At 46.9% G+C, this 57671-nt stretch carries 39 protein-coding genes and 1 tRNA gene (2 of these 40 cut by a window edge); 22 read left to right on the forward strand and 18 right to left on the reverse strand.

Annotated features, from left to right (window positions below):
* From P150_RS0108090 to P150_RS17585, 4 genes are all read right to left on the reverse strand, one after another.
* A protein-coding gene (locus P150_RS0108090; RefSeq protein ID WP_028897249.1) for a TonB-dependent receptor crosses the window boundary here: on the reverse strand, nucleotides 1–2034 show its 5' portion. 123 nt of this gene lie to the left of the window's left edge; the window shows 2034 of its 2157 coding nt (coding positions 1–2034); it begins with the start codon at nucleotides 2032–2034; its stop codon lies beyond the left edge, outside the window.
* 212 nt (nucleotides 2035–2246) lie between these two features.
* Nucleotides 2247–2597 (reverse strand): hypothetical protein, encoded by a 351-nt coding sequence (locus tag P150_RS16215; protein ID WP_051617595.1) that lies wholly within the window; start codon nucleotides 2595–2597, stop codon nucleotides 2247–2249.
* A gap of 256 nt (nucleotides 2598–2853) precedes the next feature.
* Nucleotides 2854–5097, reverse strand: coding sequence for a polyribonucleotide nucleotidyltransferase (locus P150_RS0108100; protein WP_028897250.1), 2244 nt, complete (start codon nucleotides 5095–5097; stop codon nucleotides 2854–2856).
* A 282-nt stretch (nucleotides 5098–5379) separates the two neighbouring features.
* Nucleotides 5380–5532, reverse strand: coding sequence for a hypothetical protein (locus tag P150_RS17585; RefSeq protein ID WP_155952974.1), 153 nt, complete (start codon nucleotides 5530–5532; stop codon nucleotides 5380–5382).
* 398 nt (nucleotides 5533–5930) lie between these two features.
* Between P150_RS17585 and P150_RS0108110 the strand changes: the two genes are divergently transcribed.
* Entirely contained in the window at nucleotides 5931–7082 is a 1152-nt protein-coding gene (locus tag P150_RS0108110) for a DUF4369 domain-containing protein (protein WP_028897251.1), read from the forward strand.
* Nucleotides 7083–7265: 183 nt separating this feature from the next.
* Here the strand turns inward: P150_RS0108110 and P150_RS0108115 are convergent, their stop codons facing one another.
* Nucleotides 7266–7859 (reverse strand): hypothetical protein, encoded by a 594-nt coding sequence (locus P150_RS0108115; protein WP_051617596.1) that lies wholly within the window; start codon nucleotides 7857–7859, stop codon nucleotides 7266–7268.
* A 231-nt stretch (nucleotides 7860–8090) separates the two neighbouring features.
* A complete protein-coding gene (locus P150_RS0108120; RefSeq protein ID WP_028897253.1) occupies nucleotides 8091–8915 on the reverse strand; it encodes an alpha/beta hydrolase in 825 nt (274 codons plus the stop codon).
* Between the two features lie 323 nt (nucleotides 8916–9238).
* Here P150_RS0108120 and P150_RS0108125 point away from each other — a divergent pair, with 323 nt between their 5' ends.
* The 6 genes from P150_RS0108125 to P150_RS0108150 all read left to right on the forward strand — a co-directional run bounded on the left by P150_RS0108125 (nucleotide 9239) and on the right by P150_RS0108150 (nucleotide 16317).
* Nucleotides 9239–9772: an NUDIX domain-containing protein gene (locus P150_RS0108125; protein ID WP_028897254.1), complete on the forward strand. Its 534-nt coding sequence runs from the start codon at nucleotides 9239–9241 to the stop codon at nucleotides 9770–9772.
* Nucleotides 9773–10092: 320 nt separating this feature from the next.
* Complete coding sequence (gene topA / locus P150_RS0108130) at nucleotides 10093–12447, forward strand: type I DNA topoisomerase (RefSeq protein WP_028897255.1); 2355 nt, start codon at nucleotides 10093–10095, stop codon at nucleotides 12445–12447.
* A 51-nt stretch (nucleotides 12448–12498) separates the two neighbouring features.
* Entirely contained in the window at nucleotides 12499–13050 is a 552-nt protein-coding gene (locus P150_RS0108135; protein WP_028897256.1) for a shikimate kinase, read from the forward strand.
* Nucleotides 13051–13265: 215 nt separating this feature from the next.
* Nucleotides 13266–15158 carry a biosynthetic arginine decarboxylase gene (gene speA / locus P150_RS0108140; protein WP_028897257.1) on the forward strand — a complete coding sequence of 631 codons (1893 nt, stop codon included), beginning with the start codon at nucleotides 13266–13268 and terminating at the stop codon, nucleotides 15156–15158.
* 177 nt (nucleotides 15159–15335) lie between these two features.
* On the forward strand, nucleotides 15336–15848 hold the full coding sequence (locus P150_RS0108145; protein WP_028897258.1) for an RNA polymerase sigma factor: 513 nt from the start codon (nucleotides 15336–15338) through the stop codon (nucleotides 15846–15848).
* Nucleotides 15838–16317, forward strand: a complete 480-nt coding sequence (locus P150_RS0108150; protein ID WP_028897259.1) for a hypothetical protein — start codon at nucleotides 15838–15840, stop codon at nucleotides 16315–16317. The genes P150_RS0108145 and P150_RS0108150 overlap by 11 nt, the downstream gene beginning before the upstream one ends.
* A gap of 853 nt (nucleotides 16318–17170) precedes the next feature.
* Here P150_RS0108150 and P150_RS0108155 read toward each other — a convergent pair.
* The 7 genes from P150_RS0108155 to P150_RS0108185 form a co-directional block, all read right to left on the reverse strand.
* Nucleotides 17171–18052 carry a carbohydrate kinase gene (locus P150_RS0108155; RefSeq protein WP_028897260.1) on the reverse strand — a complete coding sequence of 294 codons (882 nt, stop codon included), beginning with the start codon at nucleotides 18050–18052 and terminating at the stop codon, nucleotides 17171–17173.
* A gap of 76 nt (nucleotides 18053–18128) precedes the next feature.
* Nucleotides 18129–19283, reverse strand: a complete 1155-nt coding sequence (locus P150_RS0108160; protein WP_028897261.1) for an MFS transporter — start codon at nucleotides 19281–19283, stop codon at nucleotides 18129–18131.
* Between the two features lie 152 nt (nucleotides 19284–19435).
* Nucleotides 19436–21133 (reverse strand): DUF4980 domain-containing protein, encoded by a 1698-nt coding sequence (locus P150_RS0108165; RefSeq protein WP_081819302.1) that lies wholly within the window; start codon nucleotides 21131–21133, stop codon nucleotides 19436–19438.
* A gap of 353 nt (nucleotides 21134–21486) precedes the next feature.
* A complete protein-coding gene (locus tag P150_RS0108170) occupies nucleotides 21487–23034 on the reverse strand; it encodes a DUF4960 domain-containing protein (RefSeq protein ID WP_051617597.1) in 1548 nt (515 codons plus the stop codon).
* A 77-nt stretch (nucleotides 23035–23111) separates the two neighbouring features.
* Nucleotides 23112–24842: a RagB/SusD family nutrient uptake outer membrane protein gene (locus P150_RS0108175; protein ID WP_028897264.1), complete on the reverse strand. Its 1731-nt coding sequence runs from the start codon at nucleotides 24840–24842 to the stop codon at nucleotides 23112–23114.
* A 32-nt stretch (nucleotides 24843–24874) separates the two neighbouring features.
* The gene (locus P150_RS0108180; RefSeq protein WP_028897265.1) at nucleotides 24875–27991 is read right to left on the reverse strand and encodes a TonB-dependent receptor; all 3117 of its coding nucleotides are present in this window, start codon (nucleotides 27989–27991) and stop codon (nucleotides 24875–24877) included.
* A 521-nt stretch (nucleotides 27992–28512) separates the two neighbouring features.
* Nucleotides 28513–31176, reverse strand: coding sequence for a substrate-binding domain-containing protein (locus P150_RS0108185; protein ID WP_028897266.1), 2664 nt, complete (start codon nucleotides 31174–31176; stop codon nucleotides 28513–28515).
* Between the two features lie 644 nt (nucleotides 31177–31820).
* Here P150_RS0108185 and P150_RS0108190 point away from each other — a divergent pair.
* The 5 genes from P150_RS0108190 to P150_RS0108210 all read left to right on the forward strand — a co-directional run bounded on the left by P150_RS0108190 (nucleotide 31821) and on the right by P150_RS0108210 (nucleotide 39020).
* On the forward strand, nucleotides 31821–32147 hold the full coding sequence (locus P150_RS0108190; RefSeq protein WP_028897267.1) for a hypothetical protein: 327 nt from the start codon (nucleotides 31821–31823) through the stop codon (nucleotides 32145–32147).
* A 239-nt stretch (nucleotides 32148–32386) separates the two neighbouring features.
* On the forward strand, nucleotides 32387–34477 hold the full coding sequence (locus tag P150_RS0108195) for a TonB-dependent receptor (RefSeq protein WP_028897268.1): 2091 nt from the start codon (nucleotides 32387–32389) through the stop codon (nucleotides 34475–34477).
* A gap of 52 nt (nucleotides 34478–34529) precedes the next feature.
* The gene (locus tag P150_RS16220) at nucleotides 34530–35279 is read left to right on the forward strand and encodes a hypothetical protein (protein WP_036932329.1); all 750 of its coding nucleotides are present in this window, start codon (nucleotides 34530–34532) and stop codon (nucleotides 35277–35279) included.
* 249 nt (nucleotides 35280–35528) lie between these two features.
* Nucleotides 35529–36581, forward strand: coding sequence for a hypothetical protein (locus P150_RS0108205; protein ID WP_028897269.1), 1053 nt, complete (start codon nucleotides 35529–35531; stop codon nucleotides 36579–36581).
* Between the two features lie 522 nt (nucleotides 36582–37103).
* Nucleotides 37104–39020 carry a BspA family leucine-rich repeat surface protein gene (locus P150_RS0108210; RefSeq protein WP_051617599.1) on the forward strand — a complete coding sequence of 639 codons (1917 nt, stop codon included), beginning with the start codon at nucleotides 37104–37106 and terminating at the stop codon, nucleotides 39018–39020.
* A 706-nt stretch (nucleotides 39021–39726) separates the two neighbouring features.
* Here P150_RS0108210 and P150_RS0108220 read toward each other — a convergent pair.
* The 3 genes from P150_RS0108220 to P150_RS0108230 all read right to left on the reverse strand — a co-directional run bounded on the left by P150_RS0108220 (nucleotide 39727) and on the right by P150_RS0108230 (nucleotide 42417).
* Entirely contained in the window at nucleotides 39727–40587 is an 861-nt protein-coding gene (locus tag P150_RS0108220) for a CPBP family intramembrane glutamic endopeptidase (RefSeq protein ID WP_028897271.1), read from the reverse strand.
* Entirely contained in the window at nucleotides 40580–41527 is a 948-nt protein-coding gene (locus tag P150_RS0108225; RefSeq protein WP_028897272.1) for a bifunctional riboflavin kinase/FAD synthetase, read from the reverse strand. Before P150_RS0108225 ends, P150_RS0108220 begins: the two co-directional genes overlap by 8 nt.
* A gap of 239 nt (nucleotides 41528–41766) precedes the next feature.
* Complete coding sequence (locus P150_RS0108230; protein WP_231477588.1) at nucleotides 41767–42417, reverse strand: HAD family phosphatase; 651 nt, start codon at nucleotides 42415–42417, stop codon at nucleotides 41767–41769.
* Nucleotides 42418–42680: 263 nt separating this feature from the next.
* On the opposite strand from P150_RS0108230, the gene P150_RS0108235 reads away from it, so the two are divergent.
* Together P150_RS0108235 and P150_RS0108240 are read left to right on the forward strand one after the other, a co-directional pair.
* Nucleotides 42681–42754 (forward strand) — tRNA-Ile (locus tag P150_RS0108235).
* Nucleotides 42755–42943: 189 nt separating this feature from the next.
* Nucleotides 42944–43873 carry an ADP-ribosylglycohydrolase family protein gene (locus tag P150_RS0108240; RefSeq protein ID WP_028897274.1) on the forward strand — a complete coding sequence of 310 codons (930 nt, stop codon included), beginning with the start codon at nucleotides 42944–42946 and terminating at the stop codon, nucleotides 43871–43873.
* An 88-nt stretch (nucleotides 43874–43961) separates the two neighbouring features.
* Here P150_RS0108240 and P150_RS0108245 read toward each other — a convergent pair whose 3' ends face one another.
* Together P150_RS0108245 and P150_RS0108250 are read right to left on the reverse strand one after the other, a co-directional pair.
* Nucleotides 43962–44951, reverse strand: a complete 990-nt coding sequence (locus P150_RS0108245; protein ID WP_028897275.1) for a hypothetical protein — start codon at nucleotides 44949–44951, stop codon at nucleotides 43962–43964.
* A gap of 206 nt (nucleotides 44952–45157) precedes the next feature.
* Nucleotides 45158–45967 (reverse strand): formate/nitrite transporter family protein, encoded by an 810-nt coding sequence (locus P150_RS0108250; RefSeq protein ID WP_197018064.1) that lies wholly within the window; start codon nucleotides 45965–45967, stop codon nucleotides 45158–45160.
* 570 nt (nucleotides 45968–46537) lie between these two features.
* Here P150_RS0108250 and P150_RS0108255 point away from each other — a divergent pair.
* The 8 genes from P150_RS0108255 to P150_RS0108290 form a co-directional block, all read left to right on the forward strand.
* Nucleotides 46538–47113, forward strand: a complete 576-nt coding sequence (locus P150_RS0108255; RefSeq protein WP_051617600.1) for a DUF3575 domain-containing protein — start codon at nucleotides 46538–46540, stop codon at nucleotides 47111–47113.
* A gap of 11 nt (nucleotides 47114–47124) precedes the next feature.
* The gene (locus P150_RS0108260; RefSeq protein WP_028897278.1) at nucleotides 47125–48573 is read left to right on the forward strand and encodes an OmpA family protein; all 1449 of its coding nucleotides are present in this window, start codon (nucleotides 47125–47127) and stop codon (nucleotides 48571–48573) included.
* A gap of 45 nt (nucleotides 48574–48618) precedes the next feature.
* Nucleotides 48619–50364, forward strand: a complete 1746-nt coding sequence (locus tag P150_RS0108265) for an Mfa1 family fimbria major subunit (RefSeq protein WP_028897279.1) — start codon at nucleotides 48619–48621, stop codon at nucleotides 50362–50364.
* Nucleotides 50365–50474: 110 nt separating this feature from the next.
* Nucleotides 50475–51455: a FimB/Mfa2 family fimbrial subunit gene (locus tag P150_RS0108270; protein WP_028897280.1), complete on the forward strand. Its 981-nt coding sequence runs from the start codon at nucleotides 50475–50477 to the stop codon at nucleotides 51453–51455.
* 16 nt (nucleotides 51456–51471) lie between these two features.
* Nucleotides 51472–52974: an Mfa1 family fimbria major subunit gene (locus P150_RS0108275; protein WP_081819303.1), complete on the forward strand. Its 1503-nt coding sequence runs from the start codon at nucleotides 51472–51474 to the stop codon at nucleotides 52972–52974.
* Nucleotides 52975–52981: 7 nt separating this feature from the next.
* The gene (locus P150_RS0108280; RefSeq protein WP_155952975.1) at nucleotides 52982–54487 is read left to right on the forward strand and encodes a fimbrial protein; all 1506 of its coding nucleotides are present in this window, start codon (nucleotides 52982–52984) and stop codon (nucleotides 54485–54487) included.
* Nucleotides 54488–54490: 3 nt separating this feature from the next.
* Nucleotides 54491–56731, forward strand: a complete 2241-nt coding sequence (locus P150_RS0108285) for a fimbrial protein (RefSeq protein WP_028897283.1) — start codon at nucleotides 54491–54493, stop codon at nucleotides 56729–56731.
* A 5-nt stretch (nucleotides 56732–56736) separates the two neighbouring features.
* Nucleotides 56737–57671: the start of a hypothetical protein gene (locus tag P150_RS0108290; RefSeq protein WP_155952976.1), read on the forward strand. 1501 nt of this gene lie beyond the right edge of the window; 935 of the gene's 2436 nt are visible here — the first part of the coding sequence; its start codon is at nucleotides 56737–56739; its stop codon lies beyond the right edge, outside the window.

A 57671-nucleotide genomic window follows, 5' to 3' on the forward strand; every position in this document is an offset into this window, starting at 1 on the left:
CTTGAGCACCTTTTCTCGGAGCGTGAACTGTTTTCCCGCCGTCATATTCAGAGTGTAGTAGCCCGGAGTGGGTTCTTCGGGAGGAACAATGTCTTTCTGCGCACCCACGAAATGGGCGTTGAGCGACACATATCCCTCGTTGCCCGGCTTGTTCTGTGCGATGATATACTTGACGCTTGCATCCACGGACCACGGCGTTGAGAACGGAAGAGAGTAGCCCTTCTTCTGTCCTGAGAGCTGTTCGGCATAGAGATATTCGCCCTTCAGCTCTGCCTCGAGGTCGGTACGGATCTTCCACGTTGCGATTGCCTCGAATCCCCATCTGAACACGCGCGCCTGTGTGTAGTGATACAGTTGCAAGCCCTCGTAGTATTCGGGCGTCGGGTTCATATAGATGTAGTTCGGGAAATAGTTGAAGTAAGGCTCAAATTCGAACGAGAGCACGCTGTTCTGCCACGTGATGCCTGCGTCAAGCTGATAGGATTCCTCCGGTTTCAGGTTGGCATTGCCCTTTTCGTAGCGGAAGATGTTGTAGTTCACGCCGTCAGCGCCCAACTCTTTTGCCACAGGCACTCGGAAACTCTTGCCGATGTTGCTCTTGAATATCCAGTTGCCGGTGGAATAACTCAAGCCTGCCGACCAGGTAAGACTGTTGAACGACCGGTTGATGTCGCTCGAACGTTGCTTGTAGAGCGAGTCCGTGCCGTTGTATGGGGTCTTGTACCAGTCGTTGTAGCTGTGGATTCTGGAACGGATGTGGTCGTATCTCACTCCGGCATTCACTCGGAGGTTGTTGGATATGATGTATCGGTACATAGCATACGCACCGGATGAGAACATTTCAAAGTCGGGAACGATGAATCCCCACCCCGAACGGCGGTTGTGCTGATATTCAATGTTTGCCCCGAAGTTGAAGAACTGCGCCACGCCGAAGTTCCATTTCGTGTCGATGTTTGCCGAATAGGTGCTCTTGTTGAACTTGCGTTCCAGTGAATCCGAGGGTTTTGGCATATAGCCGTGCGAGACAGGCTCTGAAAGTTCCTTGCGGAGATTGTTCTGAAAGGCGAGGTTTACGGTAAAGTCGAGCTTTCCTAATGCGAAGTTCGTGATGTTCTGCACCTTGAAATGGTTTACGCTCTGGTAGGGAAGGTCGATGTCCCGTCGTCGGCTGTCGTAGTCTATATCCGAAAGTCTCACTTCTATGCCGTGTGCATTGGCGAAGAATCCACTCTTGGAATAGGAGTCTGAGAGCTTCAGAATATTCGTGAATCTGTCATTTCTGTAGCCCAGCGCAATGCTTCCGTCCCGTTCCTTGCCTGCCGTATTGCGGAGGCATTTGTCTTTTAAGTGGATATAGTAGGAATAATACTGAATGGAATCAGTTGGAACCTTGTAGTCGGCGTAGTCTATCAGCGTGAGGTTGGTTCCCCAGAAGAAGTTTCCGGTCTTGCCTTCCAGCCTTGCCGATGCGCCTAACGCCTCGTTGTTGGTACGGGAGAATAGCGAAACATAGCCCTGAAATGGCTTTTCAGGGTTGAAATAGCTGTGCAGATTGATGACTCCGGCAATGGCATCCGAACCGTAGAGAAGGGCTGAAGGACCTTTGAGTATTTCTATTCTGTCTACTGCAAACTGGTCTATTTCCAAGCCGTGGTCGTCGCCCCATTGCTGCCCCTCGTGCTTGATGCCGTCCTGTGCCACAGCCATTCGGTTGAATCCAAGCCCGCGGATGGCAGGTTTCGACTGTCCGGAGCCGATGCTCATTGCCTTTACGCCGGGGATTCCACGGAGTGTCTGCATCAGACTGCCCGAGAAATTGGTCTGCAGATAGCTGCGGTCAATATTGATTGTATTGACCGACGACCGCATTTTGGTAGCTTTTTTCTGGCTTCCGGTAACGGTAACGTTCTTCATTACCACGGTGGTGTCGAGGTCGTTTCCCGTTTTATAGGAGTTTGCAGCATTTATCGGCAGACCGATAAATGCACACAATGCAGTCATAGATAGAATAATTGCCGAGATAGCTTTATTCATTTCAATGATTTAAATATGTGAGTCTTTAATCTTGTTCGCTTACAGGCATTTGCGTCATAGCACGGTAAACGAATGGCTGTGCCTTCCCTGCTGGTTGTTTCATACCGTTATAGCCCACAACAGTCCGAAAGGAATACTCCTTTCAGCCAATGCGCTACGATAATCCTTGGTCAGCGAAAGCGTGTTTTGGCTAAATCCGTAAAACGTCGGACTTATGCCAAATCGTAAACTGGTGGTCCTCTGAGGGGCAGCGTATCTTTCCCGGTGCGGTAATAGCCTACGGCGTAGAACGTGAGAGCGATACTTATAAGTATGGGAACGATGGTTCCAATGTGGATAGTGTCGGCTTTGAGGAAACTGAAGAATGCAAAATGACAGATTTGGCAGTCATCAGCGTTGTGTCCGACGGCGTGCTGTGCCGAAACGCTCGTCTGTTGAGAACTTTCTGCATACTCTTCGAGATGACAAACGTGCAGCGTTTTAACTACCATCGGCAGTGTGAAAACCACCAATAGCAGCCAAGCCATAATGGCTTTCTTCGTGCTGTGTTTGTAAATATTCATCTGTTGGAGTTCAATATCTCAATATGCAAAGGTAAGAAGTTTGTGGAATTGACCAAAATATTAAATGATAAACTTGTTAATTTAACAAATATTTTACCTAATTTGTTCTATATCACATTATTATATATGCTAAGGCGATACAAGACCATCTTTGATTTGCATTGTATTTGTGTTTCAACTGAAATGCAGAAAACAAAAAAACTCCTGCAAACCACCCTTGGTTGCAGAAGTTTTTCAATTTATTCAGAGATTGTGATTAATCGTTGTTCTCTTCGTTGTTGTGGCGACGGTCCTCACGGCGTGGACGACGCTCGCCACGGTCGCTGCGTTCGCCACGCGGACGACGCTGCGGCTCTACATAGCCTTCGGGCTTGTCGAGCAGACAACGGCGTGAAAGCTTGTACTTTCCGGTCTTAGGATCGATGTCAAGGAGCTTAACCTGCACCTTGTCGCCTTCCTTAATGCCTGATTCTTCAACTGTCTCAAGACGCTTCCAGTCGATTTCCGAGATGTGGAGAAGACCGTCCTTGCCGGGCAGAATCTCTACGAAGCAGCCGTAAGGCATAACCGAACGCACCGTTCCCTCGTAGGTTTCGCCGATTTCCGGTACTGCAACGATAGCCTTGATCTTGCCCAAAGCCGCGTCAATGGAGGTCTTGTTAGGAGCAGAAACCTGAATCTTGCCTACGCCATCAACCTCGTCTATCGTGATGGTGGCACCGGTATCTTCCTGCATCTGCTGGATAATCTTGCCGCCGGGACCGATGATAGCACCGATAAATTCCTTTGGAATCTCCATTGCAACAATGCGTGGAACCTGTGGTTTCATTTCTTCGCGCGGCTCTGCGATGGTTTCGGTAATCTTTCCGAGGATATGTTCGCGTGCAGCCTTAGCCTGCATCAAAGCCTTTTCAAGGATTTCAAAGGAAAGACCGTCGCACTTGATGTCCATCTGTGTGGCTGTGATACCGTCCTTTGTACCCGTTGTCTTGAAGTCCATATCGCCCAAGTGGTCCTCGTCGCCGAGAATATCGCTGAGGATAGCATACTTCTCTTCGCCCGGATTCTTGATCAGTCCCATTGCAATACCTGATACTGGCTTCTTGATTGGAACGCCGGCATCCATCAATGCAAGTGTACCGGAGCAAACCGTTGCCATAGATGACGAACCGTTTGACTCGAGAACCTGACTTACCAAGCGAATCGTGTAAGGGAAATCTTCAGGAATCATACCCTTCAAACCACGCCAAGCCAAATGACCGTGCCCGATTTCGCGACGGCCTACGCCACGCTGTGCCTTAGCTTCGCCTGTACAGAATGGAGGGAAGTTATAGTGGAGGAGGAAACGCTGATAGCTCTTGTCGAGTACGTTGTCCACCATCTTCTCATCGAGCTTTGTACCGAGCGTACAAGTAGCCAGAGCCAATGTTTCGCCACGCTGGAAGTATGCGCTTCCGTGAGGCATTGGCAACGGACTTACCTCGCACCAGATAGGACGAATCTCATCTGTTGCACGGCCGTCCATACGCTTTCCTGTGTCGAGAACGCTGCGGCGCATAGAATCGCGCTCAACGTCTGCAAAGTAACGTTCGATCATTGCGTGTTTCTCGTCGAGGTCGTCAGCTGAAAGGTCTGCGTGCGCTGCATCGTAAGACTCGATGAAATCTGCCAGAATCTTAGCATAAACCTCACCGCGGTGCTTCTTGTCCGCGTCGCCGCTCTGTGCCTGTGCGTAGCAGGCGTCGTAGGTTTCCTTCTTCACTTGCTCGCGGAGCTCCTCGTCGTTGGTCTCGTCGTTGTACTCGCGCTTAACGTCTGTGCCGAGTTCCTTGGCGAGTTCTTCCTGAATTTCGCACATCGGCTTGATAGCCTCGTGTGCAACCTTCAGTGCGTCGATGAGATCCTGTTCCGTTACCTCGTCCATCTCGCCTTCCACCATCATAATGTTGTCCTTTGTTGCGCCGACCATAATGTCCATATCGGCAGACTTCATTTGTTCGAAGGTAGGATTGATAACGTATTCGCCGTTTACACGGGCAACGCGAACCTCTGAAATAGGATGTTCGATTGGAATATCTGAACACTGCATTGCTGCCGATGCCGCAAAACCTGCGAGTGCATCGGGCATATCAACGCCGTCAGCGGAAAGAAGCATTACGGTAACGAATACTTCTGTGTGATAGTCTGAGGGGAAAAGTGGACGAAGCACACGGTCTACAAGACGCGATGTCAGGATTTCGTCGTCGTTGGCTTTGCCTTCGCGCTTTGTGAATCCACCCGGGAAACGGCCTGCGGCAGCGTACTGCTCGCGATAATCTACTTGCAAAGGCATAAAGTCTGTTCCTGGAACTGCCTCTTTAGCTGCACAAACAGTAGCGAGAAGCACAGTATTGCCCATACGGAGCACTGCGGCGCCATCAGCCTGCTTTGCAACCTTTCCAGTTTCAATCGTGATGGTTCTACCATCTGCCAATTGAAGAGTTTTCGTAATTACGTTCATCTAAACTTAAAAAATACTTATTGTTTTGACCTACATCTTTTAGGAAATTGTAAAAAGGTAAAAGGTAAAAAAGTATAGGGCATTTTACCTTGTGAACCACGTTACGGATTCCTCATAAAATAAAATCGCACAAATTTAATTATTAATTGTCTAATTAACGAAGAAATATGTGTTTATTTTGCTTTGAGGTTGGTTTTTAATCACTTTTATGTGATATTTCGCCCATTGAGTGGCTTTGTTTGTCTGTGTGCTTTCACTTTTTTGTCTCCTTTCGCTTTCTCCTTATTTGGCTTCGGGGAAAGGTTGTGCGCACAGGTGCAAGATGAAAAGGATGCAGTTTTTCTCTCTTTTTCGCTTGTCGGTTTCCCGCAGTCGCAGCATCCATTTCGGGTATGCGAAGAAACGATTTCCAATCTTGCGAAGAATGCGTTTCATTCTTCGCAAGATTGCAGTGCGTTTTTGCGAAGAATGGCGTGCAATCTTCGCAAGATTGAAAATCGATTTTTAGCCCGCTGATTATCAAGTGTTTACGAAAAGGAAAATGTTTGGTAGATTATTGAGTATGATTCATACGTTGAAGCCCGTTCGTTCTGAGGCTAAAAAGATTTATTGATGTGGATAATGATTTAGAATAAACACAAATAAAACGCTTTCCGAAATGAGAAAAATGATGCAGCAAACGAACCGAAAGAGCTTCGTCGGCTGCATTTTTTTGTATTGCAATCATTCCTTTGCACAATGAAAAGCACATAAAAGCGAAACTTTGCAACGGTAAGGGACAGAGTTTCGGATATTTTATCTATTTTTGCAAAAGAAAATAATAACTATCAAATATGGAAAATATGATCAGAAAGACGGCACTTCCCTTACTATTGTGTGCGGTGTCATTCCTTACCAGTTGCACGGGCGAACAGTTCCACGTCGAAGGTTCGATAGCAAATGCCAAAGACTCGTTGCTGTATTTCGAGCACAATACGCTCTCCGGATTCCAGAAACTCGACTCCGTGAAGCTCGATGAAACGGGCAAGTTTGCCTTCGCAGGTGACAAGATAGACAATCCGGAGTTCTATCGTCTGCGTATCTCGGGACAGATTATCAATATCGCTATTGACTCCACCGAAACTGTGAACGTGAAGGCTGCCTATCCCGAGATGGCATACAAATACGAAGTGAAGGGTTCTTATGAAAACGAGAAGATAAGGGAGCTTGCCCTGAAGCAGATCGACCTGCAAAGCAGATGTCAGACTGTCTACAATGAAAGCCCGGCAGCAGCCGATTCACTGGTTAAGGCGATGATTGCCGATTTCAAGAAAGACGTTACCACGAATTACATCTTCAAAGAACCGATGAAGGCGTATAGCTACTTTGCCCTGTTCCAGTACATCATCGTGGGCCGACAGGCGATTCCCCTGTTTGCACCTGCTCTTGACCCTGCCGACAACAAGGTGTTCGGTGCCGTTGCCACAAGCTGGGATACATTCTATCCGAACTCCGAACGTGGTCAGAATCTCCACAATATTACCATCAAGGGTATGCAGGACCAGCGCATTGTAGAGGCAAAGAATCAGGAAATAGAGTTGGAGGCTACCGAGGCAGGGCTTATCGACTTGCCTTTGCGCGACAACAAGGGCAACGAACGCCATCTTACGGACTTGAAAGGCAGGGTGGTGTTGCTCAATTTCCACACGTTCGCTGCCAAGGGTTCGCCGCAGTACATTATGAAGATGCGCGAACTCTATGCGAAATATCAGGCACGTGGATTTGAAATTTATATGGTTTCGCTCGATGGAAACGAGCATTTCTGGAAGGAAAGCGTTGCGAGTCTGCCGTGGATAAATGTTTACGACAATAAGGATGCGAGCATCGTCTATCTAAGTCAGGCTGCTGTCTCTCCGGTAATCTATCTGATAGACAGAGAAAACAACGTGGTAAAGAATCCCTCGCAGCTCCAAAATCTTGAAGCTGAGATTCAGGCGTTGCTGTAAGGGTGTTTGGTGGGGGGGCGAGTGGACGAGTTTACAAGTGGACAAGTGGACGAGGAAACAAGTTTACAAGTGCATAGGGCTATGATTTCACGATTTAGCTTATCTTTCCGTTGTTCTATTGGAATGATAAAGTAATATCCTTGTAAACTTGTCCCCTCGTAAACTCGTCCTCTGAATTACACTTTAGAAAGCCTTTCCGAAGCTGATGTAGGGTGCAAGTCCGAAGCGATTAACTACATCTCTGTTAGGGGTAAGCTGATAGCAGGGAGTTATACCGACCCTGAACTGGAATCCACGGGTAGATGTATAGCGATAGCCGATGTTTACAAAGGCGACTGCCGAAACGCTATTCTCTGAAATATAAGGTGTCAGCCTAACGTTATAACCGTGATGCTCTTCGTCGGGAACTATTTCGAATCCTATAAAGTGGTCGTTATACAAGCCTACATTGACACCTGCGCCCACTTCAAACCTGCTTTTCTTTTTACCTGCGAGATAGTTGATTTCCAATGGCACGCTGTAAACACGTGTGGATGTCCCCACTCCGAATAGGAAAGAGGTTTTGGAATAGCCAAAGCCGAAACCAACACGGTAGCCCCATTGCGATCCTTCCTTGAAGCGTGCGTCGTAGTTTACGCCAATTCCGTTGGAAGCACCGCCGAGTTCGCCATAAATACTTTTGTTTAATTTGGAGTCTACTTGTCCGAATGCGGTGGTAGAACCCAAAGCAAGCAATGCGATTGCTGCAATTTTCCTTGTGGTTTTAAGTCTTTTCATATTTTGTTATTCTGATATTATAAATCGGTTGCAAAGATATATATTTTTCCGAAATAATGTTTTTTCTTGCTGATTATTTTTATTTGTCGGTATAAAATAGCATTTGGGCAGATAAGTCTGAAAGTATCTTTGTCTCAAATGCGGCATAAAAAACGCCGTCGGCAGAGAATTGCCGACGGCGAGTGTTATACGTTTGTAAATGTCTTATCCTATTCTTGTTTTCCGGAAGCGTTAGAAGCTGCGCATCCACGCCTTGAGGTCCATCATCATTTCCTGATTGTATCGGAAACCAATCTTGCTTCCCCATCCGTGTCCACCGCCGGGATAGACGTGGAGCGAGCCGGGAACGTCGTTCTTATAAAGCTCCATATAATAGTTTACGCCGTTTGCCGGTGGCACAACGTTGTCGTCGTCGCTCAGCGCAATAAATGCACGTGGCGTTACGCGGCTCACGTTCAGGTCGGCACTGTATTTCTTCTGTTCGTGCTTGCTGGGACGCTTGCCGAGGAAGTTGTGGTAGCTTTCGTCGTGTCCGAAACCTTCCATCATAGAGATTACAGGGTAGAAAAGAATCTGGAAGTCAGGTTTAGCCTCGCCTCTGCTCTGCGTTGCGATGGTTGCCGCAAGGTGTCCGCCTGCCGAAAAGCCCATAATGCCCACCTCGTTACGGCTGATTTTCCACGCGGCAGCGTTCATTCTCGCCAGTTTCATCGCCTGTTCGGCATCGGCAACCGGCACTTCGGGCTTGCCGTTCGGCATACGGTATTTCAGCACGAGGGCTGCAATGCCCTGATTCTGGAAGTATTCGCCCCAGTCGTAGCCTTCGTTTTCTATCTCAAGATGGTTGTAGCCGCCACCCGGGCAGATGATAACTGCACGCCCGGTAGCCTCTCGGTCGTTGGGAAGATAGACACGCACCTTTGCGGTGTCGTTTTTGTTGCCATTGTTGTAAGGCACACGGCCGTTGTAGAGATTCACATCAAAAGTCTTCTGTGCGAATGCCGTAGCTGCAAAAGCCACCAAGCCTGCCATTACAAAAAGTTTTCTGAAATTCATTATCTGTTTGATATTGTTTGTTTGCGTATGTCTGATACTTTAGGGAACTGCTGCTTGATTGTTCGGAAAGGGTTTAATGTCAGCGTGCAACTGGCTTGCTGATAAGCCGAAATCCACAACGCAGCTTTGCAAAGATAGTGAAAAAAAGGAAAAATGAGGGCTGATGTTTAGAGTTTTTAGTATATTTGCAGCCATATACATTTAAAGCGCACAGTGTCTAAACGTATTTTAAGGGTTATGACTGTTTCATTAACACCTCATAATGACAGAGCGAACAGGGCAGGGAAGAAATTCCTTGCTTGGTTCCATTGGAAAATAGGGTTATGCACGTATTAGATAAGTTTGGCTACTGTCCTGTCTGTGGCAGTCAGCATTTTGAAGAACAGAGTGAGAAGAGCAAGAAGTGCGAGGCTTGTGGCTTTGAGTATTTCCTGAATCCCAGTGCTTCCGTTGCGGCATTCATACTGAACGGGAAGGGCGAATTGCTTGTGGTAAGAAGGAAGATAAACCCCGGAAAGGGAACGCTGGACCTGCCGGGAGGATTTGCTGATATAGGCGAAACCATTGATGAGGCACTGCTTCGTGAGATAAAGGAGGAAACGAACCTTGACGTTGTGGCTGCCACCTATTTTGAAACGGTGCCGAACAAGTATCGTTACAGCGATTTTGATATTCCCACACTCGATGCTTTTTTCGTCTGCGATGTTGCCAATGAGGAGGAACTGCGAGCAAGCGACGACGCTTCTGAGGCTCTTTGGCTTCCCTTGAAAGATATTCATACGGAAGAGTTCGGGCTTCGCTCGATTCGCAGGGCATTGTTCGACTTTCTGAAAATGAAGTTGGGAGAATCTAAATAATGCTCCGGTTCGGAATAAGATACTAAAGAAGACGCTCACAGATTTTACTGACCCACGGATTATTTTCTCATTCTCTGTGGAGAAAACAACATCTGTGTTTGCGTGGATTCTGTGAGGGATTAAGCTGAAAGGATAGGGAAAAAACAAATTTACTGGCAGTCAGTTCACTTGTACACTTGTTTGCTTATCCCGAACTCGGACAGGAATTGACATTAAAAGCCCCTTAAAACTTAAAAAAACAGAAAAGTTGCACATTATATAAGGTGTAAGAGAAAAGATTGATTACTTTTGCGCCCTTGAAAAAATGTACAAATGCCGTTATGCAAGAAAATCTGGTAATAGTAGAGAGCCCGGCAAAGGCTAAGACAATTGAGAAATTTTTGGGAGACGACTTTAAGGTTATGTCTTCCTACGGACATATACGCGACCTGAAAAAGAAGGAACTGAGTATCGACTTGGATACTTTGGAGCCGGATTATGAAATTCCTGAAGAGAAGAAAAAGATAGTAGGCGAACTCAAGAAGAGTGCAAAGGCTGCCAAGAAGGTTTGGTTGGCATCCGATGAGGACCGTGAGGGGGAGGCCATCAGTTGGCACCTTTGCGAGGTTCTCGGTTTGGATGAGGCGAAGACGAGCCGTATCGTGTTCCACGAAATTACCAAGCCGGCGATTCTCGCAGCCATAGAAAGTCCACGCCGACTGGATATGAATCTCGTAAATGCACAGCAGGCGCGCAGAGTGCTCGACCGTCTGGTGGGTTTCCGTCTTTCTCCCGTGTTGTGGCGCAAGGTAAAACCCGCCTTGAGTGCCGGTCGTGTGCAGAGCGTGGCAGTACGGTTGATTGTGGAACGTGAGCGCGAGATTCAGGCTTTCGTGTCAGAACCCTACTATCGTGTGAATGCCATTTTTGCAGTAACGAGTGAAGATGGCTCAAAGAACGAAGTGAAGGCTGAACTCAGTAAGCGTTTCAAGACGCACGAAGAGGCTTTGGCATTCCTCGATTTGTGTAAGACGGCAAAATTCACGGTTTCATCGGTTGCAAAGAAGCCTTTGCAGCGCACTCCGGCAGCTCCTTTTACCACTTCTACATTGCAGCAGGAAGCTGCGCGCAAGCTCGGATTTACGGTCAGCCAGACGATGATGGTGGCGCAGCGGCTCTACGAAGCCGGCCGCATCACGTATATGCGTACCGACAGCGTGAATCTTTCGTCGCTGGCTATCAATACGGCGAAGGCCGAAATTGCTAAGCTCTACGGTGAGGAATACAGCAAGGTACGCAATTACCACACGAAGGCGAAGGGAGCACAGGAGGCTCACGAGGCTATTCGCCCCACTTATATGGACAATGCAACCATAGACGGAACCAGTCAGGAGAAGCGTCTCTATGATTTGATATGGAAACGCACGGTAGCGTCGCAGATGGCTGATGCACGAATCGATAAAACCACGGTAAACATCGGAATTATCGACGGAAACGGTAAGTCGGACGACAGCCTGCAATTCATTGCGACGGGCGAAGTGATTGTGTTCGACGGATTCCTGAAGGTATATCGTGAATCGACTGACGACGATGACAACAATGCTGAAGAGCTTTCACACGCATTGCCGGTTATAAATGAGGGCGATGAATTGGAACGCCGCGACATTGTTTCTACCGAACGATATTCAATGGGGCCGAGCAGATACACCGAAGCAAGTTTGGTTCACAAACTGGAAGAGCTGGGAATCGGCCGTCCTTCCACTTATGCGCCTACAATTTCCACCATTCAGCAGCGCGAGTATGTTCAGAAAGGCGACAAGAAAGGCGACGAACGTCATTATGTTGTCGATACATTGCAGGGGTTGAAAGTCTCTTCAAAGAACAAGAAAGAGATGGTGGGCGCCGATAAGGGCAAACTCATCCCGACGGATATCGGTATCGTGGTGAACGATTTCCTCTTGAACAACTTCCCTGATATTATGGATTACAACTTCACGGCAAAGGTGGAGCAGGAATTTGACAAGATTTCGGAAGGAAAGGCAGCTTGGAATAAGGAGATGAAGAACTTCTACAAGAGTTTTGAACCCGAAGTTGAGGCTGTGATGAATGCTCGTTCGGAGCATAAGGCAGGCGAACGCGAGTTGGGAACAGACCCTGCAAGCAACAAGCCTGTGTTTGTAAAGATTGGCCGTTTTGGTCCTGTCGTGCAGATTGGTTCAGCAGACGATGAGGAAAAACCCCGCTTTGCACAGCTTCCGTCCGACAAGAGTATGGAAACGCTGACATTGGAGGATGCTTTGGAACTTTTCAAACTCCCCCGTAAGGTCGGGCAGTTCGAAGGTTCCGACGTAGTTATCGGCGCAGGAAGGTTTGGACCGTACGTGATGCACAACAAAAAATACGTTTCCTTACCGAAGGATGAAAACCCATTGACTGTTACGCTCGACACGGCTATCCATCTGATTCAGGAAAAACGCTTGCAGGATGCACAGCGTCATCTGAAGACTTTTGCGGAAGATCCGAAGATGGAGGTAATGAACGGTCGATATGGCCCCTACATTGCATACGACGGAAAGAACTACCGTATGCCAAAGGTACTTCACGAAAAGGCTGCCGAGCTTACCTACGACGAGTGTATGGAAATCGTAAAGAACGCCCCCGAGCCGAAACCGGCACGCAGTAGGGCAAAAAAATAAATATGGATTTCGCCTCCTTCTCGCTTGAGAGGGAGGTTGAAATGTTTTAAGATGGCAGAGTATCAGCAGCGGACAGCAAGACGAATCATCATTATCGGCTATATGGGAGCCGGTAAGACCACCGTTGGCAAGGCTTTGGCAAAGGAACTTGGCATACCTTTCTATGATTTGGACTGGTACATAGAGAGCCGTATGCGCAAAACCGTAAAGCAGATATTCGATGAAAAGGGCGAAGAAGGCTTCCGCCGGATAGAAAGGAATATGCTGCACGAGGTTGCTGAATTTGAGAATGTGGTGGTTTCCTGTGGTGGAGGCACGCCTTGTTTCTTCGATAATATGGATTATATGAATGAAAAAGGCGATACGCTCTATCTGAAGGCAACGCCGGAAGTGCTCTATGGCCATCTGAAAATGGGAAAATCGGTGCGCCCTCTTCTGCTGAACAAGACACCGGAAGAAGTAAAGACCTTCATCGCCGAGCAGATGAAACACCGCGAACCCTACTATATGAAAGCTAAACACGTGCTGGACGTGAACCTGATGGACGATTACAAGAAAATCAAAATATCAGTAGAGGAAGCCAGAAAACTCCTCAATCTTTGACCCAAGTGCGTGAAACATTGCTGCATAGTGTGAAAACGTAGGAACAGCAGTGCAAAAACGCCGATGAAATGGCGAAAAATATCGATGAAATGGCGAAAAATCATTTCTGAACATTTGAAAAGATAGAATATAATTACAATACTTTTTTTACTTCAGAGGCATTTGTTCCCTGTGTGAGCGGAATGGATTCTCGTTAGGATTGGACCTGTTTGAATATGAAAAAATGGACAATTGAAGACTCGAAGGAACTCTACAACATCAACGGTTGGGGTACTTCTTACTTTGGCATCAATGAAACCGGCGATGTCTACGTAACTCCCTGTAAGGATAACGTACAGGTGGATTTGCGCGATGTAATGGACGAACTGATTCTCCGCGACGTTACTCCTCCGGTGCTCCTTCGCTTCCCCGATATTCTCGACAACCGTATCGAGAAGACTTCTTCCTGTTTCGACAAGGCAAAGAAGGAATACGATTATAAAGGCGACAACTTCATTATCTATCCAATCAAGGTCAATCAGATGCAGCCGGTGGTGGAAGAGATTATCTCGCACGGCAAAAAGTTCAACCTCGGACTGGAAGCCGGCTCCAAACCGGAGTTGCACGCAGTGCTTGCAGTGCAGTGTCAGAGCGATTCGCTGATTATCTGCAACGGATATAAGGATCAAAGCTACATTGAATTGGCGTTGCTTGCACAGAAGATGGGCAAGCGCATCTTCATCGTTGTGGAGAAACTGAACGAAATCGACATTATCGCCAAGGCTGCAAAGAAGCTCAATGTGAAGCCAAACCTCGGTATTCGCATCAAGTTGGCATCCACCGGTTCGGGCAAATGGTCGGAAAGTGGAGGCGATGCGTCGAAGTTTGGTCTTACGTCAGCCGAACTTTTGCGTGCCCTTTCCATCCTCGAAGACAAGGATCTGAAGGACAGCGTGCGACTGATTCACTTCCATATCGGATCGCAGATAACGAAAATCCGCCGCATTCAGACGGCACTTACCGAGGCTGCACAGTATTATGTGAACCTCAGAAAGATGGGCTACAACGTAGATTTCGTGGATTGTGGAGGCGGTCTCGGCGTAGATTACGACGGAACACGCTCTTCAAGCAGCGAGAGTTCCGTGAATTACAGTATTCAGGAATACGTGAACGACTGTGTTTACACATTCGTTGATGCGGCAAACAAGAACGACATTCCCCACCCGAACGTAATCACGGAGAGCGGCCGCAGCCTTGCCGCCCACCATTCCATCCTCGTAATCGACGTGCTGGAAACGGCATCGCTGCCCGAAATGCCCGAAGAATTCGAGGCAAAGGAGACCGATCATCAGCTTGTGCGCGAACTTTACAAGATATGGGACAATCTCGACTCGCGCAATATGCTGGAAGACTGGCACGATGCCGAGCAGATCCGCGAGGAATGTCTCGAACTTTTCTCTCACGGAATGGTAGACCTGAAGACCCGTGCAGAGATAGAAGCGATGTACTGGAGCGTCTGCAACGAAATAAACACGCTGGCAAAGAATATGAAGCACGCCCCCGAAGAACTGCGCAGTCTCGACAAACTGCTGGCAGATAAATACTTCTGCAACTTCTCTCTGTTCCAGTCGCTTCCCGACAGTTGGGCAATCGACCAGCTTTTCCCCGTGATGCCGATACAGCGGCTGAACGAGCGTCCTACGCGCAAGGCCACCTTGCAGGACATAACCTGCGACAGCGACGGCAAGATATCCAATTTCGTAGCGGGAGGCCGTGCCAGTCATGTACTTCCGGTGCATACGCTGAAGCGCAACGAACCTTATTATCTCGGTGTTTTCCTCGTAGGAGCCTATCAGGAAATCCTCGGCGACCTGCACAATCTCTTTGGAGATACCAATGCCGTTCATCTTTCCGTGAAAGACGGCAGCTATCACATCGACCAGATATTCGACGGAGAAACCGTGGAAGAAGTATTGGAGTACGTGCAGTACAATCCGAAGAAACTTGTCCGTCAGTTGGAAATCTGGGTTACGAAGAGCGTTAAGCAGGGAAAAATCTCGCTCGAGGAAGGCAAGGAGTTCCTGAGCACCTACCGGAATGGGCTTTACGGCTACACCTATCTGGAATAGAAGAATGAGAAAGTGAACGGATTGACAAGCCGAAAAGCAAACCGGCAAACTGCCTGCGCCTCTTTTCCGTTCACCTCTAACGAATCTTTATAGTGATAATGAATGTTAAATTTGAGAGAAAACAGCCTTTCTCCTGTAACTTTACCCCATAGAAAATCGTCATTTATTCAGTAGAGGATGAAAAAAGTCAGTTTCAGAAACGATGTGCTGCCTTTGAAGAACGAACTCTTCAGGCTTGCCCTTCGCATCACGCTCAATAGAGAAGAAGCCGAGGACGTCGTGCAAGATACGCTGATAAAGGTCTGGGACAAGCGATATGAGTGGGATACGATAGACTCGATAGAGGCTTTCAGCCTGAGAATCTGCCACAACCTCTCGCTCGACCGGATAAAAAAGAAGGACAACAATAACGGTTCTCTCGAAGACGAACACGTCAGCGAGCCGCGGGGTTCCTCCAATCCTCAGGAATTGATGATTCAGCAAGACCGCGTAAGACTGGTAAGGGAAATCATCGATTCGCTTCCCGAAAAGCAAAGAAGCTGTATGCAGCTCCGAGAGTTTGAAGGAAAGCAATACAAGGAAATTGCCGATATACTCGGAATTACTGAAGAACAGGTTAAGGTAAACATCTTCAGAGCCCGACAAACGGTAAAGCAAAGGTATCAGAAAATAGACAATTATGGATTATAAGTACATAGAACAGCTACTGGAACGCTATTGGCGTTGCGAGACTTCTCTTCAGGAAGAAGAGATTCTCCGTGCATTCTTCGCTCAGGAGGATGTGCCTGCCGGCTTGTTGCCTTACAAGGACCTGTTCACTTTCGGACAGACCGAAAAGGAAACAGCAGTGCTGGGCGATGACTTTGACCAGAAAATACTCGGAATGATTGCCGAGGATGAACCCGTAAAGGCCCGCACCATCACAATGCGTCAGCGTTTTATGCCCTTCTTCAAGGCTGCTGCCGTCGTGGCAATCGTTCTGACGCTCGGCAATGCCGTTCAGAGCGCACTCGACACACAGGACACAACCGTGCATCGCAGTGGAATGGCTGAGATGGGCAAGCCTACCGAAGGTCCATCTGTGGCAAAAGCCGATTCTGCACGTACCGATTCTGCCACCAAGGCAGCAGTCATTCAGGTGCAGAAGCAGACAAACTGAAAAGACAATTTCAATGCTTTCTCTATAAAATAAATCAAGTTTAGTAAAACAACAACGAAACTGTGAAGTTTCAATTCTCTCAAATTTTTATACCATATTAACGTGGAAAGGACCAATACTCAGCAATGGGCATTGGTCTTTTTGCGTTATAGGCATAAGATGCTAAAAATATTCCGAAATCAGCGAGCCGCCAGTCTCCTCTCAGATTCTTGTAAAGCTCCTCTCTCTATGCGAATATTCTTTACAAAACGCACTTCATAATTCCATTATTTTGAGCAAAATATTTTTATTTTTCAAATACGCTTGTAATGAGTGTGCAGATTCAATCCTCTGTCTATCAGTACTCTGCCTCTTTCTGTTGAGTTTCTGTGCAACATATTCTCTGAAAAAACTTCGCAAATAGACTAACAAAACCGTGTTATCTGCAATCTTTCTCGCGCCAATCCTCGTCTATTCCGTTTCCATTCTTGCGACAATCGCCCTGCATTCTTCGCAAAAACGCCTTTCCATCTTCGTGTTATTGCCTTCCCGTCTTCCTGAAAACGCTTTTCAAGCATCAGGAAATGCTTCAAAAATCTCTGGTTGGAAGAAAAATAAACGTGCTTTTTCAGTAATTATTTATGACAATTATATTGCGATTTCCTAAGTTTGGAATGGTTTTTCGGAAATATAAGTAAAGGACTTTACAGGCAAATTCATTCTAATCAATACTTTATAGTCTTGTTTTTCCGTTATATCCTTGGCTATACGAGATAAATCTCTCGCTAATTTTTCTGTTTTTCTACTTTTAGCTATGAATTTGGGATAAGACCAAATTCATAGCTAAAAGTTTTTTAGTCTCTGCCTTGTCGTTTTACTTCACTCTTTCGAGGATGTGTTGTGGCAGAATGGGCATAGCACCGTTCTTTGTGCATACGAAGGCACTGGCTTCAACGGCGATCTTGTGGGCTTCAGTAATAGGCATACCGGAGAGTATGGCAGCCGTGAATGTACCCGTGAATGAGTCGCCTGCACCTACTGTGTCGGCCACTTCCACCTTTGGCGTTTCCTGAAACGAGAGGGTGTTCGGTGCAAAGACATAGGAGCCGTTTGTACCACAAGTGAGCACCACGATGTCAAGGTTGTACTTTCCGAGCAGAAGCCAGCAGGTATCTTCGAAGCTCAACCCCTGCCAACCGAACATATCGGCTACGATTTTGATTTCATCGTCGTTTATTTTCAGTACATTGCATTGCTTCAAAGAATTTGTGATAATTTCTTTGCCGTAGAAATGCTGACGAAGATTGATGTCGAAAATCTTCAGACAGTCCATTGGGGTGGAGTCGAGGAACTTCTGAATGGTTTCTCTTGAAACCTTGTTGCGCTGCGCCAGCGAGCCAAAACAAACGGCACGTGTGGTCTTTGCAATCTCTTCTATTTCCGGAGTGAACGGAATATTGTCCCAGGCCACGCCTTCCTTGATTTCATAGGTTGGAATACCGGCGGCATCGAGCGTAACGTTTACGGTTCCTGTCGGGAAATCCACTCTCGGCATCACGTAGTGAACGTTCATAGAGTCGAATTTCGCCAATGTTTCTGTTCCCAGTCCATCAGTACCTACTGCGCTGATGGCTATTGTGTCGTGGCCGAACTGTCCTGCGTGGAATGCAAAGTTAGCAGGTGCGCCACCTATTTTCTTTCCTTCGGGTAGGCAATCCCAGAGTGCCTCGCCGAGTCCTACGATTACTTGTTTCATTGTATAGTTAATATCCACGTCCAGTTGCTCGGAAAAGGAGCGCAACTGATATGTGCCGTGTGGTGCGGTTTTTAAGTTATTTTACTTTCGGTATGTATGTAAACAGGTATGCAACGCCGATTGCCATTACGATGACTGCGCCGATCTGGCCTATTGCGTCGCTTGCAAATCCCATAAAGAGAGGGAAGATTGTTCCTCCGAAGAGTCCCATAATCATTAAGCCACTTACTTCATTCTGCTTGTCGGGCAGGCTTTGCAAGGCACGTGCCAATACCATTGAGAAGACGTTGCTGTTGCCATAACCTACGAGTGCTATTGCAATGTAGAGAATGGTCTTGCTTTCTCCGATGTAAAGTCCTGCCATACTCATTGCCATCATCGTGATAGAGATCGCGAAGAAGAGACGGTTGTTGATGGTACGGAGGAAGAAGGAGCCAGTCAGGCAGCCGATGGTGCGGAAGATGAAGTAGAGCGATGTTGCAAAGGCAGCTTCGTCCAGTTCCATTCCGAGGCGTTCCATCAGAATCTTGGGTGCTGTGGTGTTCGTACCGACATCAATGCCCACGTGGCACATAATGCCGATGAAACTAAGCAGAACGATGGGTTTGCCCAGTAGTTTGATGCAGTCGATGAATGAACTTGGCTTGCCTTCGATGGGTTCTTCTTCAATGGGTGTGCAGAAGAGAAGCAAGGTGGCGAGGATTCCGATGATAAGATAAATAGGGAACAGTATGCGCCAACCGAGACCGAAGAAGGAATCGGTCATATCTGTTCCCCACATTGCTATATAAGGGGCGAGGAATGAGGCGATAGCCTTTACGAACTGTCCGAATGTGAAAGTGGAAGCAAGGTTGCCTCCTTTCAATACGGTAATTACGAGTGGATTCAAGGAGGTCTGCATCAAAGCGTTTCCAATGCCAAGCAGGGAGAACGAAATGAGCATCAGTTCGTATGAATTGCCAAAAATAGGTGATAATAATGAGAATACGGTAACGATGAGACTGAGCAAAACAGTCTTCTTGCGTCCGATTTTATTCATCAGCATTCCCGTTGGAATGGAGAAAATCAAGAACCAGAAGAATACCAAGGATGGAAATACGTTGGCCGTGGCATCCGAGAGTCCGAGGTCCTTCTGTACAAAGTTGGATGCAATGCCTACAAGGTCTACAAAGCCCATTGCAAAGAAGCAGAACATCACAGGGATAATGGATAGTTTGTTGGTTTTCGACATAATATTCAAATGTTGTTAGGATTCAGTAAATGATTTTTGTTTCGACTGCAAATTTAGCTTGCAATCGATGCAATCGGTGTAAAATTCCGTTCATTTGATGTAAGATATTGTTATTTTGCTCAGTTCTTGCACCTAATGAACGGAAAATTACATTACTTCAACTGATAGATTTTGGTCTTGCAGCCTGTTGCTGTGAGCTTGTTGTAAGGTTCGTTGGGGAACACGAGGTTTGTCATTGCCATTTTTCCGTCTGCATCGAATGCCTCGATGCTGTTGTGGTCTATGAATATCAATACAGATTTCAGCGTTCCATAGGTAGGTGCCACGGTTACTGTCTTGAACTCATTGCTGAAGTCGGTCTGTCCGCTGTTGTTGCGGTCCATTGCGAATGTTTCTTTCTTTGCGTCGTATGTCATCACTACCTTTTCGCCCTTTGCGTTGGAAAGTGTGATGGTTGCGCCGTGCTTCAGGTTGTTGGCTTCGATGTAGCAGGTAGCTGTGAGCTTGTTGTCGGGCTTTGAGGCGAAGGCATTGAACACTTCAGGCGAGGGTTTCGTGGTAAGATAGCTCTCGCCTTTGTAGCTGAACAGTCCGAGGTCGCGTGGCAAGCCATTGGCAGAACGGAACTGCTTGGTCGGAACCTGATTGGCATACTGCCAGTTGCTCATCCAAGGAAGCACCACGTGGCGGCCGTCAGGGGCGTTGTTGAATGATACGGTGGCATAGTGGTCCTTGCCGTAATCCATCCATTTGGTTGTGGTCGGTGCGCTTTCACAGGTAAACTTGTGTCCGTCGAAGTCTCCGACGAAATATTGTGCTGCGCTGCCACCGAAAGGTCCGCCGGGATTGATGTTGCAGATGAGCACCCATTTGCCGCCGATGTTTATCAGGTCGGGACATTCCCACACGCCGGCGTGGCTTCCGTAGCCTTCTCCGAAGGTGCTTTCAAGTGTCCAGTCCTTCAGATTTGTCGAACTGCGAATCTCCATCTGCTGTCCGGCTGCAAGAATCATTATCCACTTTTGAGTCTCTTCGTGCCAGAATATGTTTGGATCGCGGAAGTCGGGAAGGTTTGAGGTAATGACAGGATTGGCTTCATACTTGGTAAAGGTCATTCCGTTGTCGGTGCTGTAAGCCATACTCTGGGTTTGTGCTGCGCCTGCTGAGGTGTAATACGACACGATTGCGCCCTTGCCGAAGCCTGCTGTGTTTTTGTTATCCACGACGCTGCTGCCGCTGAAAATGGTTCCGATGGCATCTGGCTGGATAGCTTCACCTTCAAATTTCCAGTTGATGAGGTCAGTCGATGTGCTGTGTCCCCACGTCATATTCTCCCACTGTGAGCCGTAGGGATTGTATTGAAAGTACAGATGCCATACGCCGTCTTTGTGGAACATTCCATTGGGATCGTTCATCCAGCCCCACAGAGGAGTATGATGATAGGCTGAGCGATACTTCTCACGGTTTGAAGTGTCGAAAGTGTCAGACGTTTTCATTTCATTCCAACAGGCATAATCCTTTATTTCGCTCGTCTTTCTCTTCTCTCCGTGGAATTGGATATCGAGCAGAACGTCGTCTCCAAACTCGTTCAGGTTCAGAGGAACGCTGTAATCGGTTCTGTTGATGGCCAGTTTGCAGTTGAATTCTTTTACAACTTTGTTGTTCTTGATTACACGAATGTGGCTGTAATCAACTGTTTCTTCAACTGGCAGCAGAAGATATTTTTGCTGTGTCTGCACTCTTTTCATTACGTGTGAATCACTTAAAAATGAGTTTTGTGCCACTGCCGGAGTGAGCAGTACGGAGAGCGACAGTCCCATTGTCGCCAATAAGGCTTTCTTGCTTATCATAATGGATTGTTGTTAATATTTAAGTTTTATGGTGCAAATCTACTGAAAAAGATGAAATGCGGCTATATCAAATCTTCCAATCGCTGCAACTTTTGTTGCAACGCCGAGATTTGCACGCCCGGAATGTGGTTCAGAATGTAGTATGCTATTCTTTCTGGCGCAATGTTCGTCCCTCAATGTGTGTAAGTTGAGGGATGGATATTAAGGAGTGAGGGAAAGAAAACAAGGAGAGGATGGAATAAGGAAGTGAGGAACAGGTAAAAAACAACAAGGGAACAAATAGACTCGTAAATTACTTTTATCTTAGTAAATACTTGTAAACTTGTTCCCTCGGCAACTTGTTATCGCTTTTCCTATCTGGTCTTCAGATATTCGAGAGCGTTGTGTGCCATCTTTTCGATGTTATCCTGATATTGGTTGTTTTTAGGGTGCGCACTTACGTCTGCTGTTCCGTCAGCATTTCTTAGTGAAAATTCGCATCCACCGTTTCCTATACAGATAATGGTTCCCTTGAAATCTGAATTGCCCTGCTGTGCTTCCCAAACGTTGAGTTGGGAAATGTAGGCTGTCTGACTGTCCCAAGTCCCCAATGGATAGATACCGTAGGTTTGTGTCAATGCGTTGTAGCAGTTCTCGTCCTGATTGCCAAAACCAGTAAGCGTGGCAGGGAGATTAAAATAGAGACAATTGTGGTCTTCTGTCCATCCCGGACCCTTTACTGCAAGCAGTTTGGTACCGTTGGCTCCGTTTTCAATGTTCAGTCCACGATAAATCGGATGAGTAGAGAAATCTGCCGAGAATTTTCCGCCGGGATTGGCAGAGACGGCCATCTTCCACGTGTCGCCGTTGCTGCTCCCCAGTCCGAAGCTGAATGTGTGGTCGTTTCCTTGCAGCATCGTCTTGTCTATACGGCCGAGGTCGCCTATGAACGGAGTTGCGTGGCTCCATAGGAGCATACTTCCTCCGGCCTTATACCATTCTCTGATGAATGGAGTGGCAGCCTGAACGCTTGCAGGCATATTCCATACGTCGTTTTCGGTAACACCTTCGAGGTCGCGCAACCAGAAGAGCACACGATATTCCTCGATGTCGGCAGCACTTGCAATGCTGCTGAACGGGACAAAGGAGCCGTTTGGATACTGTTCGTGGAACCAAAGCCACGCCGATGCTTCGTCGTCGTCGCCATTAGAAACCAATTCCGAAGGAGAATTGTAGATGGAGAGGAAGCCGATGGCAGTCTTTCCGATATGCAGGGAAGCAGTTGTTGGGAGCGATGCTCCTTCGGCGTTCTTAGCTACGATGGTTACAGTCCAGTCCTCGTTGTAGCGCACGTCTGTGATGGTGTATTCAGTCTGAGATACCGGTAGCGTTTCGGTTATGATTCTGCCGTTTCCGTTGGTTGCCGTGAAGAGGATGGAAGTGGCATTGGCAGGTGCGTTCCAAATTACTTTTGCATCATATCCTGAAGCTTTCTCAATCTGTGAGAGCGAAAGACCGGTAACGCTGGCTGCACCCGGACGTGTATAGCTCTTGATGACACCAGAAGAAAGGTTGGTTCCATCAGACACCTTGAACACAAATTCGTAAGCCACGCCCGTAGGTACTGATTTCTGTGTGTAGCTTGTTCCGTTTACGATTTCAGCAGCGTAGAAAGTGCCATTGCGGTAGACAGCAACCTGCATCGTTTGTCCTTCTTTCAGTGCTGGCCATGTGAGAACATAGTCGTCGCCTTGCAACTGTCCTGAAATATTCTCTGCTTCTACGGGAGCGAGAATCATATCAGCACGGTCTATATCATTGTCCTGACAAGAGGAGAGAAACATTGTCAGCATAAGAAGCAATGCCGTTGCCACTCCTTTTGAGAACTGCACGTTCTTGATTTCATTGATGATAGTATTCATATTATTATTGTTTTTCTGTTGGATTGTAAAAGCCCCGGATTGGATATATCCGCAACCGGGGTTCTTTACTTTTATTATTAATAACCCTTGTTCTGCTTGTAGAGTCCGGGAACGTAGTACAACTGATTGTAAGGAATCGGGTAGAACTCGTTCTTTTCAGGAGTGTAGTGAGCGTCCTTGTAATACTGACCGTATTTCTGGCCGTCGTAAACGTCGTTCTGCTCCTTTTCAAAGTAAGCGTTGAGTGTTTTTGAAGCCATACCCCAACGGCGCAGGTCAAAGTAACGGCTGCCCTCCATACCCAATTCAAGACGGCGTTCCCAACGGAGACACTGGCGTGCCTGTTCCTTTGTCTGGAAGTAAGAAGCCGGATAAAGCTCAATGCTGCACTGATTGTCGGCATAGCCGATGTGCTTCGCAATAGAGTTCTTTGCACGCTGACGGATGTCGTTGATAATCGTGCGGGCTTCTTCCAGTCTGTTTGACTCTATCAATGCCTCGGCGCGCATCAGCATTACATCCGTGTAGCGGAATACATAGTCGTTCATAGCAAATGCCTGCCAAGGAGTGTTGAATGTTTCGCCCTTTGAACGCTGTGGCACTTCCTTCATAGAGCAGTAGTAACCATAGGTGTTAGGGTTTCGGCTGTTCTCCTTTGTCAGTGTGTACTGGCTTTCATACTTGTAAGGGAATGTAGGCATACCCACGGTGTGGAAGAGTCTCGGATCCCACTTCTGGCTGTTTGCTGCGCCGTTTACAGGATAGTCAATACTGTCGTCATATCCGTTGAAATCAGGAAGGCCGTTTACGGTCTTGAAAGCATTTACGAAATCCTGTGAGGGCTTATGGAAATCCCATCCTCCCGACCAGATTCCCCATACACCGTTCAGCATATTGCTCCAGTTTGCGCGGCCGTAGACGGTGTTGTCGTCCTGATAGTCGGAATGCTGCACTGCAAAGATGCTTTCCTTTGAGTTCTTGTGCTCGGGGAGGAAAATGTCTCCGTAGTCTTCAAGATAGCCATATTTCGAGTTCTTTACCACATCCGTGTATTCAATAACCTTTGCTATGTATTGGCTGTTGATGTGATCGTAGCCTGTTGTAGATTCGTATCCATCGCCGTAAGCAAGGTTCAGATAGCATTTTGCAAGATAAGATGCTGCGGCAATCTTATTGGCACGGCCGCCGTCTTTCTGTTCGACAGGCAGGTTGTTGTATGCCTCCTCAAAGTCCTTTATCACCTTTCCGAAGAGTTCCTCGTAGGTAAATTCTGTATTGGTGGTCTTTTCTGAAGTCTTATTTTTGTAAACCTCTTCGTCAATCCAAGGCACCTGACGGAACATCTGAAGCAGCTTGTAATAGAAATGTGCACGGAGGAACTTCACTTCTGCCACTCTTTGTGTGGTTCTTTCAGCACCAAGCTCCTTCTCGCCGCTCGTTTCCAAAGCCACCAATGCCCTGTTGCAGCGGCTTACAGCCTCGTATAAGTGGAACCAAAGCTCATCGAACTCGCCCGGACGGGAAGTCAATGTAGACCAAATCTCCATTGGATGATAGCCCGTGTCCGTTGTTCCCGAACCACCTTTCAGACAGTCGTCTGATGCCATATCGCCGTAAGGCCATAGGTTGAAAGGATATGAATACCAATCGTTGCCCAACATTGCGTAGGCCGAATGAACCATTTCTTCTGGACTCTCGTTGGCTTTCTTTTCATCAACGACACCTTGTGGGTCTACATCAATGAAATCGCTGCACGATGTGGTCATCAGACCAAAAGTCGCGGCAAAAATAATATATTTAAGTTTCATTGTTTTAATCTTTTATTTGTTAGTGTCTTGTGTTAGAATCCTACCTGCAAGCCGAATGACAGAGAAGTTGAATGTGGATATGCCCAACTTCCGTTCTCTGGGTCAGCAACGGTAAATCCATTGCTCTTGAGGGTAAAGAGATTGTTGGCTGAAAGATAAAGACGCGCCGATGTCATATGGAGCTTGTCCATAAGCTGTGGTGCGAAGTTGTAGCCCACCTGAAGGCTGCGCATCTTCATCCAACTGCCGTGTTCAACAAAGTAAGTAGAGGCACGGCCTTCATCGCCTGTGTTGTTTGTTGTAAGTGCAGGGATGGTGGAAGACGTATTGTTCGTTGTCCACGCTCCGAGCATACGGCTGCCCTTGTTTGAACCCGGGTCTGTGATGCTGAAGAAGTCGGTCTGGAACTTCTGGTTGTTGTAAACGTCCACGCCGCTCACACCTTGGAAGAACATAGCCAAATCGAAGTTCTTGTATGTAAACTCAAAGTTCAAGCCCCAGTTGAAGTTTGGAACCGGATTGTAAATCCAATCCTGATCGGCTTCGGTAATTCTTCCGTTACCGTCGAGGTCGACATACTTCAGACCGCCCACACGTGCATTTTCCTGACCGGAAGCCAATACTTCCTCGCGGTTCTGATACAATCCATCAACTACATAACCGACCACTGAGCCGTAAGGCTTTTCTGCTTCCACAAGGTTCTGACGTGTTGTGTGAGCGTATGAACCGGTAGTTGTTGAAGGCAGGTAGGTTACCTTGTTGCGGTAGAAGTCGAGATTACCACTGATGTTGTAGCCCAAGCCGTATGCGGTAGTATGGCGATAGCCAGCTTGGAACTCCATACCCACGTTTTTCAGCGACGGACCATTGCTCCACATATTGCCACCTTCGCCGGTTGCACCGAGGAAAGCAGGCAGGATAAGCATATCCTTAACTTCCTTTATGTAGGCATCAATGCTACCGTAGAAACTGTTGTGGAACATATTGAAGTCCACGCCGGCATTCCACTGGTAGGTAGTTTCCCACTTCAGATTCTTGTTCTCTGTCTGAGTGGCACGGAAACCTGATGGGAAGATACCTGAACCTGCAAGATACAAGTCGTATGCAGTAGATGATTCGCGGGCATCGCCGTAGTCGGCAACATAAAGGCCGTAGCGGGCTGTGTTTGAGATAGCCTGATTACCCGTAGCACCCCAAGACAGACGAAGTTTCAATTCATCGAGCCAGTCGGCTTTGATGTGCTTTGACAAACGATAACCGAGCGTGAAAGCAGGGAATGTGGCATATCTGTTGTTTTCACCGAAGCGGGAACTGCCGTCGTGTCGGATAGTGAAACTTGCGAGCAGCAAGTCTTTCCAGTTGTAGTCAATCTTACCGAAGAAAGAAACAAGATTGTAGCCTGAACCGATACCGGTTGCGCGCTGCGTGCCTGTTGAGGCATCAGGCCACATATATTCATAATTCTCAAGTGCGAAAGTTTCAGCGTATGCACCCATATCCTCACGGTTCTGATGATAGAGTTCCATACCTCCGAGAACAGAGAACGTATGCTGATTCCACAGTGTGAAGTTATAGTTGGCAGTATTGCTCCAAGTCCACTTCAAGTCATCGGCCGCACTGAGCGTTGTGTTGGCAGTACCGTTCTTCACAACATCCGATTTGAAAGTGTGGATAACGTGATGTATGAAGCTGTGGTCGAAGTCGATACCGAAGTTGGAACGAATCAGCAAGTTGTCGATAGGTTTGATGTCGATGTAGGCATTACCGAACACACGCCAGATTTTCTGACGGTTGTCGCGGTTCATATAAAGTTCGCGCAATGGGTTCTGACGGTCGCTCATACCACCGACAGGACCGCCGAATGTTGTGCCGTCTTCTTCGTAGAGAGGAACGGTAGGCGACATCTTCAAGGCATTCTCCATTGGGAAGAGGTTCACCTGATCCGTGTATGTGATGGTGGAATTCTCGCCGATGGTAACATGCTTGTTGAGATTGTAAGAGGTGTTGATACGTGCGGAGAAGTTCTCGAAATCGGTGTATTTCAAGACACCGTTAGACTTCTTGTAGCCCAAAGAGAACAGAGCCGTGAACTTGTCTGTGGCGTTTGAGAGCGAGAGGTCGTAAGCCTGAGAGAAGCCGGTACGGGAAATGGCATCGAGCCAGTCGGTATCGGAAAGTTTCATAGTCTTCCTTGAGTTGATGTAGCCGTCGTATGCGCCATTCACGGTATAGCTGTTGTACTTGCCGGCAGCCGGATCCCATACGCTGATACCGAAACCTTCGGCAGCATTGAGGTCAAGACCATAGTTGCGTGAGTAGACAACCGGGTCGAATCCGTCGTTCAGTGCAGCCTGCGCCATTGCTGTTGCATATTCCTTTGAATTGCTGAGCTTCATCATTGACTGTGAGTTGTAGAACTGTGCAGTGAGGTTTGAGGAGAAGTTGATCTTTACCTTGTCGCCCTTCTTTCCCTTTCGTGTCGTGATGATGATGACACCGTTGGCAGCACGGCTACCGTAGATAGAAGCCGAAGCCGCATCCTTGAGCACCTGCATACTCTCAATGTCGTTCATATTGAGCGAGTTGAGACTTGCAGTAGTTGGTACACCGTCGATAACGTACAATGGATCCTGTGAAGAATTGAACGAACCGATACCACGGATGCGCACAGTACCTGTGCCAGATGGAGAACCGTCGGTGGAGATAGTCATACCGGGAACCTTACCCTGCAACGTACGCATAGGGTCAGGGTCGGAACTTGACTTGAGGTCTTTGGTCTGCACTACTGCCACAGAGCCGGTAAGGTCGGCCTTGCGCTGTGTCTGATAACCCGTAACCACTACTTCAGTCAGTTCGCTTGCATTTTCCTTGAGCACGATGCTCATATTGGCATTGGCTGGCATTTCTATCGTTTCGTAGCCGATGTAAGAGATGATGATGATTGAACCTTTTGCAGCAGAAAGCGCAAAATTACCGTCTATGTCTGTAACAACACCGTTGGAAGTGCCTTTCACCAATACGGTGGCACCAATCATCGGTTCGCCTGTTGCATCCTTAACGGTTCCAGTAACATTAATATCTTGCGCACTGACAATGGCGCAAAACATTAAGAGCATAGTGCTCAATAGAATTTTCTTTAGGTTTTCCATTCGAAACTTTTTTGGATTAGTTAGATGATTTAAATTTCTGCTGCAAAGAAAACAAAAGTCCGATGGAATGGGCATAAAATTTAAATCGCAATGTATAAATTTTGTTGCAATGAAACAAAAATGCAATACACGGATTTTGTTTTGCGAGCGTGGGTTGCCCTGCATTTTCAGCTTACAGATAATTCAGTGGATAATTGCTTGAAAATCAGATGATAAAAAAGCCGTTTCCAAACGTGCGAAGAATGCAATCCATTCTTCGCAAGAATACAATGCAATCTTGCGAAGATTGCACGCTATTCTTCGGTTACTTGGAAATTGCCTGAAATTGGATTGGAATGAGTGGAAGAATGGAGAGAAGAAAAGAGTGTTTGAATGGTTTCGGAAAAGATTGAAAAATGGGTGGGCAAACAAGGTTATATGTGGATAACTGGATTCTTGGCTGTTCAGAAAATCACGGAGAGGAGGTGTGCTTAATGGCACTCCCTCCTTCTTTGCTCGTCCCTTTGTTTCCTTGTTTTCTCCTACTGCCTTGGATTCTTTTCATTCGGGGTTCGCCCGAAGTGCTCACGGTAGCACTTTGTGAAATAGGATGGGGAAGAGAATCCAACTTCATAGGCTATCTCGGAAATGGATTTGTCGGTGGTTTCCAGCAGTCGGTCGGCGCGTTTCAGACGTGCCTCACGGATGATATCAACAGGCGATGTGCCCGTCAGGGATTTTATCTTTCGGTAGAGCTGGGCACGGCTGATGCCCATATCCGCACTGATACGGTCTACGTTCAGGTCGGAATTGCCGAGATTGTCCTGTATCACTTTACGGAACTTGTCTACAAACTGGCTCTCGGCACTCTTCGGCGCAGTGGTTTCTTCCTGTTGTGAAGCGTCGCTGCCGAAGGCAATCTTCATCAGTTTTCGGTTGTCGAGCAGATTCTTTACGCGGGCTTTCAGTACATCGCCGTTGAAAGGCTTCGTAAGGTAGGCATCGGCACCGAACTCATAGCCTGCCGCGCGATGCTCTTCGAGTGTCTTGGCAGTAAGAAGAATTACGGGAATGTGGCTCGTGAGCGCATCGTTCTTTACGCGTTGGCAAAATTCCAGACCATCCATTACGGGCATCATCACGTCGCAGACAATGATGTCGGGTACTTCGCGGATGGCTTTTTTCAGTCCCTCGTTGCCGTCGGCAGCCTGAAGAATGTTGTATTTGTCGCCAAGCAGCGTCATCACGTAGGCACGTATGTCGGCATTGTCGTCGATAACGAGCAGCGACGGCTTCTCGCCCTTGTCCGTAGTGGTGATTTTGTCCGTCATTATCTCTGTCGAGATGTTCGTGGCTGCATTGTCTTCTATGGCTTTCTCGTTCAGGGTGTAGGCCTCTTGCACATCCACTATATTGTCGCCGGCAACGGTCTGGGGCAGCGTGATGATGAAGTTGGCACCCTTTCCTTCCTCACTTTCCACACGGGCCTTACCCCCTTGCAGTTCGGAAAATGCCTTCACGATGGCCAGTCCGATGCCGGTACCGCCCTTGCTGCCTCCCTTTACCTGATAGAATCTGTCGAATATGTGCTGGGTTTCATTGCGCGGGATGCCCTTTCCGGTATCGGCAACGCTGATTTCCACCTTGTCGCCGACTTTTTTGGCGGCAAATACTATCCGTCCGCCTTCGTTGGTGTATTTCAGCGCATTGCTGAGCAGGTTGTAGCAAATGCGTTCCACCTTATATATGTCGGCTCTCACGCTGATGTTTTCGGGTGCGTTCAGTTCTATTTTGATTTTCTTTCTTTCTGCTGAGGCTTCAAACACGTTGAGCCATTGCTGCATATATCCTGTAAGTTCGAAATCGCTGAGCGTGAGTTTCATCTTCTTGTCCTGCATCTTTCGGAAGTCAAGAATCTCATTCACGAGTCGGGTGAGCACGTTTACGTTTCTGCTCACAATCTGAAGCATATTGCGTTGCTGCTTGTTCAGGTTGTCATCTCGGATGATATTGTCGATTGGGTCGGCAATCAGCGTGAGCGGCGTGCGGAGTTCGTGGCTGATATTCGTGAAGAATTGCAGCTTGGCGTTGGTGGCTTCCTCTTCCATCTGCCGTTTCATAACGATAGTACGGTAGATGTAGACAACGATTCCGATGAGCAGAAAGGTAATGATGCCCGAGAGAACGAGATAGACTTTCTGATGGTTGTACTGTGCCAGATAGTTGTCTACCTTGCCGTGGAGGCTGGCAAGGCGTCCGCGTTCCTTGTTCAGTTCCTCGTTTTGCAGCAGAAGTACGGGGGCGTTATTCTTCGTTACGAGTGCTCCCTTGAGATAATTGTCGCGCTCAAAAGGCTTATTTTCGAGAATGTTGGCAGCCAGTTGCATAACGAGGTCGCCACGGGTAGGGTAGATGTATGAGGCGGCGAGATGCCCGTCCCTTACATTTTCCAGTCCGCCGCCGGGAACAGGAAGTGCATCGATGCCCACGTATTGAATGTTTCTGATGCCTCTTTTCTCGGCAGCCTGCAATGCACCTATGGCCATTCTGTCGTTCTGTGCAAATATGAGGTCGATGTCGGGAGTCTTGTTGAGAATGCTGTCCATCATCACTTGCCCGCGCTCTTTTAGCCAGTCAGCCGATTTGCGGTTTACGATACTGATGCCCGGATGCTTGCTGATGGCATCCATAAATCCTTTATGGCGTTCGATGGCCGGCGAAGAACCCTCCAGTCCGGCAATTTCGGCAATTTGTCCGTTTCCGTTCAGTTGTTGAACAACAAACTCTCCTATTGCTCTTCCGGCCTCAAAATTGTCGGCACCGATGAAAGCCGTGTATTTTTCCGAGTCGGTTTTCCGGTCGAACAGGATTACAGGAATGCCTTTGTCGTAGGCTTCGTCGATGGCCGACGATACGGTATGAACCTGATTGGGCGATACAATGAGCAGATCCACGCCTTCGTCTACGAACTTCTTGATCTGTTCTTTCTGCAATTTGTCGTTATCGTTGGCCGATGCAAATTTCAGGTCTATGTTTTCATACTGGTAAGTGCCCATCACAAGCTCGTCGTTGAGCTTGTCGCGCCAGATATCCTCGGAGCATTGCGATACGCCGACAGTAAACCGGCGTTCATTCTTTCCGCAGCTGCACAATAAAAGAATGAGTGCTATATATAATAGGTGTAGTCGTCCAACTTTCATTTTCATTTTGTTGGGTATGTAAAAAGATTCAGTTTAAATTCTGCTTAATTGCAAACTTACATATTTTTTGCGACTTATAAAACTTTTGTTACGACTTTTTGCTGCAAAATAGGGTAAAATAGAAGAAAAAAGTGCAGTTTTTAAAGTTTTTGCGTTTTCGTTAAGATGACGATAAAAGCAGCAGAATACCCTTTGAAGAGATTTGCAGAATCCCTCTTGATACCAAATTACTGGTATTTGTTCCGTCAGCATCGTCTCGGTATATTTGCTTGATTTCGCCATTCTTCCGTTTTCATCCGGAATTTCTTAGAAGAAAACATGCAGAAAAATCAGTTGTTTTTATAATTTAATTTATTTTGATATAATAAATAGGATAAATTATATATGTGTTGTTTTTAAATAAATCTCTAAATATATTCTCAGATACAGGGAATTGCAGATAGTTCTTTAATAATGGATGTGGTTAAAAGGAGTTAAAACAATTAGGGATTCTTGCAAATTTAGGAGTAAAATCAATATATTTGCAGCATTGATTCCAAATTGTGGCGTGAAAATCGCATTGCAATGATAGAATTAAGACAACCACAAACCAGCACGGAGGCATAACCACGCCTTCTTGCCCATTAAAAGAACCAACGACAAGGAACTTGATGAAAAAGTCGAACCTTATGCGCATTATGATGGCTTGGATGTTATTATTGACATTCACGGCTGCGCTTGCCATTAAGGAACTTCACGTTCATCAGGACGTATGCCATCATACGGAGAAATCTACGGCAGCGCATCAGGCTGAAGTGGACGCCGTTTGCTTCGTATGCGATTTCACGATGCACAAAGCCGGGGAAATAAAGGCATTTGAATATATCCCCGTAAAGACTTATACCAAGATACATAAACCACAGATTTTCACTTCAATTCTTGTTTACAGGTCCGTTGAGTCTGTAAATGCCCACGCACCACCTTGTTGTGTAGGGTAGGTAATGAGTGAATGAGCGGACACGGAAAGGAATAGACTGGAATACAAGTCTGTTGTAGATGTGTTTGTATGTCATAGGTTGGTATGAACGTATCTCAATCTTTCAATTCTTATTTGAAACAATGAGATAGTTCTTCTGATGCTTCCATTCACTGACTTACTTGATATTATGGGTTCGGTATGTGCTGAACTCAATACCTTTCGTACATTTTTATTTTGATAATTACGTAAAATACTGATATGCACAAATTACGCCTATTGGTTATTTCTGCCGTAGTCATCGGGCTACAACCCTATGCCTATGCGCAGAAGCCAGAGAAGTCTAAGGAAACGCAGCGTCTTGCCGAAGTTACGGTAATGGGAGAAGGCAAGAAAGCGAGCGTGAATGCCGTGTCTGCCACCATCAGCAAACAGAACATCACGCAGGCAATGGGTAAGAGCCTTGCCGCTATGCTTGAGCAGGTGAGCGGCGTCAGTTCCATTCAGACAGGAACAACGGTGGCGAAACCTGTTATCCACGGTATGTATGGAAACAGAATCCTGATGGTAAACAATGGTGCCCGGCTTACCGGGCAGCAATGGGGAGCCGACCATGCACCCGAAGTGGACAAGAACAGTGCGCAGCGCATTGAGGTTGTGAAAGGAGCCGAGAGTGTAAGATACGGTTCGGAAGCCCTCGGCGGCATTATCTTGATGGAACAGCAGACTTTGCCATACGGGGCAACGGCTGCGCACGGAAATCTCTCCGCAATGTATGGCACGAACGGAAAACGCTATTCCTTCGTGGGAATGGCAGAAGGAACGATGCCGAAACTCTCTGATTTTGCTTGGCGAGTGCAGGCTACTTACGGGAACAGCGGCGACCAGCGTTCGGCAAAATATATTCTGAACAATACGGGATACCGTGAAATGAACCTGTCGGCAGCACTTGGCTATCGCTGGCGCAGCTTCAGAATGGAGGGATTTTACAGCTTGTTCGGCCATAAAATCGGGGTAATGCAGAGTGCGCAGATGGGAAATGAGAATCTGTTGCTGGAGCGAATCCTCATCGGACAGCCGGTAGAGTTTACCCCTTACAGCCGTTCCATCGGTTATCCCCATCAAAAGATAACGCATCATACGGCTATACTGAAATTGTTTTACGACTCAGAAAAGTTCGGAAACTTTGCTTGGCAGACTTCCTTTCAGAAAGACGACCGCAGAGAAAACCGTATCCGGCGTATGAACAACTCCGATGTTCCCACGGTCAGCCTTCGTTTGCAGTCTTTGCAGAATGCGCTCAACTGGCATAAGAGTTATGGCGATTGGCGGACGGATGCCGGAATACAGTTGCTGAATGTGGAAAATCACAGCGAACGCGGTACGGGAGTAGTGCCGATCATACCGAACTATACTGAGTTTGCGCTCGGTGCATTTGGCGTACAGCGATACAGAAAGGAAAAGTGGGGTGCCGAAATGGGCGCACGGTTCGACTATCAGCACACGGAAGCCGACGGTTACGACTGGACTGGCGAACGATATGGTGGCAACAAGAACTTCACGAACTTCACTTACAGTCTGGGCGGACACTACCGACCCGACAGCCATTGGCGGTTTACGGGCAATTTCGGCGTAGCTTGGCGTGCGCCTCACGTGTATGAGCTTTACAGCAACGGCAACGAACTCGGTTCGGGAATGTATGTTATCGGCAAGGACGACCTGAAATCAGAACAGAGCTACAAGTGGATTGTGTCTGTGCAATATAAGAACAGCTTTGTGAATGTAAGGCTCGACGGCTATTTGCAGTGGATAAACAATTACATCTACGACGAACCTACGGGACGGAACATCGTCGTTGTGGCCGGAGCGTTCCCCATTTTCCAGTACAAACAGACCTCGGCATTCTTCAGAGGGATGGACTTAGACCTTCACATTACGCCGGTTCGTTCATTCGATTACCATCTTGTAACGGCGATGATATGGGCGAATGAGCGCAACACCGGGCGTTATTTGCCCTACATTCCTTCGGCAAGATTCACACAGGCTATCAGTTGGAGACCACAGATGAACGGACGTTTGAAGCCGTGGGTGGGAGTAAACCACCGGTTTGTGGCGCATCAGAACCGTTTCGACCCGAAGACAGACCTCGTTTTCTTCGCACCTGCATCCTACAATCTCTTCGGGCTTGAAGCCGGTGTGGATTGGCGGATGAGCGATTCGCAGTCGCTGCGTGTGGCGTTGATGGGCGAAAACATCTTCAACAAGGAATACAAGGAGTACACGAACCGAAGCAGATATTACTCGCACGATATAGGAAGAGACATTCGCTGTACGGCAACGTGGACTTTCTGAGAATCGAAATGACAAAGAAGAACAAAGAAAAAAACATTAAACACAAACAAATATGAATACAAAATTATGGTTTAAATCGGCATTCAGCCTCACACTTGGGGTTTTGCTTGCATTGGGAATAGCTTCTTGCAGCCCCGATGCGCCTGAAAATGAAATCAATCACAAGCTGCACGAAGACCCTTTCAAAGCCGTGCTTACCTTGCAGGAAGGCAAACTGATAGGTGGAAAGTTCAATGCCAATCCCGAGATGAAGCACTTCGAGGCATCGCCTGTCGTAGAGCAGAAGGTGGTTTGGGATACACAGAAAGGCAAGGGATGGACGATTACCAGTCCGGCAAAGTCGTTCAAGGTAAAGAACATCGAGCAGAATCCCGACGTGGTTTATTGCCTGAAGTTTGAATACTTCAACCTCAAGGGCGAACCGATGAACTATCAGTTCTTCGACAACGGTCAGGACAAGATTCATCAGCACTTCTTCTCTGTTTATAAACCGGTTACTTTGCCCGATGGCAGCAAGGGAAATATAAGAGAAACGAAGAAGGAAAACCTTCCGTTTGACTACAACTATGCCGACGAATACAACGGAAACTACATTGCCGCAACGAATCCGATGGGCTTTCAGGGCTTCATCCGTTTCGTTCAGCCTGCCACCAACTTCGATCTGACCATCGAACTTCTGCATTCCGCAAAGTCGAAGCTCGAAGACGACGGCACGCCTTCGCCCTTCTATCTCCCATCGCGCACGAACAGAAGCACGGGACTGTGGGATATTAACATCACGATTCCAATAGAGATAGAATAAGTGGGGAAGTTTACAAGTTCACAAGTAGACGAGTTTACGAGTAGATTTTTTCATTCATCTTACTGTTTGCAGTCTTACGCTTCTGATATTCTTCTGAACATAAGAAGTAACTTACTTGTCTCCTCGTCGACTTGTAACCTTGTCCACTCGTCCACTTATAACCTCGTCCTCTGACACATTCATTAATCACAGCTTGAACCCTAAAAAGACAAAACGGGCGATAGCCAAACTAAAAACAACTATAAAATTATGAAAACAAAATGGTTTAAGTCTGCTCTTTACCTCGCAGTAGGAGCAATGATTACATTAGGTGCGGCATCTTGCAGCAAAGACGATCCTGTTGATCCGAAAGTAAACCCTGACCCGAAGGAAAAACCGGGCGACAAACCCGGAGAGAAGCCCGGCGAAAAGCCTAAGACTGCGAAGATGCTGATGCCGGCATCGGTGGAAATCTACGTTTACGACGGCCATCTGCACGGCAAGAAGAAGTTCCACCAGAACTCACACGCGGCGCAGTTGAAGTATTTGGGCAAGACCTACAAGCTCGTCTATACGCTCGTAGACGGAAAATGGGTGGCAAACAAGGACAACAAGACCGTAAACCTTCTCGGCGATACCACTCCGATAGAGCAGGCCGCCAAGGTGGGTGGCGGCGTTGCTGCATTCGACATCCACTATTTCGACAAGGATCACAACGAAATTACCGGCGATTATATCGTGAACGGCGAGAACGAGCACTATCAGCACTTCTTCGTTGCTTCCGACATCAAGCCGGGTTATGCAGATGTTGAGAAGAAGGAGGCCGTGAACGGACTGAAATTCTTCGGCTACGAATACTGCGACACAGACCCTTGGAACGCAACAAACCATTCCGGCAAGGCCAAGTTTGTCAGCGAAAACCTTTACGTGGGTATGAAGGGGTATTTCCACTTCGTCACTCCCTACAAGAAGTTCAACCTCGAAATCAAGCTGATGCGTGCCGAGAACAAGCTCGTGGACGGCAAGCTCTCGCCATTCTGTCTCCCTACTGCCGACCAGACGGCAAAGGCTGAATGGCTGCCGAGCATTGTAGTGCCCGTGAATCTCTTTATGGCTACTTCCGACCTTGAACTGGAGGTGGACGGCTTTGACGACGAATCCATCATCTCAAGGCCTGAAAGCGAGTTCAGCGAGCGCGATCGTCTCGTTATCCATTCGCTGATGGACGCTTACGGCATCAAGGACTTCCACGAAGCCGTGGCGGAATTCTTCTGGAACATCGCCGGTGGAGGTGCCCACGATATGGACAACTTCTGGTTCTAAGCCCCTCATTCAGGCTGCCCTTTGCTGTTCCGTATCGGACAAGGGCAGCCTGAACTGCATTGAAGCGCAGCGCATTTTTGATGATGCTTTGAAAAAAGATTCGGCTTTCCCTTGCTGTTTCAAATAAAAAGGTGTAGCTTTGTACGCGAATTTCAAATAATAAGTTTAGCTTACAAAGTACATCACAATGAAACGACAGGCCATTACGGAAAAGACGTGTCTGTATCACAGCGAAAACAATCGCATAAACACGCTTTTTATCCTCTCTGACGGACGTTCTCTGCTGTTCGGGGGGGGGCGACCGTTTAGTCGTTTCGGACGATTCTGAAGCATTTTGTAGAAACTCGGATTTATTAATAATTGTGTACGGAAGGCTCCGTCTGCATCTCTATTGTAAGGAGGTGCGGGCGGGGCCTTCTGCATTTCCGTCCGTCTATGCACAACAGGCAGTAGACGGAGACGCTCAAGCCCGATACCAAATACTCAAATAAATATTTACAACCTTTAATAAAATAAAGAAAGATGAAAACAAATTTATTCAAGAACACGACGGCAGCGATAGCTGCACTGTTCATTGCAATCTTTGCCCTGCCCACAGCGGCGCAGGCACAGGGAAAGGAAGCCTATGCGGTGCTGAATGGCACGGACAAGACTTTCAACCTCTACTACGATGGCAACAAGGAGACTCACACCGAAGGCACCGTGTATGCCCTGCCTGCATCGGGTAAGCCGGAATGGAGCTCGTCCGATCAGATTAAGCAAGTTACCACCGTAACCTTTGACAAGTCAATGGCAGACTATCATCCTGTTACCACGGCAAGTTGGTTTTCCAAATTCTACAAACTTACTGCCATCATCGACATTGAAAACCTCAAGACTGACCAAGTAACCGATATGAGCTATATGTTCAATAGCTGTTCGTCTCTGAGATTACTTGACGTATCGAGTTTCGACACAAAGAAAGTTACCAATATGGATTGGATGTTCGCTTTCTGCCGTAAGCTGAAGAGAATTTACTGCAACGACGCTTGGACGTGTGAAAAATCCAACTATATGTTCAAAGGCATCGAAAACCTGAAGGGAGCGGCAGAGAAGTTTGACGAAAACAAAGGTGTCGAAATGGCAAATCCCACCACGGGCTACTTTACCAAGAAAGGCACTATGGAAGCATACGCGGTGCTGAATGCTGCCGACAAGACCTTCACATTCTATTATGACGGCAAGAAACCTACCCACACCGAAGGCAATATATACGACCTTACATCGGGCAAGCCAGAATGGCAAGAACAAATATATGCCAAGAAAGGGTATGGTTGGGTTCGTGATCCGGATCTAAGCGAAGTCATTACCGTGGCATTTGACAAATCAATGGCTGACTATCATCCTGTCAGCACGGCATTCTGGTTTGCCGATTTCGAGAAACTCACCACCATCAACGGTATGGAAAATCTCAAGACCGACGAGGTTGGCAGTATGAGCCATATGTTTACCGGATGCAGCAACCTGACCGCTCTTGACTTATCGACGTTCAATACAGAAAAGGTAACAGCTATGCACTATATGTTCCATAATTGTTCAGGTCTTAAATCACTCAACGTGTCAAAATTCAACACGGGGAAAGTAACCAATATGAGCAGTATGTTTGAAAATTGCCGTGTGCTGCCAACGCTCGACATATCGAATTTCAATACAGAGAACGTAACGAATATGAACGCTATGTTTGCAAATTGCCGTGCGCTGACCAAGCTTGATGTTACAAAATTCAATACATCAAAAGTTACTAATATGGGACTTATGTTCAGCGTATGTGCTCGCCTTACATCGCTTGATGTAACGGGATTCAATACGGAGAATGTAACCTATATGTCCAATATGTTCAATAACTGCCAGGGCCTTACATCGATTGATGTATCGAAATTCAATACCTCGAAAGTAACGGCTATGAGAAATATGTTCAATGCCTGCATTTCATTAACTTCGCTCGACGTGTCGAATTTCAACACGGAAAATGCAGATGAAATAATAGGTATGTTTGCCTACTGTCAGTCCTTGACTTCAATCGACTTGTCGAATTTCAATACGGCGAAGGTAAAATATATATACGAAATGTTCAAGGGCTGCAAAGAACTTACCACGATTTACTGCGACGATGACTGGAACCGTGAGGGAATGAAGTCGAACGATATGTTTAAGGACTGCGCCAAGCTGAAAGGTGCTGCGGCATACGACGGAAGCAAGACGGACGTAACGATGGCGAACCCCACCACGGGCTACTTTACCAAGAAGGGGGCTACGGCTATTCAGCAGACCGTTGCCGACGACGTGGCTGCAAGGAAGCAGGACATCTACAACCTGAACGGCGTGCGTATGGGCAATGACCTCGACCGTCTGCCAAAGGGAGTGTATATCGTGAGCGGCAAGAAGGTAGTGAAGAGGTAATTGTTTTGGGGAGAATGACTTAAAGGAGTTAAGGAGTTGGAGAGAAGGAGTTAAAGGAGTTAAGGAGTTAAAAGGAGTTAGAGGACAAATGTTCCGTCTCTCAAGGCTTTTGCAATACTCCAAATCGAAAGGACAATACTCCCACTCATTCAAGGCTTCCGCAATGCGACGAAAAGAGCTGTTGTCCTTTAACTCCTTAGTGAGCGAAGCGAGCGATAACTCCCTTTAACTCCTTAACTCCCTTCTATAATTTAAAAGGAGTTGTCCCAAAATCGTCTTCACGCCCAAGTCGCAGATGTGCGATGCTGCCAAGAACGTGGAACTGAGCGTGGACAATCCCGAGCGCAGAAAGAAACAGGACGGAGGCACGACGCAGGACAGCGACGAGGAGAATCCGTAATTAAAAAACACGTTTTGCAATTAACCGAAGAATGGCATTCAATCTTCGGTTAATTGCTTTCCATTTTTGCGAAGAATGGAATGCAATCTTCGCAAGATTGAAAACGAGAGTATTGTTTCTTGATTGTCAGCTACTTATGGATATCGTTTGTGTTCGGTAATCGTGTGTTTTTGGGTTTACCCTTATCTCTCACAGAATTCACAAGTTCACAAGGTTACAAGTGGACGAGTTTACGAGTAGATTTGTTCATTTATCATACAGTTTGCATCTTACAAATCTGATATTCTTTTGAACATAAGTGGTAACTTACTTGTTCACTCGTCCACTTGTCCCTTGTTCACTTGATCTCATCCTCAATGCCAACTGGAAGATGGAGGGAACGAGGATGCAGAGCGAGAAGAAGAGTCCGCCGTACATTATCCGGGTGTCGTGGTGGAAGAGGTCGATGAGCTTTCCGTCGGCCATCTGCGGCATAAGGTTGAACATCAGGTAGGCCACGGAGTTGTTTACCCAATGGAGCACGATGCCGGGAATGATGCTGCGTGTGCGGCAGTACATCCATCCGAGCAGTATTCCCATAATGAAGCCGTGTATGCCCTGTGCGGGATTCAGGTGTATGGCTCCGAAGATGGTTGCCGAAAGGAAGACGGCGAGCCACGTGCCTTTGCGTCCGAAGGCGTCGAGGAGCGCCCGGAGGATGGCTCCACGGAAGATGAGTTCCTCGGCTATGGGCACGAAGATGCCTACTGCCACATACCCCCACGGTTCTTTCATAATGCCTTCAAAGAGTTGGCGCGTGTTTTCGGGCATTGCTATCTGGAGTTGCTCGTAGACGTATTCCATCGGGAGGATGGTGCCCAATGCCAACAAGCCCGACCAGCAGAGCACTGCCCACGGTCTGGTCTTGAGGTAGGTGCGCGATACGGGTGCCCACTGGGTTTTAGTGAAGAGGACTATCGTGATGAGGCTGCTCAGCACGCTGCTCACGGCAACGACCGAACTGTATCTGCCCTGTTGCATTCCGTTTATTATCTCTTCTATTCCCGGCTTTTCCAGATAGGCATACACGCCTATGGCAAGGTATTGCACGAGCATCTGTATCAGATAGAATACTGCTATGAAGAGGACTACGTATAGGATGGCCCTGATGATGTTGTTCTTATCCATTTTTCTCTGTCTTTAATATCTTTTCTATGTCTTTCCTGTCTTTTGAGAGTTGGGCTGCAAGCTCGTCTGTACTTCCGAATTTGCGCTCTTCCCTGATTCGTTCGATGAATGCCACTTCGAGTTTCTTGCCGTAAAGGTCGCCCTCAAAGCCGAACAGGTTCACTTCCATCGACTGTTCTCTGCCGTTGAAGGTGGGTCGGATGCCTACGTTCAGCATTCCCCCATAGGTTGCTCCGTCGTCCGTTGTTTTCACGGTTACGGCATAGACGCCCGGTGCGGGAATCAGCCTGAACGTCTCAGAGGTGTCTACATTTGCGGTGGGGAATCCGAGTTTTCTGCCGTTCTGATAGCCCGAGACCACGTTTCCTGAAATCCGGTAGGCTTCTCCGAGGCATCGGTTGGCAGTTCTGATGTCGCCCCCTTCGATGTGTCTGCGAATGACGGACGAGCTCACGCTGGTGTTCTCTACCAGTAATGCCGTGTCTTTGATGATTTCTATTCCGAGTTCTTTGCCGAAATGTACGTAATCATCGAAGGTTTCGGTCTTGTTGTGTCCGAATCTGTTGTCGTAGCCCATTACGAGTTTGCACACGTTCAGTTGCTCTTTCAGCACGCTTTTCATAAAATTCTGGGCAGAGAGCGCAGCGAGTTCTTTTGTGAAATGCAGCACCACAATGCTGTCTACGGCTGTCTTTTGCAGTTTCTCCAGTTTCTCTTCGAGCGACGAGAGCAGCCGGGGCTGATAGTCGGCGTGGAGCACCTGCCGGGGATGACGGTCGAAGGTGATGACGGTGGTCTTCAGTTGTGCTGCCTTTCCTTGCTTTATGATGTTGCTGATAAGGAACTGATGCCCGAGATGCACGCCATCGAAAAAGCCTATGGTGGCAATCGACGGGCTGATATCCAGTTCTTTGGTGTTTTCTAAATATATTATTCTCATTTTTTCTTTGTTTTGGGTAAGGGAACAAGGAGACGAGGGAACGAGTGGACAAGATTATAAGTGGACAAGTGAACCAGTAGACCAGTAGACCAGTGGACGAGAGGACAAGTGGACAAGCAGGTTACCTCTTATGTTCAGAAGAATGTCAGGAGCGTAAGGCTGCAAACAGTATGATGAATGAACAAATTTACTTGTCCCCTCGTGAACTTGTAAACTTGTCTCCTCGTCCTCTTGTAAACTTACCTCAAATCCATCCAATCGTCAGGTTCGGCATTGAGGAAAGTCTGTATTCCCACTTTCGCTGCCCCTTCGCAATTCTCCTTCCGGTCGTCTATGAAGAGCGTTTCCTCAGCTTTCAGCCCTGCCTGAGAGAGCGTTTCACGGAAAATCTTTTCATCGGGCTTGATAAGGTGCATTTCGTAGGAAAGGAAAACACGGTCGAAATAGTCCTCTGTGCCATACGGTCCGTATGGGAAGAAGTCTTCTGCGCATTTGCGCCAGTGCATCTCGTTGGTGTTCGACAAAAGAAAGACTTTGTATTTCTTGCGCAATTCCAACAGTCTCGCTTTCTTTTCGTCGGGAATACCGGTCAGGAGTTCGTTCCAAGCCCACACGATTTCCTCGTCTGTCAGTGGCTTCCCTGCCAGTTTCCTTATCCGTTCGCAGAAGATGTGTTCGTTGATGTTGCCCACTTCCGTGTCGAAAAACAAACCTTTCAACTGTTGTTCCTTTATGGTCTTTGCCAAATCCTCGCCTCCGATTTTACGGAATGCGTCGATGCAACGCTGTCCGTCGAGATTCACGAGCACGTTTCCGAGGTCGAAGATGATGTTTCTAATATTCTTTTCCATTGCCATCCGTACATTCAGCAAGCCATATTCTGTACTCATAAGTCCTCTTGTCTGTCAAATGAAAGCCCTTCTAGTTAGTGGTGTGGGGCTGTTCGGGTAGAGAGTTGCAATAACCTGTACCCTCATAATCAGTAAGAGAAGGCGCAGATGGCTTGAAAATGATTGTCTTGCAAAGGTACATCAAATCAGCGTCATAGCGTGCAATGCGTACGCAAAATGTGTTAAAACGCTAAAAATATCCCCTTTCCTTTTCCGTATTTCCATTTATTTCATTATCTTTGCACCCGAATTATTAAAATTCAGGACTTGTAGCTCAGTTGGTTAGAGCAACAGACTCATAATCTGGAGGTCCCTGGTTCAAGCCCAGGCTGGTCCACAAACAAAAGGAGTTACAGACAGGTAGCTCCTTTTTATTTGTCTTTATGTGAAATGCGAATGGAGAGAGTTGGGACTTGTTTTATTGCTGAATTGCAGGGCATTGCATAACAATAATAACGCTTCTCAATTTTACATTAAAGAAAGACGGCTCGCTTCAGTATACTTGCAATCTATGATATAAATGAAGATGGAAATAAAAGATAAATTCAATGGTACACTCTTTGGACAAGCTATCGGCGACGCACTGGGCTTGGGTACAGAGTTTATGACCAAGACGGAAGCAAAAGAGAAATATCCTGATGGTTTAAAGGAATACAGCCAAATAATCAGAGATTATCACCGTTCCAAATTCCAGCAAGGAATGTGGAGTGATGATACGGATATGATGCTGTGCATAGCCAATGCCATCATAGAGGACAAGGGGATAAATCTGCATACGATAGCAAGGAAATTTAAGAACTGGCTCTATGCTCCCGATACCAGAGGTGTGGGACAAACTACTTATAAGGTGTTGGCAATAGCCAACTATGTAGAGAATCCTCAGCAGGTGGCGGAACTGATTTGGAGGATGTCGCGTACAAAGAATGCTGCCAATGGTGCCATAATGAGGACTGCCGTAATAGGACTGTTGAAAGATAATGTGGCAAAGACAGCCGAAGATGTATGCAAGCTAACCCACTTTGATCCTCGTTGTGTAGGTTCGTGTGTTATCATTTCTGAAATCATCAGCCATTTAGTTTGGAAAAACGAAAAACTCTCTTACGCTCAAATACTCGCTATCGGAAATCAATATGATAAAAGCATAGCTGAATATATTGACAAAGCATATTATAATGGTATAGAGAGTTTGGAACTTGACGAGCCTTCAAGCATTGGCTATACGCTGAAAGTTTTGGGAGCTGCATTGTGGTGCTTTTTTAATGCACACGATTTTGAAGAAGGATTGCTGTCGGTCGTAAACGAAGCAGGCGATGCCGACACGAATGCCGCTGTTGCCTGTGCTGTGTTAGGAGCTGAATTTGGATATGAAGCTATTCCGAAAAGATATATTGATGGATTGATGAAACGTGAGTATTTATCAAAAGTAATTAATGACTTGATGGCAGTGCTTGCATAACCTGAATTTCTCAATTCATATTAAAGAATAAGGAGGACGAACTGCACGTTTGCAGCTCGTCCTCCTTGTTTCTGTGCATCCATAAACTCTAATCAAAGTCTACGAGCCAGTCCACGGTCTCCGTAGTCATTGTGCTGTCCTCTTCCTCCAGATCAATGATAGTTGCAGGGGGATTCTTCATTTCAATATTCACGGTGGTGGTAACATTCCGTTTCAAGGTAATTGTTTTGGTTGCTTTCTTCACGGTTCCATCGGCACGCATCCACTTTACGGTAATGACGGTGTTGCCGCCATATCCATCTTCGCACGCCTTCGCAATCTGATTGAACGAATACACCGACATCCTGTCGTATTTCTCATCGGTGGAATTTACCGTTATCTCCCTCTTCAGAAACGAGATATCGAGTTTACCCTCTGTCGGAGGCGTTACAGAAAGGTGCAGTCCGAACACAACACGCTTTGCCTTTATGTGTGCTGATGTGGAAGAAGCGGGATTGAAGTCGTCGAGTGTTCCGTAGAATTTATAGACGCGGGGGTACATTACTTTCTCCTTGTCGGATATGTTCGTTGTTCCGCTTGTCAATCCTGTGAAGTTTGCCGACGAGGATTTCACGAATTTGTTATCGCTCTTTGCAGGCGTTTCCTTGCTTCCGACGAGGAACGGTGAGAGATACTCCCCATCCTTGTTATATACCTTGTCTTCATTGTCGGCTACGATGAGACATTCGAACTGATAGAGATTGCCTTCGGTGAGCATAATGGCGATTGCGGAAGGATCCGTAAACAGTCCGTAGGCATACTTGGAATAGGATTTTGCACCGTTTTTCTTTTCATACACGTTCACGGCATACACTTTCCCGGGCGCACCGGCACGCACCGTCGGTTTACCAGCAAATGCCATCGGTTCCTCGGAGAGCGTGATGCTCTCTTCATCCAACGCCAGTTCTACAAGCCGTTTTGCCTGTTTCTTGCTTCCTGTCTGTCCGTTGTCATCCGTTTCGGCGATAACTCCCTTTTCACAGGATGCGAAGCAGAAGCTCAACAGGGCTGCTAAAATAATGAAGGTTAGTTTTTTCATAATGAATTAAGATTGAGATAATTAATGCAAATATACAGAATGTAAATGAGAAAAGCAAATATTACAGAGATTTTTCAGATAAAGGGACGAAGAACTGTTGGAAAACATTTCCGTTTTCCGTAGAAATATCTGTTATTGATGAAAAAATATTTGTTATTATTAAGATAATCTGCTTGTAAATCTGTTTGCTCGTTGCCCTTTTCCTTTCAATCCAAATACGAGGTCTTGGAATTGTTCAGCCACGCAAATACAAGGCCGATGAGCAGACCTCCTCCAATGTAGTTGCCTATGTAGGCGAACGTCCATTGACGGATGGTATTGAGGAAAGTCAGTCCGTCCGTACCGGCGAAAGCATTGAAGATAGCGAGAGAGAAGGATGCGAAATTGGCAATAACGTGGTCGAGACCGAAGAACACGAACATAAAGATGGCAGAGAGCACGATGGCTATCTTTGCTCCCGACTCCTTGATGAGGATGAACGACATTATGGCTACGTTTATGAACATATTGGCAAGAATTGCTTCCCAGAGAATCGTCGGACTGGACTTGCCGAGCTTGCCTTCCACTATCTCCACAATCATACTGTGGTCGGTAAATCCCTGAAACGCCGATGCCTGATTGAACATCCATCCTGTAATCAGCGCACCAATGAGATTGAAGAGGGTGCAGGTGGAAAGAATGTAGACGGCCTTCTTTATGCTCAGACGTTTGTGATAGACACCTGCTGTGAGATAGAGCATATTGGAGGTGGCAAGTTCGCTGTTCAGGAAAAGAATGTAGATCAATCCCCACGCAAAGAGAAAAGCAAAGGCGAATTTGCCGAGATTGTGGTCGATGTGGTTCAGCTTGTCGCCGGCTATGGCTCCTACTGCCGTTGTCATTGTAAGGAAAGCACCGGCATAGGCAGAGCGTGCGGCGTATCGCCAGAAACTTTCTTCTATCAGCTCAACCTTCTTCTGGCATACCACTTCTATCTTGTGCTTGAATACTGAAATATTTCCTTCCATTTCTATCATTTGTTTATTTGCCTGCAAAGAAAAGATAAGGATAATATCTCATAAAATCCAATCGTACGGACGTTTGTGGGGGATTTTTGAGATAAGCACTTCATTCTGTATCTCTTTGGAATCCTTTTCGCATAAAAAAGATAATAATGTTTGAATATTGTGAAATGGATTGAAAGCAGATGAGCGTCAAAGTGTTTTTCTTATCCCGAAATCAGATTCGTTTAATTACTAATTTACAGTTTTATGTTAATAGTGGTTAAATATATGGGGGGGGGGGAATTTTTCATTAAATTAATTTTGGTAAATCATTCTAAATAATCTACCTTTGCACTTACCTTTATGAAAAGGGTAACGCTTATGTAAAATTGAGTTATAAAAGGATGCAGGTTGCCAACCTGTGGTTTCAAAAAATACTTGGCTCTTAGCTGTATAATTAATATAGAATATATTTTCCCGATAACAACGACTGTTTAAGGATTTTATAGCAAGGGCTGTAAAATAATCAAATAATATACTATATACCATAATATATATGGGTATTATTACGAAAAAATAATTAAAAATAAAATATATGTCATTATGCAAATGAGATTGCTCGCTATTTTGTTATGCGTCTCCCTGTTTTCGCTTCGAGGCAAGGCACAGGAGATAGCATTGAAGACAAACGTGTTGGCAGATGCGGCTTTGCCAGCACCCAACTTTTCTGTCGAAATGAGTCTGGGAAAGAAACACACGCTCGACGTGATGGGCGTTCTGAATCCCTTTACTTACAGCGACAACAAGAAAATGAAGGTGTGGGCCGTTCAGCCTGAATGGCGTTATTGGTTCTGCTCCTCCTTCAATGGATGGTTCGTAGGTGCCCATGCACATACCGGACAATTCAACGTAGGCAACTACAAGTTGCCCGCAGGCTTGTTCCCTTCCACGAAAGAACACCGTTACGAAGGTTGGATGGTGGGAGCCGGCGTTTCCGTAGGCTATCAGTGGGCTATGTCCAAGCACTGGGGGATTGAGATGGAAATCGGGGCTGGATACACCTATTTCGATTACGACCGTTACAAGTGTGTGAAGTGTGGAGTGAAGGAAGGCAGCGAAAAGAAAGGCTTTTGGGGACCTACCAAGGCCGCAGTTTCACTGGTTTATATGATTAAATAAGTTTAGATGCTATGATGAGAAATATCATTAAGAACTGTTTGATGGCCTCGTTGGCATTGTGCCCTCTGTTGGGTTTTGCCGCAGAGGGAGGAGGGCCGCGCTTTAAAATACAGAAAGGTTATCTTGATGGCGACTCAGTCAAAGCCAAGATGACTGTGGTGTTGGACGACGTGAAGCTCAAGGAACAGACACTCCTTGTGCTGACGCCCAGTCTCGAAGCCGACAATAGTGGGCGGGTGTATGAATTTCCACCTATTTATATAGGAAGACACAATGCATTGGTTCAGTATAAGCGTCAGGCGAAGAAACTCGACCGTGGAGTAAAGCCGCTCGCAGTGGTTCGTCGCCATAACGGAAAACCACAGGAAGTAGAGGTAATACTCGCTGCTCCTTATAGCACTTGGATGGCAGATGCTGCCGTGAAAGTGGACGAAAGAGCTCGTGGCTGTGCAGGATGCGATTTGGGCGAAGACAATTACGACGTGGCTCAAAGACTTTTCGGCGATCCTTATACTCCTCAATACCAATTGGCTTACATTGAGCCTAAGGTTGAGATGAACAAGGTAAGAAACGAGAGGTTTGCTGCTCATTTCGCTTTTACCGTCTCTAATTCTACCCTGATGCGCAGCTATCGCAACAACAAGGTCGAGCTTGACCGTGTAGACAGTATTACCAACAGCATTCTGATGAACAAGGATCTCAAGGTTTCCGACATTTCCATTGATGGATATGCATCGCCCGAGGGAAACGAGAAAACCAATCTCGACTTGTCGAAAAACAGAGCGCAAGCCTTGGTTAAATATCTTGTGGACAAATATAAGCTGCCCGTGAATATGTTCCACGTGCAGGGACACGGAGAAGACTGGAACGGACTGCTACAGTTGGTCAAAAACTCTGAAATGGAATGGAAGAACGATGCGCTGACCATCATTAACAATTATAATGGTAAGATGCGCAAGGAGAAACTGGTAGCCGTACACGAGGGATTGCCCTATCGTTTTCTGCTCCTCAACTTCTATCCGCTCCTCCGTCGCACCGAATACACCTTGAAATATAGCGTGAAAGACTTCAACCTTGAAGAAGCAAAGGCTTATATGGGCACCAAACCTCACTTGTTGAGTCTGAACGAAATGTATATGGTGGCAAACAGCTACCCCGCAGGTAGTAAGGAGAGGAACGAAGTTTTCCGCACGGCTGCCTCCATTTACCCTAACGACCCTGTGAGTATGGCGAACCTCGCTGCTATGAAGATTTCGGAAGGTAGTGTGGACAATTCCATAGAAAACTTACTGAAGGGCGCATCTACCCACCCTCAAGCCATCAACAGCCTTGCTGTGCTCTATGCCAAGAAGGGCAATTGGGAAAAAGCAAAGGAACTTTTCAAGCAGGTGGCTGATATGCCTGAGGCACAAAACAATATGAAGGAAATGCAGAAGGTGCTCGAAAGCATTGGTCTGTAAGATAAAATAGAGAAAAAACAAGTAAGTATTATTTTTTAATTTTTTATGTACAAAATCAGAACAAAAGTAATGGCTGCCTTGGTCCTTGGATTAGGATTCTTGACAGCATGTTCAAACAATGACGATTTGGACAACGGAGGCGGAACTGCGCCTAACGGTAGCACTTACATGTCTGTTGCTATCAATTTGGCTACTGGTGCTGGCACTCGTGCTGACAACCAGAAGGACACAGGGAATGGCGACAATCCTGACTACAACTTCGTAGGTAAGTGGGCAGGTCAGGACAAGGTTAATGCTATCGATGTCTATGTATTTAACGATGCTGACAACCTCGAGGCTTATCAGAACTTCCCTGCTGGCCAGTTCGAGGTTAAGGGTGCCGCTGCTGACCACACAGTAACGATTACTCCTTCTAAGGGTATCAAAGTGCTTCCTGGTACAAAGACTGTTTATGTAGTGGTTAATCCAACTACAGATACACAGAGCTTCTTGCCTAGCACATTGAATACGACTACACTCGTAGCTTTCAAGGAGAAGTATGAGAATGTAGCTAGCGCATCTACTAACTTCTTCAAGCTTGCCAATAGTGGTAACAACCAGACTAATGTTGAGACTTCTGCTGATAAGCTTGCTAAGGTAGACGCTAACAATGACGTTATCACTATGACAGCTATTGAGGCTGCTACAAACGTGGATGTAAAGGATAACGTAAGCGAGGCTGCTACTTTGGCTGGTAACACTACCAACCGTGCTAAGCTCACAGTAAAGCGTGCCGTAGCTCGTGTTATGGTTACAACAAAGGAAAATAGCTTTGAAGTAAAGGGCGACGATCCTTTGACAGCTGAGGTAGAAACCGATGCGGTGCTGGGTACTGTTAAGGACATTAAGTATGTTGTGGCTCAGGGAGAGCAGGCTATGTACTTTATGCAGCGCGATGGTGCTTCTGCTGATTTGACCTATAAGACTCCATTCTCTGACTATGTAGCTAATGCTACCAACTACACATGGGCTTTGGCTGGTGCACAGTATGACTACTCTGGTCTGTGGAAGAATTATAACGCTAATGGTATTGGCGGTGTTACTGTTCCTACTAAGGAACTTTATAAGAAAAATGACAATCCTACTACACTGGGTAACATTTCACAGGCTTTGAAGGATCAGTTGAATGGTGAGTTCATTTTGCCTAACACCCATAAGTGGGGTGCTAATCAGGATGCTTCTGGCTATCGCAAGGGTAACACAGCTTATGTCCTCGTACGTGCTCTGTTCGTACCTAAGAAGGTCGTGATGGAAGATGGTTCTATTAATCAGAGCTATCCAGAAGGCAAGACATTCTTTATGGGTGCCAATGGTGTATTCTATGAAAATGTAAAGGCTGCTCGCGATGCTGCTAACAAGGGTGTGGCTAAGCAGACTGCTGCTCAGTATGTAAATGGTAAGACTATCTATTTTGCTTGGGTAAATCCTGATCACGCAGATGATGGTAAGTGGATTAACTCTCCTGTAAATCGTAACAACATCTATCACATTCAGATTGATGGCTTCAAGAGAATAGGTTCTAACTGGAACCCATTGGTTCCTAATGATCCTAACCACCCTAACGATCCAACAGAAAATCCTAACAACCCTGACCCAAAACCAAAGGATGGTAATCCTAGCGAACCTAACGAGCCAAACGAACCTCCTGTAAAGCCAGACGATCCATTGACTCCGAAGGAAACTTGGATGTCTGTTCAGACAACAATCCTTCCTTGGAATGTTCACTCTTACTCTGTTGTCCTTGACATGTAATTGCGTCGTTCCAGTTAGATAAACTATATATAAATCGGGAGGGGGACACCCTGTCGTCCTCCCGGTTTTAATAAAAAAGATATTCCGAAGTATTTATAACAGCAGAAAAGATGAAGCATTTTAACAAGATATTATTGGCAATATTCACGTTGGCGACAATTATAGGGTGTGACAGCCTGATCTATGATGACAATAAGGATTGTCCCCAAGGTGTATATGTGAGCTTTTATTCCCAAACACCTTGTGAGGAAGAGCCCGTCTATCCTTCTGTTGAACACTTGGAAGTATTTGCATTCGATGAAAATGGAATATTGGCCGGGATGCAGGAGGTAGAGAATCCTAAGCTGGCGGCTGATTACGAAATATATATGCCATTGCCACAAGGTGCTTATACTTTTGTGGCGTGGACAGGACTGGACGCTGACCGACTGGAACGCAGCCTCTTGAAAGTGGGCAGCACAAAGAAGTCGGATCTCTTGTTCAGCCTCAAGGAAAAGGCAGTTTTTGCCGATGCTAACCCTGAACCGGGATTCAAAATCTATCAGGGCGAAAGCGAAAAGATTTATCTGCCGTCCAGCGAAGACAACGGTACGGTAGAAATACATACGAAGGTCAATCTTATGGAGCAGACCAATCGTATCAAGGTTTCCCTCGTTGGTGTGAAGGAACCTAACAATTTCGAGATAAGAGTTTATTCTGCCAATGGAAGCTCAAATGTCGATGGAAATATGCCATTGAACAACAAGGTTATGCAGTATCCGGGCATTGCAACTGCCAACCCCAGCGATACGGTGCTTGTGAGCAAATTCAACACGCTGAAGCTGAAGACTGGCTACAAAAACACACTGGAAGTCTACGATAAGTTCCAGAATAAGGTGATATTCCGTGCCGACCTGATTGGCTCAATACTCTTGAGCAAGTCTGACGACCACGACACCAACATCAATCTCGACTGTACGCACGATTTCGACGTGAAGCTGTACGTAAGAGATGTATGCAACTGCGATGACTATACAGTCATTGCCTGCGAAGTAAATTTAATTAAATGGAGCGTCCATAGCTATAGTATAGACTTGGGTGGAGTTTATTAATCACTGAAACATTATAATGATGAGTTATAAAAAGATATTTCAAGGTTACTTGGTGTGGATGGCGGCTTCGCTTCTACTCTTTTCCTGTTCCTCCAACGTGGAGGGACCGGACGAGGACGTGGAGGGCAAGGCTCCGCACTGGCTTGCCATATCTGTCAGCTTGCCACACTTCGCCCAGACAAGAGCCGGAGTAGCTGATAAAGGCAACGACCAGTCTTATGACGGTTCGGCAAACGACCAGAAGGTGGACTCTGCGCGTGTTGTCCTGTACGATGACAACAGTATGGCCGTTTACTCTTTCGACATTACTTCTACGGATGTAGCCGTAGGATCATTTACCCACGCTCCTTTCACTATCAAGGCAAGAGCACTCAAGAAGGCCAATTATTCGGTCTTGGTGCTCCTGAATCCCAGCGACAAAGTGAAGGCCGTTACGAACAAAGGCAACGTAAAATCGCAGTTTGAAGCTGCTGCCAGTATAGGCATCAACGATCTTGCCTCTAATGCCAACGGCGTGTTTATGACAAACGCTTACGGCTATGTGCCTACGGCCGATGGCAACTGGAAGGAAACCCAAGCCGAGGCAGAGGCAACGAACGTGCCTGTTGAGGTAAAGGTGGAGCGTGCCGTGGGCAAGGTGTTTGTTTCTCCTGCCCAAGGAGCAGACGTGCCTGTCGAAGGTGGTGCGGAGGTCGGCAAGGCTACGATGAGCGACTTTGCTCTCGACGTTACCAACCTGAAAACCTACTGGATGCGTAAGCCCGGTAAGAGTCTTACAGGCAATGGCACAGCCGATGCCGAAGCACCCACAGCCGATGAGACCAACACCACACCACATTACTATCAGTACGCCATCGACCCTAATATGGGCGTGTCGGCAGTTACTGAATTTAGCAATGCCGTGGAGTATCCTCAGGCCTTCTCAACTGGTGGATGGGAAGATTCCAAGGGTATCTATGTTGTCGAGAATACGATGGATGCCACAGCCCAAAAGCGCAACAACTCAACTCGAGTGCTGGTGCGCCTCACATATTTGCCAGCCTCGCTGATTTTCGCCCCTGCCGGCGATAAGAGTTGGGCAGACTACCGAGGCAAGGTAATGACGCTCAAGGAGCTGAAAGAGAAAATCAACGATGCGGCCACGAAGACCGACGAGGAGATGAAGATGCCCGTAGGTTTCAAGGAAGATGTGGCTAAACTTAGCAATGAGGAAAAGACTTTCGCCAAGTCATTCGTCAGCCACAACCTGAAATACTACCATCAGGGACAGAACATATATGCTACTTATATCCGCCATTTCGATGATGCGAAGCAGCCTAAGTTTATGGCTTATGGCAGGTATGGCGTAGTGCGAAACCACATCTATAAGATAGAGGTTACCAAGGTGATGGGGCCCGGCTCGCCCGTTCCACCCAAGCCTGACGACAATCCCGACGACAACACCGCTACTTATATAGCTGTGAAAACGGTTGTTGTGCCGTGGGGTACGAGAGACCTCAAGAATATCATACTTGACTAAAAGACAAATGACTCTATTCAAAGTGAAACAGAAGATTGACGGCCATTTCCATCGGGCAATATTTGATGCTTGCCTGATGATGTTGGTAGCTCTTGCCGCCCTATCGTGTTCAAATCACGATGAGGCAGAGCCGGAGAATCTGCACGGTGGGGTGGGCTATATGGCCATTTCTACGCGAGCACAGGGAACAGCAGGCTCTCTCAACAAAGATACGAAGGACTATGAAGACAAGGTGGTAGACCTTCGACTCATAGCCTTTGAACATGCAACAGGAAAGGCTGTGTACAATAAGAAGCACGCCATTGCCGACTTTACCGACTATGCCGTTAAGGTGCCTATGCGCACCGGTGAATACGACTTCTGCTTCGTTGCCAACGAGACAACGGAAATGACAGCTGCGCTCGATAAGGTTGCCTTCAAGGACGGACTTTACTACGACGATGTACTGACAAAGATTCCCTACAAGGGCGTCAATGATAAGCCGCAGACTTTTCTTATGACAGCAGAAGTAACGAATACCGTTGTTGCCAACAATACACAGAACAATCCCCTCAAGCTCGATGTGGAGCTGATTCGTTGCTTGGCAAAGGTGGACATCAATATGCTCTACAAGGAGAATATGAACGCTAAGGAGAAGGAAGCCACCAAGGGGTTGCGCCTTACTGCCGTACAGTTCAAGAATCTGCCCAAGACCTATTCTCTCTTTCCTCCGAAGACGGCGTATGCCGGCGAGCTGGTGGAAGACAACTATGAGGGCTACAAGGACGCAAAGTATAGTGAAGACGGCACCAACCCCGTACTGCGCAAGGCGGTCTATGTACCCGAGTATCTTCGTGCTGCCACTTCCCCTGAGGATAAGAAAAGCACGATAGGCGTGCACTACGAGAAGCACGGTATCGATCGTGTCCACACTGTGGATATCGACCATCAGGATTTTAATAAGGGAGGCTACAAGCCTGCCATAGCAGACCAATTAAGCACCAAGAGCATTGTCCGCAATACTGCCTATTCCCTTTCGGGCGAGCTGAAAGGCTGGATAGAAGAATCAATAACCTTCAACTGGGAGATCCTACCGTGGACGGTGGTAGCTTCGGAGAAAGAGTTCTCAGCTGTTGCCGTGCAGGTAAAAGACCCTAAGCAGCCCAACTTGGATATTCAGGGCGAGGGTGGAAACGAACTGGTTTGGCATTCCGGTGCAGCCGGTGGTCTGAAGCTGACGTTCGATATACAGGAGCCGGCAGGTGGCGTATGGCGTTTTACCATTACCAACCGCAACGACTTCGACCTCAAGGGGAAAATGGTAAATAGTGGACTCGAAGCCGTTACAGGTGTTGCAGGCAGCGGTCCTGTGGAACTGACCATCACTCCGCTAAAGCCGTGGACGGGAATCATCCGTTCCACCGAGCTTTACCTCACTATCAACGGTGTGGAGGTGCAGATTGTTCCGAAGTTTATCGAGAACAAGATTGAACCGGGACCTACTAAAAGATATTTGATCAAACAAGCCAATTAAGCAATGAAGATATCAAGCTATATATACGCAGCCATCGCCTCAGTATTCTTGCTGACACTGAGTGCCTGTCGGGCGGAAGACGAGCTTCCTACCATCGATAAGGAGAATTCTTACCAAATACAGTTTGGATTGTCCATCCTCCCTCCACAGACCCGTGCCGTGGAGCCGGGAATTGATGATCCCCTCAACGAGAATAAGATAACGAAGATGGACGCCTTCCTCTACGATGATGCGGGCGTGCAGCAGGGACATTATTCTACGGAAAAGGGCGACTTGGTCGTATCCAATGCTACTGCCGTCTCAGGCACGGCTACCATCTATGTACCCAAGACTTCCAATTTATCGGGCAGATATACGGGACACGATTATCATCTTTATGTACTCGTAAACTATCACGGTACAGAATCCCTGACCGGCAAGACGCTCGACCAGTTGAAGGCCGTTAAGCTGACTTCTGTCTCGCTTGTGCAGACTCCTGATATTCAGCCGCAGGCCGACTTCCTTATGGATGGAACGGTAAAGACGGGAGCGATGACGTGGGCTACAAGCAATAACTACACAGTAGGGCAGACCGTGAAGCTGTCTCGTGCTGCCGCTAAAATCAGAATTCGCTTGGATACGGATATCGTGATACAGGATAAGGAAGACACGTATGAAGTTGTCGGCGCGCCCACTATAACGCTCAAAAGCTATACCAACCAGACCAACCTGTTGGCAGGCTCTCCTTTGGCTACGCCCCAATACAAGTCTATGGACGATGCTCAGGGACAGCCAATGGTACAGGCAGAGTATAATGGCAAGCATTTTTGGGCGCGTCAAACGCCCTATTACAGCTACGAGAACGATTGGAGTTATGATGGCAAGGTGCGCACATACGCTGTTATCAAGTTGCACGTTAAGGGAAAAAATAACAAAAAGGACCTCGACACCTATTATAGCATTCCTCTGAACTATCTTGCCGTTAAGGACGGTATGACCAAAGAGGAGATTGCAGGCATGTCGAAACTTCAGCGCAACCATCTCTACGACATACAGTGCAGAATCAAGGAGTTTGGTAGTGCCGAGCCTACCAAGCCCGTTGATATCCCCCTTGGGTATATTGCCATAGAGGACTGGAACACGCCCGATGCCATCGATGCTGCCATTACCAAAGCCCACTATCTCGTGGTAAAGGAACTTAAGCCCGAGATGCTGAACGTGAATGAGCGTCTTGTTGAATATATCTCCGACTTGGATATTGATGTTCCGAAGATGAACGGAACCGTTGAGTATGAATATACACAATATGAAAGGAATGGCTCTACTACACAGATTAAAGGAAAAGGCAGTGAAAAAAATATTACGATAGAGACGATTACTCAGGGCTATAAAAAGTACCTGAAGATAAAGAGTCCTATCCCCGACAATTATGTGCCTCTTACCATCCGTTTCAGAGTTGAGCAGATAAAGGATCCCGATGACCCAACAGCCACCCCTCTATGGAAGGATGTCGAGGTAACGCAGTATCCACCTGTATATGTAACGGCAAAGAAATCTAAGGGTACTGAAATCTATTGGTATTCTACTTTTACAGCTTGGAACAATTTGGGAGCAAATGGACGAGGCTATCAGAGCAACGGCACATTGTTTAAAGTTACAACGCTTGCACCTTTGGATGGTCAGATTGTTGGAGATCCTACGTTTGGTACTGATAGAACAGATAGAGGTGAAGAAGCTAATAAAATTACGTCTCCTCAGTTTATTGTAGCTTCGCAATGGGGTATGAGTACGGCTGTTCCCCAATATTCTGATTCTAATAACGACTTAGGGTGGATACAAGATAGTTATAATTATGAAGCAGCTACAGGCAAAGTAGATGCGTATAAAACTAGTGGAGATTATTCTTATAGATATCGTAATTATTCTAATGCAGAGAATCGTGCCTATAATTATTGGGAAGATGATTATGGAGTTTCCGGGAATAGAACTATACAAACATTAAGGCAGGGCTACTATTGGGCTGAGGAAAAGAATTTAAAATTTAAGTACGAAGGTCATTGGCGCATCCCTACTTTGGCTGAATTAGCATTGATTGTAAAAATTCAAAAAGACCCCAATAGTGCTGTAAAGAGTCTTCTGTGGGGGCATCAATACTGGTCAGCACAAACGGATATGGGGTATGACTTTGATAATGCAAGAAACTATCCCACCAACGGTACTTTATCCATCCGTCCTGTCTTTGATACATATAACAAGAGTGAATAATGGTTATGAAGAAACGAAGTAAATACTATATAGCTATGGTGGTAGGCATACTGATGCTGCTTACCTCCTGCACGAACGACATCTTTGAGTCGTTAGGTGGCGAAGACGGCACCGACGGCGTGCCCGTAACGCTTACTTTCGCTACGGCACTCCCCGGAGGAGCTGTGAAGACGAGGTCGCCTCGCGACATTAACAACCTTACCTTGTTGGTCTTCAACGACAAACACCGCTACCTTTATCGTGCCAAGGCTGCCCTTAAAAGAGTGATTACGAAACCTGCCGGTATTGTTTTCGAGCCTGAACTTGCAAGAAAAGAAATTGTTGGCGACGAAGTCTATGAGTTTACTGTTACGTTGATGACGAGCACTAAGCCCCGCATCATTCACTTTGTTGCCGATTACGACAAGCTAGATGAAGCCTTGGGCGAAGACCATACGTTGAAAGATGCCGACGAGGGCGAGATAATGCCTCGCATTATCAGTCAGGACCAAAATAGTTATACCTATTGGCAGTCGTTCTTTTTCAGCAAGATAGACAATACCATTTTCAACAACAAGGGTTTCAAGCTCTTGCGAAATAAGGCGAAGTTTACCATAAAGGATGAGGTGCCCAACGACCAGTTTGAGCTGAAAGGCTTCAGCATTCACAATGCACCCGATCGTGGCACCGTGGTTTCGTACGCTCCTAAAACGGAGCTGAACCCGAATGGTCCGCGCCCGTTCTATCGCGACGTGCTCTATACTTTCCCTATCGACCCTACCGAAACGACGATGCCGTCAGATATAAAGCTCGACAATTTGGGAGATACGAAAAAGAATCTCGACGCTATCTCTGTATTCGAATACAGCAACAGCCAGGCCGACCCCGATAAGCAGATGTCTATCATTCTGTACGGAAGAGGAAAGGCCGACAAAGCCGATTCGTATTATAAGCTCGACAT

The sequence above is a fragment of the Prevotella sp. HUN102 genome, from assembly GCF_000688375.1.
In the GTDB taxonomy this organism is placed as follows: Bacteria; Bacteroidota; Bacteroidia; order Bacteroidales; family Bacteroidaceae; genus Prevotella.

Coding starts and splice junctions, on each gene's coding strand:
- P150_RS0108135 (WP_028897256.1), top strand. CDS start 12,499: ATGGCAGAGTATCAGCAGCGGACAGCAAGACGAATCATCATTATCGGC.
- P150_RS0108280 (WP_155952975.1), top strand. CDS start 52,982: ATGACTCTATTCAAAGTGAAACAGAAGATTGACGGCCATTTCCATCGG.
- P150_RS0108195 (WP_028897268.1), top strand. CDS start 32,387: ATGCACAAATTACGCCTATTGGTTATTTCTGCCGTAGTCATCGGGCTA.
- P150_RS0108165 (WP_081819302.1), bottom strand. CDS start 21,133: ATGATAAGCAAGAAAGCCTTATTGGCGACAATGGGACTGTCGCTCTCC.
- P150_RS0108250 (WP_197018064.1), bottom strand. CDS start 45,967: ATGATAGAAATGGAAGGAAATATTTCAGTATTCAAGCACAAGATAGAA.
- P150_RS0108205 (WP_028897269.1), top strand. CDS start 35,529: ATGAAAACAAAATGGTTTAAGTCTGCTCTTTACCTCGCAGTAGGAGCA.
- P150_RS0108155 (WP_028897260.1), bottom strand. CDS start 18,052: ATGAAACAAGTAATCGTAGGACTCGGCGAGGCACTCTGGGATTGCCTA.
- P150_RS0108275 (WP_081819303.1), top strand. CDS start 51,472: ATGATGAGTTATAAAAAGATATTTCAAGGTTACTTGGTGTGGATGGCG.
- P150_RS0108245 (WP_028897275.1), bottom strand. CDS start 44,951: ATGAAAAAACTAACCTTCATTATTTTAGCAGCCCTGTTGAGCTTCTGC.
- P150_RS0108145 (WP_028897258.1), top strand. CDS start 15,336: ATGAAAAAAGTCAGTTTCAGAAACGATGTGCTGCCTTTGAAGAACGAA.
- topA (WP_028897255.1), top strand. CDS start 10,093: ATGCAAGAAAATCTGGTAATAGTAGAGAGCCCGGCAAAGGCTAAGACA.
- P150_RS0108255 (WP_051617600.1), top strand. CDS start 46,538: ATGCAAATGAGATTGCTCGCTATTTTGTTATGCGTCTCCCTGTTTTCG.
- P150_RS0108125 (WP_028897254.1), top strand. CDS start 9,239: ATGCACGTATTAGATAAGTTTGGCTACTGTCCTGTCTGTGGCAGTCAG.
- P150_RS0108160 (WP_028897261.1), bottom strand. CDS start 19,283: ATGTCGAAAACCAACAAACTATCCATTATCCCTGTGATGTTCTGCTTC.
- P150_RS0108220 (WP_028897271.1), bottom strand. CDS start 40,587: ATGGATAAGAACAACATCATCAGGGCCATCCTATACGTAGTCCTCTTC.
- P150_RS0108110 (WP_028897251.1), top strand. CDS start 5,931: ATGGAAAATATGATCAGAAAGACGGCACTTCCCTTACTATTGTGTGCG.
- P150_RS0108170 (WP_051617597.1), bottom strand. CDS start 23,034: ATGAATACTATCATCAATGAAATCAAGAACGTGCAGTTCTCAAAAGGA.
- P150_RS0108190 (WP_028897267.1), top strand. CDS start 31,821: ATGAAAAAGTCGAACCTTATGCGCATTATGATGGCTTGGATGTTATTA.
- P150_RS17585 (WP_155952974.1), bottom strand. CDS start 5,532: ATGAAACGCATTCTTCGCAAGATTGGAAATCGTTTCTTCGCATACCCG.
- P150_RS0108270 (WP_028897280.1), top strand. CDS start 50,475: ATGAAGCATTTTAACAAGATATTATTGGCAATATTCACGTTGGCGACA.
- P150_RS0108115 (WP_051617596.1), bottom strand. CDS start 7,859: ATGAAAAGACTTAAAACCACAAGGAAAATTGCAGCAATCGCATTGCTT.
- P150_RS0108175 (WP_028897264.1), bottom strand. CDS start 24,842: ATGAAACTTAAATATATTATTTTTGCCGCGACTTTTGGTCTGATGACC.
- P150_RS0108285 (WP_028897283.1), top strand. CDS start 54,491: ATGAAGATATCAAGCTATATATACGCAGCCATCGCCTCAGTATTCTTG.
- P150_RS0108265 (WP_028897279.1), top strand. CDS start 48,619: ATGTACAAAATCAGAACAAAAGTAATGGCTGCCTTGGTCCTTGGATTA.
- P150_RS0108180 (WP_028897265.1), bottom strand. CDS start 27,991: ATGGAAAACCTAAAGAAAATTCTATTGAGCACTATGCTCTTAATGTTT.
- P150_RS0108225 (WP_028897272.1), bottom strand. CDS start 41,527: ATGAGAATAATATATTTAGAAAACACCAAAGAACTGGATATCAGCCCG.
- P150_RS0108185 (WP_028897266.1), bottom strand. CDS start 31,176: ATGAAAATGAAAGTTGGACGACTACACCTATTATATATAGCACTCATT.
- P150_RS0108240 (WP_028897274.1), top strand. CDS start 42,944: ATGGAAATAAAAGATAAATTCAATGGTACACTCTTTGGACAAGCTATC.
- speA (WP_028897257.1), top strand. CDS start 13,266: ATGAAAAAATGGACAATTGAAGACTCGAAGGAACTCTACAACATCAAC.
- P150_RS0108120 (WP_028897253.1), bottom strand. CDS start 8,915: ATGAATTTCAGAAAACTTTTTGTAATGGCAGGCTTGGTGGCTTTTGCA.
- P150_RS16215 (WP_051617595.1), bottom strand. CDS start 2,597: ATGAATATTTACAAACACAGCACGAAGAAAGCCATTATGGCTTGGCTG.
- P150_RS0108230 (WP_231477588.1), bottom strand. CDS start 42,417: ATGAGTACAGAATATGGCTTGCTGAATGTACGGATGGCAATGGAAAAG.
- P150_RS16220 (WP_036932329.1), top strand. CDS start 34,530: ATGAATACAAAATTATGGTTTAAATCGGCATTCAGCCTCACACTTGGG.
- P150_RS0108210 (WP_051617599.1), top strand. CDS start 37,104: ATGAAAACAAATTTATTCAAGAACACGACGGCAGCGATAGCTGCACTG.
- P150_RS0108150 (WP_028897259.1), top strand. CDS start 15,838: ATGGATTATAAGTACATAGAACAGCTACTGGAACGCTATTGGCGTTGC.
- P150_RS0108100 (WP_028897250.1), bottom strand. CDS start 5,097: ATGAACGTAATTACGAAAACTCTTCAATTGGCAGATGGTAGAACCATC.
- P150_RS0108260 (WP_028897278.1), top strand. CDS start 47,125: ATGATGAGAAATATCATTAAGAACTGTTTGATGGCCTCGTTGGCATTG.